Source organism: Afipia sp. OHSU_II-C1 (genome assembly GCF_000497575.1).
In the GTDB taxonomy this organism is placed as follows: domain Bacteria; phylum Pseudomonadota; class Alphaproteobacteria; order Rhizobiales; family Xanthobacteraceae; genus Afipia.
The window spans coordinates 226,824-283,904 of sequence record NZ_APJI01000016.1 but is presented as its reverse complement, the minus strand read 5'-3'; the positions used below and the strand labels follow the sequence as shown (position 1 = coordinate 283,904).

Sequence of the window (57,081 nt, the reverse complement as noted above, 5' to 3'; positions counted from 1 at the left end):
AACATCGGCGCAGGACTTCGAGGTATTGCGGGGCCACGGTTTCAGCGACGACGATATCTGGGACATTGCGGCGATTGCAGCGTTCTTTGCCCTGTCGAACCGGATGGCCAGCGTTACAGAGATGCGGCCCAACGACGAATTCTATATGATGGGCCGCGTGCCGAAGGCCTGATCAGCCTGTTCAGAAAGGCGACTGCGTTGCTTGACTGGTGGGACATCATTTTGCGGCTCGGGGTCGCGACGGTCGCCTCCGGCGTCATTGGCCTGAACCGGGATCTGCATGGAAAGCCGATTGGCCTGCGCACGCTGAGCTTGGTGGGTCTCGCCACTGCAACCGTCGTCCTGCTTGCCAATCCGGTGGCTCTGGAAGCAGGCCGGCTATCCGATGCAACCAGCCGCGTCATCCAGGGACTACTCACCGGCATCGGCTTTCTCGGCGCAGGGGTCATCGTTCACAGCGAGCAGGCAAAGGTAAGAGGCCTGACCAGCGCAGCCTGCGTGTGGTTCACGGCCTGTATTGGAATCGTGTGCGGTCTCGGACAATGGCGGCTGGTGACAATCGCCCTCGCAATTGCGCTTATCGTCCTCGCCTTTGGCGGCCCCTTCGAGCGCGCGCTCCATCGTGCTCTTCGCGGCAGCCCTGACGAACCGCCGCCGAACTAACAACACGATTTCATTGAGCGCCGGCCTAGTCGTCGCTCGCCGGCCCGCACCAGCCCGGCAGATAGATCGCGTCCTTGCTCTTGCCCAGCGACAGCGCTTGCTCGATTGCCTTTGCAAAATCATTGTCGACCGTCTTGCGCGACATTCTCCGGCGCAGGAAGTCCGCCCACAGGAACTCGCTGAATGGCGTTGTATCCTTTGCGAAGCCACCGGCCCGGCGCAATTCACCTGCAAGACTCCGGAATGGATCATTCTTCAACCCAGTCACATCTTTCGGCAAATCCCTGTAGTTACGGCGCTCGCCTTTCGCGTCATAGGGATAAACCCACCGGTGATTGTCGAGCACGATCCAGAACGCTTTCGGATCGACCATCGTCAGGTCAGCGACCACCGAGACGAGGACTTCTTTTTCACCTTCCTCATGAAGCGCGCGTGCCAGGTGGTGATGGTCGATCACATAGTTTCGCTTATCGGGCCCGACTACGACCGGGATCATGTGGCGCCCCAGAAGCTCGGCCTTCTTCTTCGATTTGTGAGCGCGCCATCGCTTGCGCTTCTCGCCGACCTCCCGCATGCCGACAGTCATCTGGGTCGGCCGCAGGGACAGAATTGAAACGGGCACAAGGATCGGTTCGCGTTTGTTGGCCATTGGACGGCACTCCGGTGGAGGTTCCCAGACCTTAGCCATCCCCGCGCAAAGAAGCGCGGCCCGATAACATCACTTTCGAGGCATTATTTTACAGGCCACGACCGTGCTTCGGGCCGATACTCGGCTGGATCGATTCCAGCCTATTCTTTTCGGCATCACAGGAATACCTTACTTCGCCGAAGATATAGTTGTGCGACCGACTTAGGATACCTTTGCTGATTTGGACTGTCTTTCATGACTGACGGCGATCATCGCGTGCTGAAATTCCGCCCGCGCACACGGGCACGGTCCCCGACGGCAAATCCGGCCGGCAAACTCGCGCCCGACCTGTCCCGCTACGAACGGGCGAACGAAAGTCCCGACGACTATCGTCATCGCATGATCGCCAATGCCGCTGCCATTGCCTTTACGGCAGCGTTGACGGGGGTCGGCGTCTGGCTCGCCATGACCCTTGCCGATCTCCGGAACACGCAGGACTGCGTCCTGATGGGCCGACGGGATTGCGCGCACATTTCAGCACAGAAAACCGATCCGATTCGCCACAACTAGGGTCGGAAACGGGTCATTTCGCTGTCACGTTGCGCCATTGAACTCGGATCATGGCTCCGATATACGGGGTTCAACCCGTCCAAAGGGGCTTGTGGCACGGTTTCGAGCCCAGCGCCCCATGCCAGAAATGGCATTTACCTCAAAAATCTCAAAGGTTTAGCATGTCGTCTACATTCGATCAGGTCGCCACGATCATTGCGGAAACGTGCGACATTCCTCGCGACACGATCACCCCGGAAAGCCACGCGATCGACGATCTGGGCATCGACAGCCTCGACTTTCTCGATATCGCCTTCGCCATCGACAAGGCCTTCGGCATCAAGCTGCCGCTGGAGAAGTGGACGCAGGAGGTCAACGACGGCAAGGCCACGACCGAGCAGTACTTTGTCCTGAAGAACCTCAGCGCGCGCATCGACGAACTGGTCGCCGCCAAGGGTGCCTGACGCCCCTGCCATGCAGATCGAATACTTCCAGATGGTTGACCGCATCACCGATCTCGACGTCGGTAAGCGGACGATTACGGTCGAGTCGCAGGTCCCCGAAACCAGTACCGTCTTCGAGGGGCACTTCCCCGGCTATCCGCTGATGCCGGGCGTGCTGCTGACCGAGACGATGGCGCAGACGTCCGGGTGGCTCCTGATCGCGCTCCTGAAGTTCGAGCGCATGCCATTCCTTGCCAGCGTCAAGGAAGCCAAGATGCGCGACTTCGTGAAGCCTGGCGAGCTGCTAACGATCAACGCGAGCCTCGTTCATGACGGCTCGGGTTTCGCTGTCACCGACGCCAACGTCCGTATCGGTGGCAAGTTGAAATGCAACGCGACACTAACCTTCCGCCATACGCCATTCCCACACCCGGACTTGCGCGTGCATATGGAAGCGATGGCGAAGCGTATCGGCTTTCCTCAACAGGCAATCGCTCATGACTGAGATCCCTTCATCAAAAGGCGGACCGCGCGAAGCCTGGATCACGGGCATCGGCCTCGCCACATCGCTCGGCGAAGGGCTGGATGCGCATTGGGACGCGCTTAACGCCAAGACGATCAACGTCGACGAGACAACCTTCGCGCCCTACATCGTCCATCCGATGACCAAACTGAGCTTCGACGGGCAGATCCCCAAGAAGGGTGACCAGCGCCAGATGGAAGCGTGGCAGCGCATCGGTACGTATGCAGCAGGTCTCGCGCTCGACTCCGCCGGCGTGAAGGGCAATAGCGAGATCCTCTCGCGCATGGACATGATCGTTGCCGCAGGTGGTGGCGAACGCGACCTCGCGGTGGATTCCTCGATCGTCAACGCCAACATCCAGGGCAACGCCGACCCGGCCCTGCTCAACGAACGGCTGATGAACGATCTGCGCCCCACCCTATTCCTGGCGCAACTCTCGAACCTCCTCGCCGGCAACATAGCCATCGTTCACGGCGTCACCGGATCATCCCGGACCTTCATGGGCGAGGAAGCCGCAGGCGTTGATGCGGCACGTATCGCACTGGCGCGCATCCTCGACGGACAAAGCGACATTGCCCTTGTCGGCGCTGCCCAGAACAGCGAGCGCAAGGAAATGCTGATGCTCTACGAGTTCGGCGATTTCAACCTGAAGAACAAGTTTTTGCCTGTCTGGGAGCGCGACAATGGCTTCGCACTCGGGGCGGGCGGCGTGTTCCTCGTCATCGAGTCGAAGGAACACGCCCAGGCGCGCGGCGCAAAGCCTTATGCAAAGCTGACCAAGGTCGTTTCCGACCATGCACGGCGAAAGAACCCTGGTGCCGTGACGGCAGTCCTCGAGGGACTGTGGTCAAAGATCGGAGCGATCGGCGAAAACAGCGCGATTATCACAGGCGCAACCGGCGCGGCGCCCGTGACCGCGGAAGAGCGTGCATTTCTCGACAAGCACCGCAACATCCCTGCGCGCGGCACCGCCACTTCTTTCGGCCATGTCGTAGAGGCTCAGTTCCCGCTCGGTCTGGCGCTCGCGGCGCTGTCGATCTCGCGCGGTGCGCTGTTTCCGCCGAACGATAAAACCGGCGTCGAGATTGAAATGACCAAGGCCCCATCCCAGATTGTGGTGATCGGGGCCGGTCACTGGCGCGGCGAAGGCATGGCGCTGGTTGAGGCCGTCTAAGCGGGGAAAAACCATGACGACGACGACTCGCGACAAGTTCGGACGACCCATCGTAGTCGTCACCGGCATGGGTGTTGTCACATCCCTCGGCGCAGGCAAGGCCGACAACTGGGCCAAATTGACCGCGGGTGAATCCGGCATCCGGACCATTACCCGTTTCCCGACCAACGGCCTCAAGACGACAATAGCCGGCACCGTCGACTTCATCCCGGTCGAACCCTTTTCGTCGACAACGCTCTCCGAGCGGCTGGCCGATGTGGCTGTCGAGGAAGCCGTTGCGCAGTCCAGCATCGGCAGCAAGGGTGACTTCCCCGGCCCGCTTTTTTTGGCGGTCGCCCCTATCGAACTCGAATGGGAACCCCGCAACGACATCGCCCGCGCGACGGGGATGAGCGCGGGTATCGATTACGACGCGCTGCTCAAGGCCAGTGGTAACGGCCGTTTCACCGGCTTGCACCGCCGCTTTCTGTTCGGCTCCGTCGCCGATCATCTGATCGAGACTTTCGGCACCAAGGGATCTCCGATTTCGCTGTCGACGGCATGTGCCTCCGGCGCGACCGCGATCCAGCTCGGTGTCGAAGCGATCCGCCGCGGCGAAACCGATGCGGCGCTGTGCGTCGCAACCGACGGGTCAGTTAACGCCGAGGCGCTTATTCGCTTCTCACTTCTGTCCGCACTGTCCACCAACAACGAACCGCCACATGCGGCGGCACGCCCGTTCTCGAAGAATCGGGACGGCTTTGTCATGGCGGAAGGCGCCGGTGCGCTGGTGTTGGAAAGCCTTGAAGCCGCCACTGCACGCGGCGCGAAGATTCTCGGCATCGTCGCTGGATGCGGTGAGCTCGCCGACTCATTCCATCGCACGCGTTCGAGCCCTGACGGCAAACCGATCGTGGGCTGCGTGAAGAATGCACTGTCCGATGCCGGAATGGGTATCGAGCAGATCGACTACATCAATGCCCACGGCACCAGCACTCCGGAGAACGACAAGATGGAATATCTTGGCATCTCCACGGTGTTCGGCGATCGCGCACAGCAGATTCCGGTCTCGTCCAACAAATCGATGATCGGACATACGCTTTCGGCTGCGGGCGCGGTGGAAGCCGTGTTCTCGCTGCTCACGCTGGAAAACCAGCGCATTCCGCCGACCATCAACTACGACGTGCCCGATCCGGCAATCCCGTTCGATGTGGTTCCGAACAAGGCGCGCGATGCGCGCGTGACAGCAGTGATGTCGAACTCATTCGGCTTTGGCGGTCAGAACGCGTCCCTGATCCTGGCCCGCGAGCCCGTCTAAAGGCTCCCGGTCCGGGGTGTTCGGCGGTTGACGGCTTCCCCCGAACCAGCGATACCCACGCCTAAATCTGCAAGCAAAAACAGCCCTTCAGGACGCATTAATGCGCGCGCTCACCCTCGTTGCCGACCGCCAACTCGTGGTCGCGGATGCACCACCGCCGCCGCCGCCCGGCGCGGGCGAAGTGCAAATCCGCGTCAAGGCTGTCGCCCTCAACCACATCGACGTGTGGGGCTATCGCGGCATGGCATTCGCCAAACGCAGGCTGCCGCTTGTGGTCGGCGCGGAAGCCTCCGGCGAGATTGCAGCCATCGGCGACGGCGTAACCCGCTTCAAGCCGGGACAGAAAGTCGTGATGTACGGCGCGCTGACCTGCGGCACCTGCCCCGCATGTCGGGCCGGCCGTGACAATCTCTGCGAGAACGTCGCCGGCATCATGGGATTTCATGTCGACGGCTTTGCGCGCGAGCTGATGAACCTCAGCGAGCGGTTGGTCATTCCCGTTCCGGATGGCGTCTCGGACCGCGACGCCGCCTGCGCTCCGATCGCCTACTCGACCGTGCAACACATGCTGTTCGACAACGCCAAGCTGCTGCCAGGCGAGACAGTGCTGGTACACGCCGGCGGCTCGGGCATCGGCACCGTCGCAATCATGATGGCAAAAGCCATCGGCTGCACCGTCATCACTACGGTCGGCGACGACTCCAAGATTGAAGGCGTGAAAGTGCTCGGCGCGGACCATGTCATTAACTACCGCAAGGACCGCTTCGAAGGCGAGACGCGGAAGATCACCAGGAAAAAAGGTGTCGACGTGGTGTTCGAGCATGTCGGCGCAGATACCTTCAACGGCTCGCTGCTGGTCCTGAAGCGCGGCGGGCGGCTGGTCACCTGCGGCTCGACCTCCGGCCCGACGACCACGATCAACCTGATGCAGTTGTTCCAGCAGCAGTACCGCATCTTCGGATCGTTCGGCGCGACCATCAAGAACATCGCCGAGAGCCTCGACAAAATGGCCGCCGGCATGAAGCCCGTCATCGACACCGAAGTGCCGATCAACGATGTTGAGACGGCGTTGAAGCGAATGGAAAGCCGGCAGGTATTCGGCAAGATCATCGTCACACTGTGATGCGCCGCCTGTTCCTCCGCACCAGGGCTATTCTGCGCGACGCGCTCAAGCCTGTGACAGGGGCCATCGTCGGCGCGATTGCGGTCGGGCTTTTGCGCGCGACCCGCTATTTCGATCCCGACAAGACCGCGAATTTCTTCGGCTCGGTCACGCGGACAATCGGTCCCTGGCTGCGAGAGCACAAGATCGGCCGCGCCAACCTGACAGCGGCCTTCCCTGAAAAATCACCGGCCGAGATCGATACGATCCTGATGGGCGTCTGGGAGAATCTCGGCCGCGTCGGCGCGGAGTTCGCGCATATCGACCACCTCTGGGATCTCAATCCAGAGAGCTGGGAGAGTGGACGCATCGAGCCTGCTCCGGGCAGCATAGAGAAATTTCTTGCGCTTCGCGACGACGGCAAGGGCGCGCTGATCTTCGCGTCCCACCTCGCCAATTGGGAATTGCCGGCCCTCGCCGCTCCGGCCTACGGTCTCGAATCCGCCGTACTGTTCCGCCGCCCGAACATCGCCGCTGTCGATCGCGCGATCCAGGACATTCGTGCCGTCAACATGGGCACGATGGTCGCCACCACCCATGACGCACCGCTGCGGCTAGCGCAGGCCCTGCAGAACGGCATCCACGTCGGCATGCTGGTAGACCAGCACTTCGGCCGGGGCGTCGATGTCACATTCTTTGGACGAAAGACGAAAGCCAATCCATTGCTCGCGCGCCTTGCGCGGCAGATCGAAGTGCCGATCCACGGCGTGCGCATCATCCGTCTCCCAAACCATCGCTTTCGCATCGAGGTGTCAGACGAGGTGACGCCGGTACGCGATGCCGAAGGCAAGATCGACGTTCAAGCCACCACGCAGGCCATCAACAGCGTGATCGAGGGATGGGTCCGCGAACATCCCGAACAATGGCTCTGGCTCCACCGCCGGTGGCGGTGATTAGCGACCCGTCTTCACCCGCGTCCATAGCCGGTTGATGATGCGCTGGGTCGCCGGATCGCGCGCCGTGATCACAAACAAGCGGCTCAAAGTCGCTTCGTCCGGATAAACCGTCTTGTCATTCATGACCTTCGGATCGATCAGCTTCTGGCTGGCAAGATTGCCGTTGGCATAAGACAGGAAATCCGAGTTCTTGGCAGCGACATCCGGCCTGTAAAGGTAGTTGATCAACTCGTGGGCCTCGGCGACATTCTTCGCGTCCGCAGGGATCGCAAAATTATCGAAGAACATCTGCGCCCCCTCCTTCGGAATAGCATATCCGATTTCGACGCCGTTCTTGGCTTCCGCCGCGCGGCTCTGCGCCTGCTTGATATCGCCCGACCAGCCGACAACGAAACAGATTTCGCCGGTGGCCAGTGCGTTCAGATACTCTGATGAGTGAAACTTGCGCACATAAGGCCGCACCTTGCTGACAAGATCGGCAGCCTTTTCAAGATCAGCCTGCTTGGTCGAATTCGGATCGAGGCCCAGATAGTTCAGCGCGGCCGGTAGGATATCATCCGCGGAATCCAGCATGTGGATGCCGCAATCCTTGAACTTTGCAAGGTTCTCGGGAACGAAAACAGCCGACCATGAATCGATCTTGGCGTCAGCGCCGAGAATGTCCTGCACCTTCTTGACGTTGTAGCCGATGCCGGTGGTGCCCCACATGTAATTGGCGGCAAATGCGTTGCCGGGATCATAAATCGCAAGGCGTTTGGTTACTTCTGGCCATGCATTGGCAAGGTTAGGCAGTTTCGTCTTGTCGAGCTTCTGGAAAATGTTGGCCGCGATCTGACGCTGCAGGAAATACGCCGTCGGCACGACCACGTCGTAACCCGACTTGCCCGCCAGGAGCCGCGTCTCGACGGTCTCGTTGGCATCGAACGTGTCGTAGGTGACCTTGATCCCGGTTTCCTTGGTGAACTGTTCTAGGACACCGGGCGCCATATAGTTCGACCAGTTGTAGAAATTCACAGTGCGCTGCTGCGCCTGCGCGAGTGGCGTCCAAGCCAAAAGACCACCTGCAACGATTGCAGCAAGGGTCAGCCCCCTTTTCCCACCAGCAATCACCGTATTCTCCTCAACCGTGAAGAACGTGCGTCAACCGCTCAAGCGCCGTGTCGAGCGTTTCATCTTTCTTCGAGAAGCAGAATCTCACGACCGACGTGACATGGTTCTCTTCGTAGAAGGCCGACACGGGAATGGCCGCGACCTTATGCTCATGCACGATGCGCTTGCAGAACGCCACGTCGCTTTCATTCAATCCAAGCGGCGCAAGATCGACATTCAGAAAATAGGTCCCCTGCGATTGCAGCACCGGGAATCCAAGGCTGGCGAGACCTTTGCTCAAACGATCGCGGCTGCGCGCCAGACCCGCCCGCATTTGCAGGAAATAATCATCCGGCTTGCCGAGGCCGTAGGCGACTGCAACCTGGAGGCTGGGCGCCGTCGTGAAGGTGATGAACTGATGCGCCTTCGCAAGCACACGCAGGATATGCGGCGCGGCGCAGACGAAACCGATCTTCCAGCCGGTCAGGCCAAAAATCTTCCCGGCCGATCCGATCTTCACCGTGCGATCACGCATACCCGGAATTGAGATCAGCGGAATGTGTTCGCGGCCGTCGAACACCACATGTTCCCAGACCTCATCGCAAATGGCGATCAGGTTGTGCTCCTGACAAATCCGCCCGAGCATCTCGAGGTCCTCGCGCGGATAGACCACGGCAGCCGGATTCAGCGGATTGTTGAGAATGACGTAACGCGTCTTTGGAGTAATGGCAGCGCGGATCGCCTCTTCCGGTAACCGCCAGTGTGGCGGCTCCAGACGCAGAAATTTGGGAATGCCACCCGCGAGCCGGATGATCGGCACATAGGAATCGTACATCGGCTGGAACAGCAGCACTTCATCGCCCGGCTGCACGAGGCCGAGGATCGATCCTGTCAGCGCCTCGGTGGCGCCCGACGTCACCATCACCTCGCTCATGGGATCGAGTTGCAAGCCGTGCCAGTGCGAATAATGGGTGGCGATGGCCTGGCGCAGTTCCGGGATCCCCATCATCGAGGGGTACTGGTTATAGCCGTTCAGGACGGCGTCGGCGGCCTTCTCCCTGACATCGAGCGGACCGGGATCTTCTGGGAAGCCTTGGCCGAGATTTATCGCGTTGAGGTCGCGTGCAGCCTGCGACATGACGTCAAAAATGGTGTTTGGCAGGTCCGCAAAAATCCGGTTCACGAGGATCAGCCGCCTGTTTTGGACGGCAGTCCGGCAGCCTTCCACGCCAGCATGCCCCCCGCGAGATGCGAGTCGTACGGCTTGCCGCCCGCTTGAGCGGCCAATGATGCCGTTACCGAACGCTTGCCCGACCGGCAGGCAAAAACCACCGTCTTGCCCTGAGGATCGGGAATTTCGGCCGGATCGAACGTCGAGAGCGGCAGGACCACCGCGTCCGGATAGGCCTCGGCCGCGACCTCATTCGGCTCACGCACATCGATCAGGAGATAGCGCCCCTGTGCAATTCCGGCGGCCACCTCTTCCGCCGTCAAATCGTGAACTTTCTCAGCCTGTGACACATCGACCTCCACGAGGGTCATCCAAAAGATCGGCCCCCAAGATTAAGCGCGAACGGCGCACAACCTCTCTTTTTGTGACAAGAAAATCAAGCTTGGCGGGCCGCCGGTTATCCCTAAATCGTGACCTGCGTGCCGACTTCGACCACACGACCGGTCGGGATCTGAAAGTAGTCCGTGGCATCGTTCGCCGAACGGCTCATGCCGATGAACAGATGATCCTGCCAGCGCGGCATTCCAGACTGCGCAGCGGGCTTCAACGCGCGGCGCGACAGGAAGAACGATGTCGACATGATGTCGAACTGCCAGCCGAGCTTACGGGCAATGGCGAGCGCTTTCGGAACGTTCGGCGATTCCATAAAACCGAACCTAAGCGTGACCTTGGAGAACATCTCCCCGACATCCTCTAGCCGTACCCGCTCTGCGATATCCACGCGCGGTGTCGACGCGATCTCGATGGTGAGAATGACATTCTTCTGATGCAGCACCTTGTAGTGTTTCAGACTGTGCATCAATGCGGTCGGAGCATAATCCGGATTGCTTGTCAGAAAGACAGCCGTGCCGGGCACGCGCTGCGGCGGCTTCTTCTCCAGCATCGTAATCAGATCGGTGAGAGGAATTTCCTGCCGATGCGACTTTTCATAGAGCAGCCTGCTCCCGCGCCGCCACGTGTACATTAAAAGCATGACCGCGCCGCCAAGCGCCAGCGGCACCCAGCCGCCTTCGAAAACCTTGAGCAGGTTTGCCGTCAGGAATGTCAGGTCGATCGCTAGAAACGGCAAGATCAAAGCGGCCGCAGCGAACGGTGACCACCTCCACACTTTCCAGATGACGACGAAACCCATCATCGCCGTGACCACCATCGTGCCAGTGACCGAGATGCCGTAGGCCGACGCCAGCGAACTGGAAGAGCGAAACATCACGACCAGCATCAGAACGCCAACAAGCAGCAGCGTGTTGATACGCGGAATGTAAATCTGGCCTGAATGCGCTTCGGATGTGTGAGTGATCTCGAAACGTGGCATCAGACCGAGCTGAATGGCCTGCCGCGTCAAAGAATAAGCCCCCGTAATGACGGCCTGGCTCGCGATCACGGTCGCGACCGTGGCGAGCACAACCATCGGAACCAGCGCCCATTCAGGAAACATTAGAAAAAACGGATTCTCGATCGTGTGAGGATTGCCGATGACCAGTGCGCCCTGCCCGAGATAGTTCAGCGCCAGCGAGGGTAACACCAGAAACAGCCATGCCGTCTGGATGGGACGTTTGCCGAAATGACCAAGATCGGCATAGAGCGCTTCGGCGCCGGTCACGGCGAGGAAAACCGCACCGAGCGTGACCAGACCAATGATCCCGTGATTGAGCAGGAATGAAACCGCATATACGGGATTGAATGCGAGTAGCACGCTTGGCTGTTGTGCAATCAATGGAAGCGCCGCCATCGCCATAACGGCGAACCAGATACACATGATAGGGCCGAAGAAAGCGGCGACGCGGGCCGTGCCGCGCGACTGGACAGCAAACAATGCGACGAGAATGACAATCGTGATAGGAACGACGTAGTGGTCGAGCGCGGACGTCACGAGCTTGATGCCTTCGACCGCAGACAACACCGACAGCGCCGGCGTGATGACCGCATCACCGTAGAAAAGCGCACCGCTGATGATGCCGAGCAGAACAACAACGCCGCCGCTGGTGCCCAGCGCGCGCTGCGCCAGCGCCATCAATGCAAGCGTTCCACCCTCGCCGTTGTTATCGGCGCGCAGCAGGATCACCACGTATTTGAGCGTGACCACGACAATAAGGGCCCATAGAATCAGCGACAATACGCCGAGCACGGCTTGCGTGCTGGCCGTCGCGGCCGTCGCGCCGGCTGCTGTCACAGCTTCCCGGAACGCGTACAGCGGGCTGGTGCCGATATCGCCGTAGACAACGCCGATACTCCCAAGCATCAGTCCCTTGAAGGACGCGGTGGAATGCGTCTCACCATGTCCGTTTGCCGCCGGCGTGTCCGCCGCGGCTGATGTCGTATCGGTCATCAGGAAAATTGCCTCGAAATTCACTGCACAATTGCAGCGCAGCAGGCCTATACCCCGCGCTTCGCGCACACGTTAAACTGTTTTCATGCCACAGGCATGTCCTAAACGCATATACCATCCAGGGCAGATCTGGATTTAACAAGACTAATCAGATAGTTACCTGAGTGCCAACTTCCACCACGCGCCCGGTCGGAATTTGGAAATAGTCGGTGGCATCGTTCGCGGACCGGCTCATGGCAATGAACAGATGGTCCTGCCACAGCGGCATACCGGATTGGGCGGAAGGCTTTAGCGAGCGTCGGGACACGAAAAACGACGTCGACATGATGTCGAACTGCCAGCCGAGCTTGCGCGCGATTGCCAGCGCCTTTGGCACGTTCGGTGACTCCATGAAGCCGAAGGTGAGCCGGACGGTCGAGAACTTGTCGCTGATCTTCTCCATCCGCACGCGGTCGGCCACGTCGACACGCGGTGTCTCGGCGGTGTGGATGGTCAATATGACGTTGTGTTCGTGGAGAACCTTGTTGTGCTTGAGGTTGTGCAGCAAGGCGGTCGGCACGTATGCGGGATCGCTGGTGAGGAAAATAGCGGTGCCCTTCACGATGTGCGGCGGCCGTTTTTCGAGACTCTTGATGAGATCGCCTAACGGCACTTCGGTGCGCCGGGTCTTGTTGATGAGGATCACGGTACCGCGGCGCCACGTCCAGACCAGACCAGCCATCAAAATCCCGAACAACACCGGCACCCAAGCGCCCTGAAGCAGCTTAAGGAGATTGGCGGTCAGGAAGGTCAGATCGACGATCACCAGAGGTACGATCAGCGCGGCCGCAGTCGCGGCCCGCCAGTTCCAGAGCTTCCAGATCACGACGAAACACATCAAGCCGTCGCAAACCATGGTGGTGGATACGGCGATGCCGTAAGCCGACGCCAGATTGCTTGACGTGCGGAACAGTCCGACGAGCAGCAACACGCCGATCAACAGCATCATATTGACCCGCGGCAGATAGATCTGCCCGGCGTGGGTTTCGGACGTATAGCGAACCTCAAACCGGGGAAGCAGTCCGAGCTGAATGGCCTGACGCACCAGTGAGAATGCGCCGGTGATTACTGCCTGACTGGCGATGACGGTCGCCGCTGTCGCAAGACAGATCAGGGGCACCAGCACGTTTTCCGGCACCATGCGATAGAATGGATTTTCGATGGCTTCCGGATGCGCCAGAACCAAAGCGCCCTGGCCGAAATAATTCAGCAGCAGGCAAGGTAGAACGAAATAAAACCAGGCGGCCTGAATTGGCTTGCGGCCGAAGTGGCCAAGGTCGGCGTATAACGCCTCACCGCCGGTCACGGCCAGAAACACCGCACCCAAAATCACCAGCCCGATCATGCCGTGCGTCAGCAAGAACTGGACGGCAAATATGGGGTTGATGGCGTGCACGATGCCCGGATCGTCACTGATGTGCATCAATCCCATCACGCCAAGGGTCAGGAACCAGATGATCATGACGGGACCGAAGGCGCTGGCGACCATGGCGGTTCCACGGCTTTGCAGAGCAAACAGACAGACGAGAATCACAATCGCCAGCGGGACGACATAGTGCTCCAGCGCCGGCGCGGCGATCTTCAGACCTTCGACCGCGGAAAGCACGGAAATGGCCGGCGTAATCATCGCGTCGCCAAGGAACATCGCGCCCCCGATCACGCCAAGCGCCAGGAGCACCCAACTGCGCCTGCCCAGCGCGCGCTGGCCGAGAGCCATAAGCGACAACGTTCCGCCTTCGCCGTTGTTGTCGGCGCGCAGCAGCAGCAGCACGTATTTGATGGTGACGACGACGATCAGCGACCAAAGGATTAGCGACAGAACGCCAAGCACGATCTCCCGCGAGACGGGGCCGCCATGGGTCGCATTGTGAACGGCTTCGCGAAAGGCATACAAAGGCGATGTGCCGATGTCCCCGAACACCACGCCGATGCTGCCAAGAGTAAGGGCCCAAAATCCGGTTGTTACCGGCACCTCTTGGGGCGTATCGGCGGATGTATCGCTGGCAGCCATGATCGAAGGAACGCCCTGACGGTGTCTTTTGATCCCGGCAAGCCCGGCGATCACTTTTGAGTGGCGCTTCTTATATCACTGCCATCCGAAGTCCACTGCGACGCATCCACAGGGAACCCGCGTTGTGGCAAAGGTATAATAATACGCCAAGATCAAGGCTTCAGATTAGGAGGCAACGGCGGGTCCTCCCGCATCAACGTAATGGTCACGCGCCGGTTTGCGGCCAGCGAGGGATCGTCTGGAAACAACGGCTGGGTATCGGCCTTGCCCGCGACAGAGAACACGTGGGAGGCCGGCAAGCCTTCCTGCTCCAGGATCTGGCGAACGACGTTGGCGCGGTCCGCGGACAGATCAAACCCGTCATATCCGGACCGCGTTGGCAGGAAGCCGGCCGAGGTGTGGCCAACAATGGCGACGCGCAGCGGAGTGGCCTTGAGCGGCGCCGCCAGCTTCTGAAGCAGGCGCCGGGTCCGTTCCAGCGGCTGTTTGGACCCATCGGCGAACATCGACCGGCCGTCCTGATCGACGATTTCTAGGTTGAGCCCCTGCTTGGTCTCCTCGAACATGATGTGTTTGGACAGCTCGGAAATCTCCGGCAGATCCTGCAACGCCTGGCGCAGCGAGGCGGAGGCGAGCGCGAATTCGCGGTCGGTCTTCATGCGCGCGCCGGCCGTCTTGTTCTTGTCTTCCTGATCCGGCGTCGGATTGTTGGAAGCCTCCTCCGGCGGAATGTGAGCAACGTTCCGCATCTTGGGACGTGTCGGCAAACCATCGGACTCGATGAGGCCCGAGAAGCGCGATGCGTTCTGGACGCCAAAGGCATCCCGCATCGAACCCGCAACGATTTTAAGCTTTTGCTGATCCTGGGTTGAGAACGCGACGAGCATCACGAAGAAGCTCATCAGGAGCGCCATGAGATCGGCGAAGGTCACGAACCAGCCGTGACCTCCCCCGTGTGCTGCACCCTTCTTTTTCTTGGCCATGGCCTATGCCGCCTTACGTCAGCGCGAAAGATCAAGCCGGGACCGGCTCGCCCTCTTCATGGCGATGCTTTTCAGGCAGATAGGCCAGCAGCATTTCGCGGACCAGCGTCGGCGACTTCGCGTCGCGGATCATCAGGATTCCGTCGATGATCAGGGTGCGATTGGTATCTTCGTCCGTCAGTTTGACATGCAGTTTGTCGGCGATCGGCAAACAGAACAGGTTCGCCACAAGCGCACCGTACAGCGTCGCGAGCAGCGCCACCGCCATGAAAGGACCCAGCTTCGACGGATCGGACATGTTCGAGAACATCTGCACCATGCCGATCAGGGTGCCGATCATGCCGAAGGCCGGCGCGCAGTCGCCGATGGCGCGATAGATTTTTTGTCCCTCGTCGAGATGCATCAGGAAATTGTCGCGGTCGCGCTCAAGGTTGTCGCGGATAAAATCCATGTCGTAGCCGTCGGCGACGTAGCGGATTCCCTTGGCAAGGAACGGATCATCGGTTTCAACTTTTTCAAGCCCCACGGGCCCCTGCTTCCGGGCGACTTCCGCAAGTTGCGCCAGTTCGTCGACCAGTTCGCGCGATGTCGTTTGCCGCATCGTGAACGCGTACTTCAGCCCCATCGGCATGCCATGAAGAATGGCTACAAAAGGAAAACGGATCAGCGTTGCGGCAAACGAGCCACCTCCAATGATGATGATGGCGTGAATGTCGTAGAAAATCCGGAAATCGCCGCCCATCAGGATCAGGGTGACGAGAACAGCAATACCAGCGAGCAGGCCTGCCCCGGTGGCGATATCCATTTCAAACTCCGACGCAACAACACGGCGCGGCCCGTTCTGAGCGCGCATTGGAACACTAGCGTCGGTGCAATTAAGTTCGGGTAAAGGTTATCGAATTGATGCTGGCTTGCGACAAGATTGCCGTGAACAAGGCAAAATCTGGCTCAAACAGCGAATATCGGAGCGATTATCCGCAGTCTGATGGATGCAATCGTGAAAAATCTCAGGAGTTCGTTAACCATAAGCGCGCCCGACCAGCAGGCTTACGCTCAATTCAGCCGTGGCGGCCGGTCATTCTCAACGGGATCGGCAACAACGTTGAAATCTGCCGTCCCAGGGCTCGAATAACTTGGTTCGCTTGCGGCGGCGGCTTCTTCGCGCGCGCGGCGCTCATGTGCGCGATAGGACGCCCACCCGAGAGGAAGACTGAGCAGATAGATCAGCGAGCCGCCGGTCAGAAGATGCCACGGATAACTGATCAAGACGGCGATGAACAACACCACCAGCACGACGACCGGCAGAACCATGTCGGGTGCGATCCTGCCGCCGATCATCTTGCCCGAGAACACCGGCAGCCGTGACACCATCAGGAACGCGATCGACAAGGTGAACACTGCCGTAATCGGGGCCGGCAGTTGAGGCGCGCCAATGAACACCAGATACATCGGCAACAACACGCAAAGTGCGCCCAGCGGCGCCGGAACGCCGGTAAAATAGTTTCCGGCAAAGGCTGGCTTGTTCGGATCGTCCATAGTGGCATTGAACCGCGCCAGCCGCAGACCACCACTGATTGCAAAGATCATCGCGGCGATCCAGCCGACGTTCTTCAGATCGTGCAACTGCCAGAAATACAGGATGAGCGCAGGCGCAACGCCGAAGTTGACAAAGTCCGCAAGGCTGTCGAGTTCCGCACCAAACCGCGACTGGCCCTTGATCATACGCGCCACGCGGCCGTCGATGCCATCGAGCACCGCCGCGAACACGATCGCGGCAAGCGCCAGTTCGTTGCGGCCTTCGATCGACAGCCGGATCGCAGTCAGACCCGCACAGATCGCCAGCAACGTTATGACGTTGGGTACAAGCATCCGGATCGGAATCTGGCGAAACCGGCGGCGGCGCAGATCAGGCGTTCTGGTATCGGAAGGCATGTCCATAAGCCCTTATATAGCAATCCCCTCAATGCTTCGCCATTGTGGCGAAACGGCAGGAGGATGATCGCGGGCTTGGTTAATCCACCCGGTAGCTGCGCCCCCCGTCGCCAAGCTTGAAGTCGGCCAGCACGGTTTCGCCCGCAATGGCCGTCTGGCCTTCCGACACCAGCGCCTTGGCGCCTTCCGGCAGGAAGACGTCAAGCCGCGAGCCGAAGCGGATGAGCCCAAAGCGCTCGCCTGCCCCGAGGACCTGCCCCTCCTTTACGAACGACACAATACGCCGGGCCACCAGCCCCGCGATCTGGATCACGCCGATCCGGCCAGCCGGCGTCGAGATGACCAGCGAGTTGCGCTCGTTGTCTTCGCTCGCCTTGTCGAGATCAGCATTGAGGAATTTTCCGGGACGGTAGGCGATGCGGTCGATACGGCCAGCAACCGGACTGCGGTTCACGTGGCAGTTGAACACGCTCATGAAGATCGAAATGCGCGGCAGCGGCTTGTCGCCGAGACCGAGTTCTGCCGGCGGCACAGACTGCACCACCATCGAGACCCGGCCATCGGCCGGCGAGACCACGATACCTTCACGTACCGGCGTCACCCTCACCGGATCGCGAAAGAACAGAGCGCACCAGACTGTCAATCCGGCCCCGATCCAGCCGAGCGGCGTCCAGATCCAGAACAGGATCAGGCTGGCGAAGGCAAAAGCTCCGATGAACGGGTAGCCCTCCGGATGGATCGGCGGAATCTGGTCGCGAATGGACTTAACGACGGACATGCGTTCAAGAACCTGCGTTGAATTGGACCTAAGACTATTCGGCGGCTTCCGGCGCAGCCAGCGGATCGTCGACCGGCGGCGGCGCGCGATTGGGCGCGATGTTCTCGTCGGCCATCATGGCCAGCTTTTCCCGCGCTTCCTGAGCCTCACGTTGCCTGTTCCACATGCTGGCGTAAAGGCCGTTTGCCGCCAGAAGCTGCGCGTGGGTGCCGCGCTCGGAAATGCGACCCTGATCCAGCACGATAATTTCGTCGGCACCGACGATGGTAGACAGCCGGTGCGCGATCACCAGCGACGTTCGGCCGCGTGCAACCTTCTCCAGCTGATCCTGGATTTCGCGCTCCGTATGGCTGTCGAGCGCCGATGTCGCCTCGTCGAGCACCAGAATTGGCGGCCCCTTCAGGATCGTGCGCGCAATCGCGACCCGCTGCTTCTCGCCGCCGGACAGTTTCAGTCCGCGCTCGCCGACCTCGGTCTCATAACCGTCCGGCGACATGCGGATGAAGCCGTCGATCTGCGCCATCGTCGCGGCGGCCTCGACCTCCGCGTCGGTTGCATCCCACCGGCCGTAGCGGATGTTGTAACGGATGGTGTCGTTGAACAGCACGGTGTCCTGCGGCACCATGCCGATCGAGGCACGCAAGGACGATTGCGTGACGTCACGAATGTTCTGACCATCGATGGTGATCTTGCCGCCGCTGACATCGTACAACCTGAACAGCAGGCGGGAGATGGTCGACTTGCCCGCACCCGACGGCCCAACGATCGCGACGGTCTTCCCCGCGGGCACCTCGAACGAAAGACCCTTCAGAATCGGCCGGTCCGGGTCATAGGCGAACTTCACATCCTCGAAACGAACCGTGCCTGCTGAAATCTGCAACGGCTCCGCGCCGCGAACATCCTTCACTTCCGGATTGCGCGACAGCACGCCGAACATCTTTTCGATGTCGATGATCGCCTGCTTGATTTCGCGATACACCATGCCCATGAAGTTCAGCGGCTGATAAAGCTGGATCATCATGGCGTTGATCATGACGAAATCGCCGACCGTATTGGTGCCGTTGCGGATTCCGACGGCGCACATCAGCATGGTTGCGGTGAGGCCGAACGTGAAGATCACAGCCTGGCCCGTGTTGAGCACAGCGAGGGATGTGTAGGTATGAACGCTGGCGCGCTCATAGCGCTCCATGGATTTGTCGTAGCGACGCGCTTCCCGCTCCTCGGCGCTGAAGTACTTCACCGTCTCGTAGTTGAGCAGCGAGTCGATGGCCTTGGTGTTGGCCTCGGTGTCGGAATCGTTCATCCGCCTGCGGATCTCGATCCGCCATTCAGTCGCGTAGTAGGTGTAAAGCATGTACACGACGACGGTGACGAACGTCACAAGCACGTAACGCCAGTCGAACTGCCAGAGCAGCACGCCCATCATCAGAGCCAATTCGACAATGGTCGGCGCAAGCTGAAGGATGACCATGCGCACCATGGTCTCGATGCCGGTACGTCCTCGCTCCAGCACACGGGTCAGACCACCGGTCTTGCGCTCCAGATGAAAGCGCAGCGACAACTCGTGCATATGAACGAATGTAAGAAACGCAAGCTTGCGCACCGCATGCATCGCCACCTTGGCAAAGAGGCCGTCGCGCCACTGCGTCAGCACCATCATGACAATGCGGATGGCGCCATAACTGAGCGTCATGATGAGCGGAGACGCGATCAACCACAGCGCCCAGTTCGACGATTGCACAGGCGCGGTGTCTGCGCCGGTCAGCGCATCGACGGCCCATTTGAACGTGAAGGGGACAAACAGCGTCGCGATCTTGGCGATGAGCAACAGCACCATCGACCAGACAACGCGCATCTTCAGATCGGCACGATCGCCCGGCCAGATATACGGCCACAGATGCGCCAGCGTTCCGAACAGCGTAGCTTTCTCGGCAGTTACATCAGGGGACGGCTGGGCGTCTTTCGGCGCCTCCGCGGGTCCGGCGGGATAGAGGTCGGCCATTTTAGCGTGGGTCGCCTTGGGGCTGCCTGACGCGGCCGAGGGCGGCGGATGCCGCCATGTCGCATGGTGGAGTCATAAGCGTTATATAGAGCGTTCCCGCCCTTTTCGCACCCTGCCCGGGGGTGGTTTTCCTTAAATATCGCGATTCAAGAAACAATCGACTGTGCGCCGCAAGATACGCGTCTTGACGATGTCGCAATGCGATGCCACATCGCATAAGATGAATACTATCAAGAATGTCTGTGTTTATTGCGGTTCCGGCCCCGGCACCAATCCCGAATTCGTCAATGCAGCCACAGCTTTCGGCAAGACCCTTGCCGAAAACGGCGTCGGTTTGGTCTATGGCGGCGGCTCCATCGGCCTGATGGGTGCCGTTGCGGCCGGCGCGCTGGCGCATGGCGGCAAGGTCACCGGCATCATCCCCACCTTCCTGACGAAGCGGGAGCACGTCCTGAAGGACGCGCAAGAGCTCATCGTCACCAAGGACATGCACGAGCGCAAGCAACTGATGTTCGAGCACTCCGACGCGTTCGTCGCGTTTCCCGGTGGTGTCGGCACGCTGGAGGAACTGGTCGAACAGATGACGTGGTCGCAGCTCGGCCGCCACAGCAAGCCGATCCTGCTCGCGAATATCGATGGATTCTGGAATCCCCTGCTCGTGCTGATCGATCACATGAAGCGGACGGAATTCATCCGCGCCAACCTGTGGGTCGATGTTCTCACCGCTGATCGCGTCGAGGACATTCTCCCGACGCTTCAGAAGGTCGCCGCGCAGGTGCCGGAAGCGGAAAAGCTGATGGACGACCAGGTCGCGAGCCGGCTGTAATCCGGCTCAGGCCGACTTATCGTCTCTGAGAAAGGTCACCGCTTCGATCCGGTTTCCGTCCGGGTCGGCAACGAAGGCGGCAAAGTATCTTACGCGATCATGCGGACGTACGCCGGGCGGACCATCGTCTGTGCCGCCTGTCCCCAAGGCTGCAGCATAAAACGTCTCGACCTCGTTTATTGTTCTGGCGCGCAGGCAGATATGCGTCCCGCTGTCCGGCGACACGCGCGTCATGTTCGGACGCAGATTGATCCAGAATTCTGGATAGCCTTTTCCGAACCCGATCGTTGCAGGCCGCACGATCAGTTTTGTCAGTCCAAGTGGCGCGAGCAAGGCCTCATAGAAGCGCGCCGCCCGTTCAAGATCGGCAACCCCCACCGAAACATGATCGAGCATTTGACGCTCCCTTTCCGGGCCGGATCACGCAGGCGCGTTGGATTTCACCAGCTTGTAGACGACCGAATCCATCAGGGCCTGGAATGATGCATCAATGATGTTGGGCGATACGCCCACCGTGGTCCAACGATCGCCTGCCTCATCCTCGCTCTCGATCAGCACGCGGGTGATGGCCCCCGTGCCTCCATTGAGGATACGCACGCGATAATCGACCAGCTTCAGGCCTTCGATGTACTTCTGATATTTGCCAAGGTCCTTGCGCAAGGCGACGTCGAGCGCATTGACCGGGCCGTTGCCCTCCGCCGCCGAGATCAGCATTTCTCCCGCGACGTCGACCTTTACCACCGCCATCGCGACAGTGACATGTTGGCCCAACGCATTGTAACGTTGTTCGACGTTCACATCGAACTGCACAACCTTGAAATAATCCGGCACCTTGCCGAGGGTGCGGCGCGCCAGCAAATCGAAGGAAGCATCCGCGGATTCGTAGGCATAGCCCGCTGCTTCCTTCTCCTTCATTTCCTCGACCAGACGGGTCAGCTTCGGATCGTTCTTGTCGAACGGAATACCGGCCCGCTCCAGTTCGGCGATGACGTTGGAGCGCCCCGCCTGATCCGAAACCAGCACCTTGCGGTGGTTGCCGACAGCCTCCGGCGTGATGTGCTCGTAAGTCTGCGGGTCCTTCAGAACCGCCGACGCGTGGATGCCTGTCTTGGTAACGAACGCGCTTTCCCCGACATAGGGCGCGTGACGATCCGGCGCGCGGTTGAGAATATCGTCCAGCGCGCGCGAAGCATGCACCAGCGTCGTGAGCTTCTCCTGCGAAACGCCGATTTCGAACCTGTCGGCAAATTCTTTCTTCAGCTTCAGCGTCGGGATCAACGAGCAAAGATTTGCGTTGCCGCAGCGCTCCCCCAGCCCATTGAGCGTGCCCTGAATCTGCCGCGCACCCGCTCGCACCGCCGCAAGTGTGTTTGCAACCGCCTGCTCGGTGTCGTTATGGGTATGGATGCCGATGTGATCGCCGGGGATATGCTTCACCACCTCGCCGACGATGGTCTCGATTTCGTTCGGCATGGTGCCACCGTTGGTGTCGCACAGCACCACCCAGCGCGCGCCTGAATCATACGCCGCCTTGGCGCAGGCGAGCGCGAATTGCGGGTTCTCCTTGTAGCCGTCAAAGAAATGCTCGCAATCGAGCATGACCTCGCGGCCTGCCGCCTTCGCAGCGCCGACACTGTCGCGGATCGAAGCGAGGTTTTCCTCGTTGGTGGTCTCAAGCGCGACCCGCACCTGATATTCAGACGATTTTGCCACAAAGCAGATCGCATCGGCCTTGGCTTCAAGCAATCCTGCGATGCCGGGGTCATTCGACACCGAACGGCCCGGACGGCGTGTCATGCCGAAGGCGGTGAACTTCGCATGATCGAATTTCGGCCTGGAGGAAAAAAATTCTGTATCCGATGGGTTCGCGCCTGGATAACCGCCCTCGATGTAATCGATGCCGAGATCGTCAAGCATGTTGGCGATGATTTGCTTGTCGTGCAGCGTGAAATCAACGCCATTGGTCTGCGCACCATCGCGCAGCGTCGTGTCGAACAGATAGAGGCGCTCGCGGTTCATGATGATCTTCCCGGCATCTCGCCGCGCGGCGCTTCGCCGCCCAGTGACTTCTTCATTGTGGTGTTGGCGAGCCATTCGTCGCCGACGGTGACCGTGCTGCGCTGCTGGCCCGTATAGCCACGACCCGCAAAAAAGGGCTCCGCCGTATCGCTCGCTTCGACTGTCAGGGCGGTCGCACCTCGCGCGCCGGCAAGCTTCTCGAGCGCCTCGCAGAGTGCTGTGGCGACGCCCTGCCGCGCAAAGCCCGGATGCACGTAGAGCAGATCGAGGTGGTCCTTGCCCTTCAGCGATGCAAAGCCAACAGGAGAACTCTCGATGGTTGCCACCAGCGTCAACTGCCCCGCAAGACGCTTGCCGAATTTGCTTTCGTCTTCGGCGGCGCTGGCCCAGGCCTCGCGCTGCGCATCCGAATAGTCGTCCTCGGCCAGTTCATCGATGCTGGCGACGAAGATCGCCGCGAGCACCGGTGTGTCCTCGGGAAGAAACGGCCGCAAGCCGACTTGGGGTATGGATTGGCCCATTGCCTTACCAGATATTGACGAGTTTGAGCGCAAGCGCGATGGCGGCAACGATGAGCAGCCACTTGATCGCGATATAGTAACGCCAGTGCTTGGGAAAAGGCGTGTCAGGCTTTGTCATCGCGCAATCTCCCATGTGGTCACAGGCTTGCCGTCGGCATCCTTGCCGTCCTTCAGCACGATGCCTCTGGCAGCCAGTTCGTCGCGGATGCGGTCGGATTCCTTGAAATCCTTCCGCGCCCGCGCGGCGGCGCGATCCGCAATCAGATCATCGACATTGCCCGCTTTGGAGACGGCCTTGGCGTCAGCCTTGGCAACCCATGTCTCAAACCGCGCGGCATCGAGACCAAGGAACGCAAGTGCATTGCCAAGCGCAACCGAAGCCTCGTCGCCGGAATTGCGAACCTGCTTGCGCAAGGCGTGCAATTCGGCAACCGCCTTGGGGGTATTCAGATCATCGGCCAAGGCTTCGATAACTGAAGAAGGCGGTTCTCCCGAGGTCGGAGTTGCGGCCACGCTGAAAAAATCCTTCAGAGTGTTGAAGGCATTGTCACAGGCTGCCAAAGACCAGTCGATTGGCGACCGATATTGCGTCTGCATCATCGCAAACCGCAGCGCATCGCCGGGCCAGGAGCGTCCGCGCCAGCCCGTCAGCAATTCCCTGATCGTGACGAAGTTGCCGAGACTCTTCGACATCTTCTCGCCTTCGACTTGCAGGAAGCCGTTGTGCATCCAGACGTTGGCCATGCGCTCTTTGTGAAATGCGCAGCAGGATTGTGCGAGTTCGTTCTCGTGATGCGGAAACACGAGATCGATGCCGCCGCCGTGAATATCGAATTGTTCGCCGAGGTGCTTCCATGACATCGCCGAGCACTCGATGTGCCAGCCCGGACGTCCTTGGGCTGCGATACCGCCCGGCGACGGCCACGACGGCTCACCCGGCTTCGAGGGCTTCCACAGCACAAAATCCATCGGCTCGCGCTTGTAGGGAGCGACATCGACGCGCGCGCCCGCCAGCATCTCGTCGAGCGATCGCCGCGCAAGCTTTCCATAGTTCGGATCGGACGCAACATTGAACAGAACGTGGTCCTGCTCGACATAGGCATTGCCGCCCGCGATCAGCTTCTCGATGATCGCACGCATCTCCGCGATATGTTCAGTCGCGCGCGGCTCAACCGTCGGCCGCAGGCAGCCGAGGGCATCGACGTCAGCATGAAACTGCTTTTCCGTCTCTTCGGTGACTTTGCGGATCGCCTCGTTCAGCGGCAATCCCGGAAAATCCCGCGCGGCGCGATCGTTGATCTTGTCGTCCACGTCAGTGATATTGCGGACGTATTTGACGTGATCGGCGCCGTAGGTGTGCCTTAGCAGGCGAAACAGCACATCGAACACGATGACCGGGCGCGCATTGCCGATATGCGCGAAGTCGTAGACCGTCGGCCCGCACACATACATGCGCACGTTCTTCGGATCGAGCGGCCGGAACGGCTGCTTCTCCTTCATCAGCGTGTCGTAGAGCTTAAGCTCCATGGAAATAGAATCCCTTGCCTTGCGGCCGGGTCGTCCCATGATCTCGATTGAGAAAAGACGGCTCCAGCCAGCGAATCGCTAGCTAATAATCTCGCGGCAGATGCCGAAAATGGAGAGTGAGCCGTTCATGGGCCGCACAATGGTCCAGCCGGGGGGACCGCGTCAAGGTCACACCTCATGGATTTCGGCGTCCACAGCCCCAATTGCCACGGAATTGCCGCCCTTAATCATTCTTAACCGTTCGGGTTTATTGATGGAGGCGCCTGTGCTTCTCCCGAACCGGTGCCACCATGCGATTTCTGCTCACACTGACTGCCTGCGTATGCCTGATTTCCGCGACCGAGACCCGTGCCGACAGCCGTGTTTTCATCGTCGCCAATCAATCGGACGGCTATGGCGTCGACGAGTGTCTCGCCAAGGGTGAGAAATGCGGGGCTCCAGCTGCGCGGGCTTATTGCCAGTCGCGGGATTTTGCGCAGGCCACCGGTTACCGCCGCGTCGATCCCGATGAGGTGACCGGCGCGATCCCGGCCTCCACCGGCGGCGCCAGGAACAACGGCGAATTCATCGCCATCACCTGCCAGCGCTAAGACCCCGGTTCCGGGGCTTCTTTTCGTCACGATTCTCTGCCTTATCTGCGCCCCTGAATCGACGTGACCTTGCCGCCGGAAGCTTGTATGTGAGCCCGTCGGCCGCGCCGCGGTCAGCCAGGATCGTGACAGCTTGCCGAATTCTACGTTCTTGCGACGGACTTTTGCCACCGCTGCGCTTGTAAGCGCGGCGCTGTTGACCCATGGCGCGATGGGACAACAGGGTTTTCCGCCCCCACCGGCGGCCCAGCCCGGAACCGCAAATCCGATCTGCCAGCGGCTGGTTGGGCAGTTATCGGCCATCGACGGCGGCGGCGGCGACAACGCCAAGGCGGAGCAGATCCAGCGTTATGTCGAAGCGCAGAGCCGGCAGCAGGCCGAACTGGAGCGCGTGCAGGATCAGGCCAAGCGGCAGGGCTGCGATAGTTCAGGATTTTTCTCGCTGTTCACCGGGCCATCCGCACAGTGCGGACCGATCAACACACGCATTCAGCAGATGCGCTCGAATCTCGACCAGATCACCGGCAACCTCGAGCGGCTGCGCGGCGGCGGATTCGGCGGCTCGGAGCGCGAGAACCAGCGCCGCTCGGTGTTGATGGCGCTGGCCCAGAACAATTGCGGCCCGCAGTATGCGGCTCAACTGCGCAACAGCGGTGGCGGCGGTTTCCTCGACAATCTGTTTGGCGGCAACAACAACCCCGGTGGCGCGCCGATGGACAACGGCGCGGCGTCCGGCACCTATCGCACGGTCTGTGCGCGAAGCTGCGATGGATTCTATTTCCCGATCTCATTTGCGACAGTGCCGAGCCGCTTCGCGGACGACGAACGCACCTGCAAGGCACTTTGCCCCGCAGCGGACGCGACGTTGTTCACCTACCGCAATCCCGGTGAAGACATGAATCAGGCGGTCTCGATCAGCGGTCAGCCCTATTCGCAATCGCCGAATGCGTTCAAGTATCGCCAGGCATTCGACAAGTCGTGCAGTTGCAAGGCCGTCGGCCAGACCTGGTCCGACGCACTGAAGAACATCGACGACAAGGCGGCAGCCGCCCAGCAGGGCGACATCATCGTGACCGATGAAAGCTCCAAGCGGATGTCACAGCCGCAAAAGGCGGCTCCGGCATCGGCGCAGAAGAAATCAGGCACCGTCGCAACGCCCGCGAACGCACAACCGTTGCCGACCGGTGCTGCGCCGGAAACGCCCCCTGCTTCAGGTGACAAGCCGATCCGCTCGGTTGGGCCGACGTTTATTCCGGCCCGCTAGCCCTCAGACGGCCGCGGCGGCGGAAACCTGGTTCACCCGAAAAGCTGCCGCGGGTTGCGATTGGCCTCGGCGAAATCGACCAGCAGCTTGTTGACCTCTTCCGGCCGCTCCTGCTGAATCCAGTGTCCCGCACCGTCGATGATATGCTTGCCGGACAGATTGGGCACGTTCTCCTCCATCGACTTGACCTCTTCCGCCGCCATCAGCAGCACGCCATCGAGGGAGCCGGCGATGAAAATCGACGGCTGCCGCAACTTGGCCTTGTCGAGAAACGGTGTCAGCAGCCAGTTGCGATCGAAGTTGCGATAGAAATTAATCGGCCCGCGAAAGCCAGATTTTCTGAATTGCGCGGCAAAGAAATCGATGTCGGCATCGGTGAGCCATGCTGGCATCTTCTCAGGGATCGCCAGGTTGTCGACCATGCGCGTGTTCTTGGGAAACGACGCGAACGTGAAGGACGCATCGCTTCGCCGGCAGTCGCCCGATGCCGAATAGAGAACGCCCAGCAGCGAACGGCGCACGTCTTCCTCCAGCTCACGCTCGACGCGTCCGGGCTGCTGGAAGTAATCCTGATAGAAATGCTTCTCGCGCGTCAGATTGAAGAACCTGACAAGCGGACGCACGGCCCGCCGCGGAAGAAACGGGACGCTCAGGTGCGCGACAGCGTGAAAGATATCCGGACGCAGCAGCGCGGTTGGCCCCGCGATGATCGAGCCCCAGTCATGGCCGACCAGAATCGCCTTGTCTTCGCCCACGGCATGGACAAGCCCGACAAGATCGCTCGCGAGATGAAGAATGTCATACTCTTCGATAGAGGCTGGCGCTTCGGTATCGCCATAGCCGCGCAGATCGGGGGCAATCACACGAAAACCGGCCGCGGCCAGCGCCGGAATCTGATGACGCCACGAATACCAGGATTCCGGCCATCCATGACACAGCAACACCAGCGGCCCCGTTCCCGCCTCCACGTAATGCATGCGGATGCCATTTGTGTAAGCGAACTTGTGTTGAACGGTATCGATCGTCATTTTCACCCCCGGATAATCTCGGCAACGCCGAAGTATCCGAACGATTTAAATGACGAAAATCATATGAGTCCATTGCGGCGAAACGCATAGCCGCAATCCGGATCGATGGGAATTCTGTTTTAAACTTAGCTTCGTGCGGAAATGACCGATCGTTATCGGCAAATCAAATGCGCGGGATTTTTCCCGCGCGCACGCATGGCTGGTCAGCCTTCGAACGCTTCAGCCGAGCCGCGGCTCGATCGCGTCACCAGCGAATGATCCGGAGCAGCAGGCGCTTTTCCGTTGTCGCGAAACTTGTTGATGATCGGATAGCGGCGATCGCGGCCGAAATTCTTGCGCGTCACCTTCACGCCCGGCGCGGCCTGACGGCGCTTGTATTCTGCGATGTTAAGCAAGCGCGCGATGCGGGTCACCGTGTCGATGTCGAAGCCTTCGGCCACGATCGATGCGACCGAGTCTTCGCGCTCCACCAGCCGGACAAGAATGGCGTCCAGCACATCGTACGGCGGCAGCGAGTCCTGATCGGTCTGGTTCTCGCGCAATTCGGCAGTCGGAGGACGCGTGATGATGTTTGGCGGAATGACTTCGCCGGACGGACCAAGCGCGCCCTCGGGCTTCCATGAGTTGCGCAGGGTCGAAAGCCGGAAAACCTCGGTCTTGTAGATGTCCTTGATCGGATTGTAGCCGCCGTTCATGTCGCCATAGAGCGTGGCATAGCCGACTGACATTTCCGACTTGTTGCCGGTGGTCACCACCATCGAGCCGAACTTGTTGGAAATAGCCATCAGCAGAACGCCGCGGGTGCGCGCCTGCAGGTTTTCCTCAGTGACGTCCCGCTCCCGGCCCGCAAAGACCGGCTTGAGAATATCCTCGAAGCCATGAACCGCAGCGGCAATCGGCAATACCTCGTAGTGGATGCCGAGTTGCTTTGTCAGCTTCGCCGCATCATCGAGTGATTCCTGCGCGGTGAAACGGAACGGCAGCATCACGCCGCGCACCTTGTCCGCGCCAAGCGCATCGACAGCGATGGCCGCGCACAGCGCTGAATCGATACCGCCTGAGATGCCGAGCAGCACGCCGGGAAAACCGGCCTTACCCACATAATCGCGCAGGCCGAGCACACAGGCAGCATAGTCGCCCTTGTCGCCGTCGAGCACCGGTGTCACCGGCCCCTTGCAGGTCCAGCCGCCGTCGCCCTTGGTCCATCGGACGGTCGTGATGTTTTCAACGAACCCCGGCAACTGGAACGCCAGCGAGCGGTCGGCATTCAACGCGAACGACGAACCGTCAAACACCAGTTCATCCTGTCCGCCGACCTGATTGAGATAAACCAGCGGCAATCCGCTTTCGGCCACACGTGCGACCGATACCGAAAGGCGCATGTCGTTCTTTTCGCGCGTATAGGGCGATCCGTTCGGCACGATCAGGATTTCCGCGCCGGTCTCCGCGAGGCATTCGACAACGTTCTCGTAGTCTTCTGACTCTTCCATCCATGTGTCTTCACAGATGGGAACGCCGACCCGCACGCCGCGGATGGTCACCGGCCCCGCCGCCGGGCCGCGCGCGAACACGCGTTTTTCGTCGAACACGCCGTAGTTCGGCAGATTGGCCTTGAAGCGCAGCGCCACTATCCGCCCCTCGTCGAGCAACGCGCAGGCGTTGTAGAGCTTGCCGTCCTCGACCCAGGGCGTGCCGATCAGCACAGCCGGACCGCCGTCGGACGTTTCGCGCGCCAGCATCTCGATCTCGGCGCGGCATGCAGCCTGGAATGCCGGTTTCAGCACCAGATCTTCCGGCGGATAGCCTGCGATGAACAGCTCAGGCAGGACCAGCAGATCAGCGCCGTCGGACACCGCCTGTTTCCGGGCAGCACGGGCCTTCGCGGCATTGCCGGTAACGTCACCAACGACGGGATTGAGCTGTGCGAGCGTGATCGTGAGCTGGGTGGCTTTGGTCATGACCGCATTTAGCCCGCTCCGCTAGAGGTCCGCAATTGCTCAATATGAGCATAAATCAGATGAGACCTATGCGCTCGGCGATGGCGAACAGCCAGACTCCTCCTGCGATCACCAGCGTGACGCCTACGGCCGCCGACCCCATGTCCTTGACCCGGCCGATTTGCTTGTCGTGGTCCGTCGTCAGGCGATCGGCCAGTTTCTCGATGGCCGTGTTCAGCAATTCGACCACCATCAGCAGCAGCACGATACAGATCAACTGGATCTTGCGTTCCGGCGAGACACCGACCAGGAAAGCCAGCGGCACGGCGATAACAAGTGCGACGACCTCTTCACGGAAAGCCTGCTCGGAACGGAAGGCAAACGCCAGTCCGTTCCGGCTGTTGATCGTGGCGCTCCACATCCGCGACAGCACCTTGCGGAGCATCAGAAGCCCGCGACGGCCGGCATTGGCTTCGATTTGCCGGAGCGATCCTGCTTGAGGAGTTCGGCAATCAGGAACGCCATATCGATGGACTGCTCGGCGTTCAGGCGCGGATCGCAGACCGTGTGATAGCGGTCATTGAGATCCTCGTCGGTGATCGCGCGCGCGCCGCCGATGCATTCGGTGACGTCCTGTCCGGTCATTTCCAGATGGACGCCGCCCGCATGGGTGCCTTCGGCTGCATGGATGGTGAAGAACGACTTCACCTCCGACAGCACGCGGTCGAACGGCCGGGTCTTGTAGCCGGACGTCGAGGTGATGGTGTTGCCGTGCATCGGATCGCACGACCAGACCACCGAGCGCCCTTCCCGCTTCACCGCACGGATGAGCTGCGGCAGATGCGCATCGACCTTGTCCGAACCGAACCGATTGATCAGCGTGAGACGGCCGGGCTCGTTGTCAGGATTGAGCACGTCGATCAGCTTGAGCAGTTCGTCCGGCTTCAGCGACGGGCCGCACTTCAGCCCGATCGGGTTCTTGATGCCGCGGAAGTATTCGATATGGCCGTGATCGAGCTGGCGCGTACGGTCGCCGATCCAGATCATATGACCCGTGGTCGCGTACCAGTCGCCGGTTGTGGAATCGACGCGCGTGAACGCCTGTTCGTAACCGAGCAGCAGCGCCTCATGGCTGGTGTAGAAGTCGGTCGAACGCAGTTCCGGATGGCTCTCGAGATCGAGACCGCAGGCGCGCATGAAGTTGAGCGCCTCGGAGATCCGGTCGGCCAGTTCCTTGTAACGGCGCGACTGCGGTGAGTCCTTCAGGAAGCCGAGCATCCACTGATGCACGCTGCCAAGGTTGGCGAAGCCACCGGTCGCGAAGGCGCGCAGCAGATTCAGCGTCGCAGCCGACTGCCGGTATGCCATCAACTGGCGCTGCGGATCGGGCGTGCGCGCTTCCTTCGTGAAGGCGTTATCGTTGACGATATCGCCGCGATAGCTGGGCAATTCGATATCGCCCTGCTTTTCCGTCGGCGATGAGCGTGGCTTGGCAAACTGACCGGCGATGCGGCCGACCTTCACCACCGGCAGCGCACCGGCATAAGTCAGCACCACTGCCATCTGAAGCAGCACGCGGAAGAAGTCGCGGATGTTGTTCGCGCCATGCTCGGCGAAGCTCTCGGCGCAATCGCCGCCCTGCAAGAGAAAAGCCTCACCGTTTGCGACTCGGGCGAGAGACTTCTTCAGATTGCGCGCCTCACCGGCAAAAACCAGCGGCGGAAATGTCGCAAGCTGCGCCTCGACATCGGCCAATGCCTTCGCATCGGGATAGTCTGGCACTTGCATCACTGGCTTCTTGCGCCAGCTGTCGGGCGTCCACCGCTCGGACATGACTGAAACTCCTCAGGAAACGGCAATCTTGTGATGCGCCGGGTTATACACAGGTGGGTACGGTCTTGCCAGATGCAAATCAGTAAAATGGATCAAGGGCTTGTCTGGGCTGAGGGCGCCTCCGGCGGCCAACCCGCCTGCCCTGATGCCGCAACCGGGCGCAGATACTATTCCGCGGCCTGACGGACGTGGCGCGCGCTTGGCGTGCGCAGGGTCACCAGTTCTTCCGCCGCTGTCGGATGCACGGCCATGGTCGCGTCGAAGTCGGCCTTGGTGGCCTTCATCTTCACGGCAATACCGACCACCTGGATCAGTTCACCCGCCTCCGGTCCTACGATGTGGCAGCCCAGAATCCGGTCCGTCGAGGCATCGACAATCAGCTTCATCATGATCCGGGACTCGCTTCCCGACAGCGTCGACTTCAGCGAGCGGAAATCCGTCTTGTAGATGTCGACGTGGGTGTACTGTGCCCGCGCCTCGGCTTCGTTCAGTCCCACCGTGCCGACCTCTGGCTGGGTAAAGACCGCCGTCGGAATGTCAGCGTGATCGACCCGTGTCGGCCGCTTGCCGAACACCGTATCGGCGAACGCGTGTCCCTCGCGGATGGCAACGGGCGTCAGATTGATCCGGTGCGTGACGTCGCCGACCGCATAGATGTGTGGGACGTTGGTCTGCGAAAAACCGTCGACGGCAATGCCGCCGTTGATAGGGTTCAGTTCGACACCCGCCTTCTCAAGTCCGAGACCTTTGACATTCGGGTGGCGGCCGATCGCAAACATGACCTGATCGGACGCGATGCTCGATCCGTTGGAAAGGTGAGTCGCGAACGTCTCGCCGTGCTTTTCCACCTTGGTGACAATACAGCCGGTGAGCACCGTGATGCCGGACTTTTCCATTTCGCTTCGGACGTGCTTTCGCACATCTTCATCGAAACCGCGCAGAATGTTCTCGCCGCGATAGATCACTGTGACGTCCGCGCCGAGTCCGGCGAAGATGCAGGCGAATTCCAGCGCGATATAACCGCCGCCCTGAATCACGATGCGCTTCGGAAACTTCGGAAGGTGAAACACCTCGTTCGACGAGATCACGTGCTCGATGCCCGGGATAGCTTCGCCGTGGTTCGGCGCGCCGCCGGTGGCGATCAGCACATATTTCGCTTTAACGGTTTGGCCCGTGGAAAGGCGCAGCGTGTGCGGATCTTCGAACGTCGCTCGCGCCTTCACAATTTTGGCGCCGGCCTTTTCGACGTTGAAGGTATAGGCAGCTTCAAGCCGGGCAATCTCCCGGTCCTTGTTGGCGATCAGGGTCGGCCAGTCGAAAGTCGCGGGCGGAATGGTCCAGCCGAAACCCGCTGCGTCATCCAGTTCATGGCGGACGTGGGACGCGTAGACCATGAGCTTCTTGGGTACGCACCCGCGGATCACGCAGGTGCCGCCCATACGGTATTCCTCTGCGACCAGAACGCTTGCACCGTAACCAGCGGCGATCCGGGCGGCGCGTACGCCGCCGGAGCCACCGCCAATTACGAACAGATCAACGTCCAGGTCCGCCATCTGGAATTCCGATCTTGCTTAGATGTCCTTGCCGCGCTTCTTCATTTCAGCGCGAAACTTCGCGTTGATTTCTTCGCCGAACTTCTGCGCCCACTGATCCATATATTGACGCGCAGCGTTGAATGCCACGGGCTCCTGCGCGATCACCTTGATGCCAAGCGGCGACTTGTAGAACGCAGCAAGCTCCTTCAGTTCCTGTTCGGTGAAGGCATTGGCGTAAATCCGCGCCATCTCCTCACCGATTTCCTTTTCCCGGCCGGCGAGATCCTTCGCGACCTGAACGGCGACTTCGTTGAGATCCTTCTGATAGTTCAGGTTGGACTGCAACAGCACGTCCTTGGTTCGCTGCACGAGGCCGGGAACGGCGCCCTGATAGATCGTGCTGACATTCTTGGACGTCAGGATTTCCTTCGCATAACCGATTGCGGCGGGGGATGGCGGCTTGGGAGCCTGCGCCATCGCGCTGCCCAGCATCAGGCCCAGCACTGCGCCTGCCGCAAGCAGAACGTTCGAAAGATTCCTCATATCAATTCTCCTCAATTGCGGCGCTAGCGCCGTTCAACAACGCGAATACCCTGAGGGCCTGCGAGCACAGCTGTCCGCGCAAGACCGACAAACAAGCCGTGCTCCACCACGCCGGGAATCGAGCTCAATGCTGCCGCCAGTCTGGGGGGTTCCGGTATGCGCCCAAGATGGGCGTCGATAATCCAGTGGCCGCCATCGGTGACAAAAGCATGGCCATCCTTGGTCTTGCGGACATCCATTTGTCCTGAAACGCCATTTTCCGCAAAAACCGCCTCGATGGCCCGGCGGGTTGCGCCGAGACCGAATGGGATGACTTCGATCGGAAGCGGGAAACGCCCAAGGGTCGGGACCCATTTGGACTCGTCCGCGATCACAATCATCCGATCTGACGCCGCCGCGACGATCTTCTCGCGGAGCAACGCCCCGCCTCCGCCCTTGATGAGCGCGAGGTCAGGATCGATTTCGTCTGCGCCGTCCACGGTGAGATCGAGATGATCAACCTCCTCCAGCGTGGTCAGCGGCACTCCGCAGCGCTCCGCGTCGGCCCGCGTCGCTTCCGATGTCGGAACGCCGACGACCTTCAGACCTGCCTTCACGCGCTCGCCAAGAAGTTCAACGAAGTGCTTGGCCGTTGAGCCCGTGCCGAGTCCGAGCTTCATGCCGTCCTGCACCTGCTCGACCGCGCGCGCCGCCGCTTGCCTCTTCAGATCGTCCATCGACATCGTACCCTCGACGTTCCGTTCTCGTGGAACGCGAGGCATATAGCGCGGTTTCCGCGCTGCTGGATACGGCTTTGGGGCGGAAAAACTGCCAAAAAGGGCGGGCATGATACCAATCCCGACGCGGGCCTTGCATGATGCCGCCCCGCCCGCTAGCGATCCGCCATGACTCCAGCTCCCCTTATTGTTTTCGACCTCGATGGCACTCTCGTCGATACGGCCCCCGACCTGGTCGGAGCGCTGAATTTCGTACTCCAGCGCGAGGGGCTGCCGCTCGTACCGGTTGCATCCGCACGAAACATGATCGGCGCCGGAGCAAGAAAACTGATCGAGCGCGGGCTCGAACTCGAGGGCCGCGCCATGAGCGTTGCGGATATCGACCGACTGACCGGGGACTTTATCGCCTATTACAAGGACCACATCGCCGACGCTTCCAAGCCGTTTGAGGGCCTGTATGCAGCTCTCGACGAACTGGAGGGATGCGGATTCAAGTTCGCGGTCTGCACCAACAAGCTGGAAGGTCTCTCACGGCTTCTGCTCGAAAAATTGGATATGACGGCGCGGTTTGCCGCGATTTGCGGGGCTGACACTTTTGGAGTGGCAAAGCCGGACCCCACCATCCTGCGCCAGACCATTGCGCGGGCCGGCGGGGACATTTCCAGATCGATCATGATCGGCGATTCAGGCCCCGATGTCGGGGTTGCACGCCGGGCCGGAATTCCGGTGATTGGGGTCGACTTCGGCTACACCGAGATCCCTATCGCGGAACTGAAACCCGACATCGTCATCGGTCATATGCGGGAACTCCCGAAAGCCGTTGAAAATCTGATGACATCATCGGCAACCCACTGATGATTAATGGCTTTTTCGCTATCGTCAGATTCTTCAGCAATATTAACCTTCTCTTAACGATTGTGATGCGACCCGTTGCACGCGCGGATCGACACTCCTAAGGTCCCGCGCGGGGACTATGCGGCTATCACCGCATCACATGACGGATGCACCATGCGTATCATTGTTGTCGTCGCGGCGGGTCTTGGCCTGGCGGGTTGTTCATCGTTCTCCATGCCTGACATGTTCAAATCAACGCCGCCGAGCGCAACGATTCAGCTTGAATCGCTGCCAGCTGGCGCTGAGGCGCGGGCCTCCAGCGGCGAAACCTGCAAAACTCCCTGCTCGCTCTCGGTGGTCGCCGCTGAAAATCTTTCCGTGACCTTCTCGCTGCCGAAATATCAGCCGGAAACCGTACCGGTGCAGATCATCAGGGACCCAAGCAGCCCGGGTAGCGTCACCGTCGACCCAAATCCGGTTTACGCGGAACTGCAGCCGGCGCTTCCCACCAAGAAGGGCCGCGCAGCCCCCAAGGCGGCGCCTAAAGCCAAACGCGCCGCACCGGCCGCAGCACCGGCAGAGGACTCCCCGTTCCCGCCCCCACCTGCCCGCTGACGCCGTTCCATTAGCGCTGTCTGCCCAGCGAGATTCATTTGTAAGCACGCCTCATCGTGCCTAGATTGGGTCTGGGATACCACGGTCGGCGTAGCCGGCCGGGTGAAGCGATAAGCATGGCGCTGAATGAGCGGACCCTTTTCAAGTTCCATGGCCACGACGTCTGCAATGACCGATCCATTCGGGCGGACGATCAGCTATCTGCGCGTCTCGGTGACGGACCGCTGCGACCTGCGCTGCTTCTATTGCATGTCCGAGGACATGACGTTTCTGCCGAAATCCGACCTTCTCACACTGGAGGAACTGGACCGGCTCTGTTCGGCATTTATCGCCAAGGGGGTCCGCAAGCTGCGCCTGACCGGCGGCGAGCCCCTGGTCCGGCGCAATGTGATGTCGCTGGTACGCTCACTCTCGCGCCATCTCGACAGCGGCGCGCTCGGTGAACTGACGCTAACAACCAACGGCTCGCTGCTCGAGAAATTCGCTGCCGAACTCAGGGACAGCGGCGTACGCCGTATCAACGTATCGCTGGATACCCTTGATGCGGCAAAGTTCCGCGCCATCACCCGCTGGGGTGACCTCGACAAGGTGCTGCGCGGCATTGAGATGGCGCGATCTGTCGGCCTCAAGGTCAAGATCAATGCGGTGGCGCTCAAGAACATGAACGAGGACGAGATCCCCTCGCTGATGGAATGGGCGCACGGCAAGGACATGGACCTCACCCTGATCGAGGTCATGCCGATGGGTGATATCGGCGAAGGCCGCATTGATCAGTATCTGCCGTTGTCGCTGCTCCGTGCACGCCTTGCGGCCCGCTACACGCTCACCGACCTGCCGGACGACACCGGCGGTCCCGCACGCTACGTCCGCGTCTCGGAGACCGGCGGCCGGCTGGGGTTCATCACACCGATGACCCATAATTTCTGCGAATCCTGCAATCGGGTCCGCATCACCTGCACCGGCACGCTCCATACCTGCCTCGGCCACGAGGACGCGTCCGATTTGCGCAAGCCTCTGCGGGCATCCAGCGACGATACCCTCCTCGCAGCCGCGATCGACCGTGCCATCGGACTCAAGCCGAAAGGCCACGATTTCATTATCGATCGCCGCCACAATCGCCCGAGCGTCAGCCGGCATATGAGCGTCACCGGCGGCTAGTCAGTTCCGAATATTTCCTGCCCTTCGAATTTGCTTGGCACAAATTTCCCGGTCCTTCTGTAGGCCGCAGATTCTGCCTTGGAATGAACAAACTTCCAATTGACGGCGGCATGACACGCTGATTTGGTCGGTCAGCTTTATGCGCCTCCGGCTGGAAAAGCCGGCATGCCGTCACCTCTTTGGTCCCGGTAGAGCCAAGCAACGCAGGGGCACATTCGGGAGGATGGGGTTTGCAATCGCTTCTCAAACTGAGTCGCGCGATCGACGCGTTCACGACGTTTGTCGGCCGCTGGGTGTCATGGCTGATCGTTCTCGCCGTTCTCATATCGGCGGCCAACGCTGTCATCCGGAAGGTCTTTGACATCTCGTCGAATGCCTATCTCGAGCTGCAGTGGGTTTTGTTCAGCATCGTATTCCTGCTTTGCTCACCGTGGACCCTTCTCAAGGGCGAACACATCAAGATCGACATCATCAACCATTCTCTTCCGCTCAAGGTCCGAAGCTGGATCGACATGATCGGACATGTGTTCTTCCTTGTTCCTTTCTGTGTGATCCTGATCTGGACTTCGGTCCCCTTCTTCCTCGCTTCCTTTAATCAGAACGAACAATCGTTTAGCGCAGGCGGGCTGCCGCAGTGGCCAGCCAAGGGACTGATCATGATCGGCCTTGCACTACTGCTTGTTCAGGCCGTCTCGGAAATCATCAAGCGCGCCGCCGTGATGCAGGGTCTGCTGCCCGATCCGAACGCGCATGCATTGAGCGCGCACGAGATCGCCGAACTTGAAGCCCTGAAGCTGGCTCAGGCCATTACACCCGAAAAACCATGACCGGCGTCGCCGTCACAGCGCAGAACGAGAGAGATTTCTGATGGCCGCTATGTTCATCCACTACATGGCGCCGATCATGTTCGCGTCGCTGGTGATCTTCCTGCTGCTGGGCTATCCGGTCGCCTTCTCGCTCGCCGCCAACGGCCTCCTTTTCGCGCTGATCGGCATCGAGCTTGGCCTCTTCCGCCCGGACTTCCTGCAGGCGTTGCCCGAGCGCGTTTACGGCGTCATGAACAACGAGACGCTGCTGGCGATTCCGTTCTTCACCTTCATGGGCCTGATCCTGGAACGATCAGGGATGGCGGAAGATTTGCTCGAAACAATAGGCCAGTTGTTCGGCAGCATCCGCGGCGGCATCGCCTACGCGGTGATCTTTGTCGGCGCGTTGCTGGCTGCCACCACTGGCGTCGTCGCAGCCTCCGTGATCTCGATGGGGCTGATCTCGCTACCGATCATGCTGCGCTATGGCTACGATCGCCGGGTCGCCACCGGCGTAATCGCGGCGTCGGGAACGCTGGCGCAGATTATTCCGCCGTCGCTGGTCCTCATCGTGATGGCCGACCAGCTCGGACGCTCCGTCGGCGATATGTACGAAGGCGCGTTCATTCCCGGCATTGTGCTGTCGATCCTCTATGCGCTCTACATCTTCATCGTGGCGACATTTTTCCCGCAGGCAACGCCAGGACTTCCGCTGGAAGCGCAGACCCTGCGCGAGCCGGAAACTGCCAAGCATCCGATTATCATGCCGCTGGCAGCGATCTCCGCCGCGGCAACCGCCTATTTCTTCGTGGTGAAACTGGGCCTGTTCGACTGGACTTCACCGGTTTTCAACAAGATCTCGGAAAACCCGCTGATCCTTCACGGCTTCTGGTTCATCATCCTCACCGGACTGTTCTTCAAACCCTTCACCGGCATCATCCGCACGATGACATTGTCGCTTTTCGTTGTGCTGATCGGCGCGACGGCGATCGCACTCGAAGCCATGCGCTTCACCGACGTGAAGGCAGGCGCGGACTATGTGGTCCTCACCATGTCGATTGTGGTGGCGATGTCATTCGTGCTCGCGGTGATCAACCGCATCTCGGGCCTGAAGCTGCTGTCGAAGCTCGCCGAGCAGGTCGTGTTCGTGATGGTGCCACCGCTCGGCCTGATCTTCCTGGTGCTTGGCACGATCTTCATCGGCGTCGCGACTCCGACGGAAGGCGGTGCGATGGGTGCTGCCGGCGCGATGATCCTCGCAATCATGAAACGGCGGCTGAGCTTCGACCTGACGCGACAGGCCGCAGAGTCCACCGCCAAGCTCTCCGCCTTCGTGATCTTCATCCTGGTGGGAGCGCGCGTTTTCTCCCTCACCTTCTACGGTGTCGACGGCCACCGGTGGGTCGAGGAACTGCTGGTCTCACTCCCCGGCGGCCAGACCGGTTTCCTGATCTTCGTCAACGCCTTCGTGTTCGTTCTCGCCTTCTTCCTCGACTTCTTCGAGCTGGCGTTCATTGTCATCCCCCTGCTCGGCCCCGCGGCCGAAAAGCTCGGCATCGACCTGATCTGGTTCGGCGTGATCCTCGGCGTAAACATGCAAACCTCGTTCATGCATCCGCCGTTCGGTTTTGCGCTTTTTTATCTTCGCTCTGTAGCCCCGAAAGAAGCCTATACGGATCGCGTCAGCGGCAAGCGGATGGAGCCTGTAACCACCGGGCAGATCTACTGGGGCTCGGTGCCGTTCGTGATCATCCAGGTGATCATGGTCGGTCTCGTGATCGCCTTCCCGGCCATGGTGATGCACTACAAGGGCACACTATCGACCGTCGATCCCAACAAGGTCGATATCCAGATTCAGCAACAGGAAATGCCGGCCCTCGATTTCGGGCCGCCGGGCGGCGCCAAGTAGCGCAACGAGTTCTGCTCAACGAAAAACCGGCCTTCTCGCGAAGGCCGGCTCTTTTTGAGCGACAGTGCCGTACTCAGGTGCGTGTGCGCGACCGGATCTGGAAACTGTCGAAGCCATATTCCGCGACCTGCCACCAGGTGTACTGGTCGCTACGGAACGCAGCCATCGCCTCATACATCTTCTTGAAGTGCGGGTTGGTCGCCGATGTTTCCGCGTAGACCTCGTTGGCGGCCTTCAGGGATGCGTCCATGATCGATGCCGAGAACGGCCGCAATTGCGTTCCGCTCGCCACCAGCCGCTTCAGCGCAGGCGGATTGTAGGCGTCGTAACGCGCCTGCATGGTTTCATTGGCAAGCGAGGACGCCGATTTCAGAATCGACTTGTATCCCGCCGGCAGCGCTTCCCACTTCGCAAGGTTGACGAGGTTGTGCAGCGAGGGCCCGCCTTCCCACCAGCCTGGATAGTAGTAGTACTTTGCGACCTTCTGGAATCCGAGCTTTTCATCGTCGTACGGGCCAACCCATTCGGCGGCATCGATGGTGCCCTTCTCCAGCGACGGATAGATATCGCCGCCGGCGACCTGCTGCGGCACCACGCCGAGCTTGGTCAAAACCTTGCCGGCAAAGCCGCCGATGCGCATTTTCAGGCCGCTGAGATCACTCGGCTCCTTCAGTTCTTTCCGGAACCAGCCGCCCATCTGGCAACCTGTGTTTCCAGCAAGAAGCGCGACGACGTTGTGAGGCTTCAGGAACTCGTTGAAGAGTTCTCCGCCGCCGCCGACCTGCAGCCAGGCTGTTTGCATGCGGCTGTTCAGACCGAACGGCACGGCGGTTCCGATCGCAAATGTCGGGTCCTTACCGACATAGTAGTAAGTGGCCGTATGGGCCATCTCGACCGTGCCGTTTGACGCGGCATCGAGCGCCTGAAGGCCGGGAACGATTTCGCCGGCCGCGAAGATCTGGATCTGGAACTTGTTGTCGGTGGCTTCGGCAACCGCCTTCGAGAAGACTTCGGCCGCACCGTAGATGGTGTCGAGCGACTTCGGAAAGCTGGAGGTCAGACGCCATTTGATTTCCGGCGACGACTGGGCGATGGCGGGTGATGCGATCGCGGCACCGGCAGCGCCGATACCCGCGACCTTGATAAACTCGCGACGTTTCATGATAGCTCCCTGGATGTGATCGTGTGTTTTTGCCCTTCTTTTCGAGGCTTGAAGTTGGAGCATGGAACAACTGGTTACCAATATCCATGCCGAATTCTTCGACCGCACCGCAAAATAAAAGCCCGGCCTCGTTGCGGAGGCCGGGCTGGTAGCGTGCTTCAGTTAAACGAAATCAGCCGCGGGTGCGCGAGCGGATCATGAAGCTGTCGTTGGTGTATTCGGCGACCTGCCACCACAGGTACTGGTCCGAACGGTAGGCCTGCATCGCATCGATGGCCTTCTTGAAGTCGGCGTTCTTTGCCGAAATTTCAGCCCACAGCTCGTTTGTCGCCTTGAGGCAGGCGTCGAGGACTTCGTTCGTGAACGGACGAAGCTGCGTGCCGCTGGCCACGAGACGCTTCAGCGCGCCCGGATTCTGCATGTCGTAACGAGCAGGCATCCAGCCGTTCACGTGAGCCGCAGCGTTGGTCAGGATCGCCTGATAGCTCTTCGGCAGAGCGTTGAACTTCTCGAGGTTGGTGAAAGCGTGGACCGTCGGCCCGCCTTCCCAGAAGCCCGGATAGTAGTAGAACTTCGCGACCTTGTTGAAGCCCAGCTTTTCGTCGTCATACGGGCCGACCCACTCGGCCGCGTCGATGGTGCCCTTTTCCAGCGACGGATAGATGTCGCCGCCTGCGAGCTGCTGCGGCACGACGCCCACTTTGGCCAGCACCTGACCGGCAATACCGCCGATGCGCATCTTGAGGCCCTGAAGATCGGCAACGGTCTTGATCTCCTTGCGGAACCAGCCGCCCATCTGGGTGCCGGTGTTACCGCACGGCATGCCCACCACACCGTGCTTCTTGTAGAACTCGTTGGCGATCTCGCCGCCGCCGCCCTGCTCGAGCCACGAATTCTGCATGCGGGTATTGAGGCCGAACGGTACCGACGCGAAAATCGCGAAGGTCGGATCCTTGCCGACATAGTAGTAGGAAACCGTGTGGCACATTTCGACCGTGCCATTGGAGGTCGCGTCCAGAGCCTGCAGGCCGGGGACGATTTCGCCGGCGGCAAACACCTGAATCTGGAACTTGTTGTCGGTCATCTCAGCGACGTACTTCGACAGCTGCTCTGCGCCACCGTAGATGGTGTCAAGCGACTTCGGGAAGCTGGATGCCAGGCGCCACTTAACCTCTGGCGCGGACTGGGCGATGGCTGGCGAAGCGACCGCAGTGGCGGCGGCTCCGGCAGCAGTTACTTTCAAAAAATCACGACGCTTCATTAGGCATCTCCTTTTGGGGGGCGTTTCTTTTTGAAATCCCTCTGGGGCGGTCTCTAGCACGGAAGTTGATTGGCGGAAAACGCAGGAACAGCGCATCCGACCCCGATTAAACGAAAGTCGAATAGGACCTGAATCCGGCCGGTAAAACCGCAAGAAAGGCCGGTCAGACGGTGGCTGCCGCGCCTGCAAGCTGCTTTTTGATCTCTGCCCCGATGGCTCGATAAATCGCCGCATGGGGCCCGTCCGGCTCGCTGTCCACGACCGGTGTCCCGGCATCCGACGAGGTGCGGATCGACAGGTGTAGCGGGATTTCACCCAGGAACGGAACCTTGAGCCTCTCGGCCTCGTGCCGCGCGCCGCCATGTCCGAAGATATCCGAGCGCGTGCCGCATTCAGGGCACTGGAAGTAGCTCATGTTCTCAATGATGCCGAGCGTCGGGACGCTAACCTTGTCGAACATAGCTATACCTCTGCGGGCATCGATCAGGGCGAGGTCCTGCGGCGTCGAAACAATCACGACACCCCGCAGCGGCACCTGCTGGGCGAGCGTCAGTTGCGCGTCGCCTGTACCCGGCGGCATGTCCACCACCAGCACGTCGAGTTCACCCCAGGCGACATCCCACAGCATCTGCCGGATTGCCGACATGACCATCGGTCCGCGCCAGACCATTGCGGTCTCTTCTTCAACCAGAAAACCGATCGACATCAGCGGCAGTCCGAAGCGGACGATCGGGATCATTTTCCTGGCGTCGTTCAACGTTGGCTTTTCGCGAACCCCGGTCAGACGCGGAACTGACGGGCCGTAAATGTCGGCATCAAGCAGCCCTACCCTCAGACCGAGATCGCGCAGCGCCAGTGCAAGGTTGAGCGCCGTGGTCGATTTACCGACGCCGCCCTTGCCGGACGCCACCGCGACAATGGCGCCGATGCCAGGAATGGCAGCCTGCTTGCCCATGGGAGAATCCGCGGGCGCTCCTTGAGGTCGATGCTGCGCAACAGGCCTCACCCCATGCGAATGCTGGTGCGGCGCTGAAGCAGCCGCAGCGCCGGGTTTGCGCTCTGCGGTCAGCGCGACCATCGCTGTCGTGACACCCGGTATCGCCCGAACCGCGGCCTCGGCCTTGGCGCGAACGTCTTCCCATGCCCGCGCCTCGTTGGCGTCGACATTGATCGAGAAGAAAACCTTGCCGTCCGAGGCCATAATTTCGGAAAGCACGTTGGCATCGGCCAGCGGTACGCCACGCGGCGATGATACGGCGCGAAGCACTGCAAGAACCTGGGTTTTATCGACTGCCACAACATATCTCCCGGCATTACCCCCGGGGGCCGCCGCTTGTGGCCTTCATACGCGCGTCACCTGTGCCGTCAACGGCCTTGCAAGGCCGTCCATCCTTCGCATAGCTGTTGTCATCCCACATGCCGGGAAATCCGGCCAAAACACACCAGCAATCCAAAGAGCAAGATATGGCAAAAGTCGCATTTCTCGGCCTCGGCGTCATGGGATTCCCCATGGCGGGACACCTCGCCGCCAAGGGCGGCCATGAGGTGACCGTGTACAATCGCACCGCCGCCAAATCGAAAGCATGGGCCGAGAAATTCGGCGGCCGCGCCGCCGCGACACCGAAGGCCGCTGCCGAAGGTCAGGATTTCGTGATGGCCTGCGTCGGCAATGACGATGACCTGCGCGCCGTGACCATCGGCGCCGACGGCGCGTTCTCGGGGATGAAATCCGGAGCCATATTTGTCGATCACACGACGGCATCCGCCGAAGTCGCACGTCAGCTTGATGCTGAGGCCACCAAACGTGGCTTCCAGTTTATCGATGCACCGGTTTCCGGCGGCCAGGCCGGCGCGGAAAACGGCGTGCTCACGGTCATGTGCGGCGGCGCGGAAGCCCCCTACAAAAAGGCTGAGCCCGTGATCGCGTCCTACGCCCGGATGTGCAAACTGCTCGGCCCAGCCGGCTCCGGCCAGCTCACCAAAATGGTCAACCAGATCTGCATCGCAGGTCTGGTCGAGGGGCTATCGGAGGGAATTCATTTCGCCAAGAAGTCCGGACTCGACGTCCAGGCGGTGATCGACACCATCTCCAAGGGCGCCGCACAATCCTGGCAGATGGAAAACCGTTACAAGACAATGGACGAAGGCAAGTTCGATTTCGGTTTCGCCGTCGAATGGATGCGCAAGGACCTTTCGATCTGCCTTGCGGAAGCCCGCCGCAACGGCGCGAGCCTCCCGGTCACCGCGCTGGTCGACAACTTCTACGCCGAAGTCGAGAAAATGGGCGGCAAGCGCTGGGATACGTCGAGCCTGTTGGCACGGCTACAGCGATAACCATCGGCCTGCGTGACAACCGAGGCGGTGCGGTATCCCGTGCCGCCTTTTTTCTTTTCAACTTTGACTGGTGCGTTCGGACCTTCCTGCGACACCGAAATTCATACTTTCTTAACCCGATTAAATTGACCTTTAAGCCACCTCTTAATGATTTAGCGCCAGAAATAGCGGGCAGAAGTATGCGCGCTTGGCCCAGCGCGGCATTGGTCATTGTTCGGGATTTGTCGCGTAAAAATGAGTGAGTCCGCCGACAAAAAAGAGCTCTCCGCGACATCGGCGGAAGCACCGGCTCGCAGCCGCCGGGCAGCGGCGCAGCGCGTGCGCGAAGCCCGTGACCGCCTGACCTCCACCAGCGGAACACGCCCGGCCTTCGATCATGAACTGCTGAGGCAATATGCACAGACGCGCATCTCGGCCTCGCTCGTCGTTATCCTTCTCGTGGTCTCGACAGGCATCCTGGCGAGTTTCTGGATTCCTGCCGTCGCTGCGGTGATCTGGACAGCCGGGATCCTCGCGATCCACGGTATCGTCATTCGATTTTGCTCAAAGTTTCTTGCGGTCACATCCTCCTCCCCCGCCATCACGCGCAAGTGGCGCATGCGCTTTGTGGGGCTGGATCTGCTTTACGGATTGGCCTGGACGCTCGTCCTGATCCATCCGTCCGGCATCGATGTCGTCTCGAACACCCTGATGCTGTTCGTGATGCTGCTGGTCATTGCCGTTTCCAGCATGCTGGCGGCGAGCCTGCCGATTGCTGCGTTCGCTGCGACGGTCCCGGTATCGGCGGCAATCGCGGCGAATTTCATTCTTCGCGGAACTTTCGACGATTACATTCTCGCCGCACTCGCGGTTACCGCGGAAGGCTACTTCGCCCTGCTCGCCCATCGCCTGCATTCGACCACGCTTGCGACTCTGGAAGCCCGCGCCGAGAAAGACGCGCTGATCGGCGAGCTCGAACAGGCCAAGGCCATCTCGGATGAAGCGCGCTACCGGGCTGAGTCCGCCAACGTTTCTAAGTCGCGCTTTCTGGCCCAGATGAGCCACGAACTGCGCACACCGCTCAACGCCATTCTCGGATTCTCCGAAGTCATGAAGAGCGAGATTTTTGGAGCGCATGCCGTCGAGGTCTACAAGGATTACTCGGCCGACATTCATAACTCCGGCGTCCACCTTCTGAATCTCATCAATGAAATTCTCGATCTGTCGCGCATCGAGGCCGGGCGTTACGAGCTCAATGAAGAACCTGTCTCGCTGGTGCATGTCGTCGCGGACTGCCACCATTTGCTGAAGCTGCGCGCGTCAAGCCGCGGCATTACGATTCATGAAGTTTTCGAACAGGACATGCCGAAACTGTGGGGCGACGAACGCGCCACGCGTCAGGTCGTGCTCAACCTGTTGTCGAACTCGATCAAGTTCACGCCGCAGGGCGGCGAAATCTGGCTCAAGGTCGGCTGGACCGCATCGGGCGGGCAGTATCTGAGCGTCAAGGATACGGGCTCCGGCATCGCCGAGGACGAGATTCCGATCGTGCTGGCTTCATTCGGCCAGGGATCGAACTCGATCAAATCTGCCGAACAGGGCGCCGGCCTCGGCCTCCCGATCGCCAAGAGCCTGATCGACATGCATGGCGGTACGTTCACGCTCAAATCAACCCTGCGGGTGGGTACAGAGGTGATCGTCACCTATCCGCCTGAGCGCGTGATGACGGCGCTGGCCCCGATGCGTGAGGACTCCCCGCCGCTCCAGCCCGACAGGTCGCCAGAGGGAATGACCGGAGACCGAAGCCGTCCGCGTTTCAAGCCGATCATGAATGCAGGAACCGGCTTGTAGAACATCTTGCGCGAGCGATGAAAATGCCCCTCAGTACCACTCATGAAACAAGAAACGCCTTGCATCGCCGTCTGCTTCATCGATCCTACGAGCAAGCTCTGCCTTGGCTGCGGACGTACCCTGCCCGAAATCGCCCGCTGGCACAAAATGGACAACAGCGAACGGCTCGACATCATGACGACGCTGCATCAACGTATGCAGGATGCTGGACTTCAGATTCCGGCGCCACGACCGGAGCGTCAGGAAAACTCTTGAGCGCGGGAGGTGCCGCATGATGCGAGCGCTCACAATTCTCGCCGTAGTGGTCTCGGCCGTCGGCTTTCTGCTGTCGATGTCCCATCCTGTTGCTTTTGCCAGCATGAAAGGGGCGTTGATCCGCGCCACAGATCAGACCCTGAATGTTAAACCGGCGCGCGCTGTTGAAATTGCCCGCAGCGACAGCGGCGAATTCTCCCTCCGCGCAAAGATCAACGGACACAGCACACCGATGGTGATCGACACCGGCGCGACTTCCGTTGTCCTGACCTATGAAACCGCGAAAGCGGCCGGTCTGCCGCTGGAGTTGCTGGACTACAACGTGGATGTCGAGACCGCAGGCGGCCGCGTCCGCGCGGCGCGCCTGACCCTCGATCGTCTGTCAGTTGGTAAACTCGTAGAACGCTCGGTGCCGGCGCTGGTGGTGCCACGCGGCCAGATGAAGTCCAACCTGCTCGGCATGAGCTTCCTCAACCGGCTGGAAAGCTGGGAAGTCCGTCCCGACAAGCTGATGCTGCGCGGCTATCCGTAACTCAATCTTAGGCGGCGATCTGCGCCGCTGAACGCGGTTCGACAATCGTGAGCGCTTCACGCAGCGACGTCGTGCCTGCTCCGGGCCTGGTGCAGACTTCCGCAAGATAGCGGCGAAATGCCCTTGCGCCCGGCACGCCGTGAAATGCACCGACCAGATGCCGCGTGATGGAATGCAGCCGTGTCCCGGCGGCAAGTTCGCGTTCGATATAGGGCATCAGCGCCTCGATAGCGTCATGCATCGTCGCGTGCGGCGCAGCTTCACCGAATAGCTCCGGATCGACACTCAGCAACCGCCAGGGCTCCTGATAAGCGGCACGTCCGAGCATCGCACCATCGACGTGATCGAGGTGCTGCTTCGCGGCCGCGATCGTTGCGATACCGCCATTGATAATGACCGGCACCTCCGGCAGCGCCGCCTTCAAACGATAGACCCGGTCATAGTCGAGCGGCGGGATATCGCGGTTTTCCTTCGGCGATAATCCGTTCAGCCATGCCTTGCGCGCGTGAACGACGAGCGCATCCGCGCCTGCTGCAATCACGGTGCGGCTCAGCGTATCCAAGGCTATTTCGGGGTCCTGATCGTCGATGCCGATGCGGCACTTCACCGTGACCGGAATTTTCACGGCTTGCTTCATGGCGGCGACACAGTCCGCAACGAGTTTCGGCTCCGCCATCAGACATGCGCCGAAATTTCCGCCCTTTACGCGATCGGACGGACAACCGACATTCATGTTGATCTCGTCGTAACCGAAGCCTTCGCCAATCCGCGCAGCTTCCGCAAGATCGCGTGGATTCGATCCGCCGAGCTGAAGCGCGACGGGATGCTCGCTGGCATCGAAACCAAGCAGCCGCTGGCGGTCGCCATGAATGATGGCGCTTGTGGTCAGCATCTCGGTGTAGAGCCGCGCACGCCGCGACAGCAGACGGTGGAACACGCGGCAATGCCGGTCCGTCCAATCCATCATGGGCGCCACGGAAAATCGGATACTGCTGTCAATCACGCGTCAGCCTCGGTCACCGGCTATCCATGCCGATTTGTCGGTCATTTCATAGCATCGGCTGCAAGCTATACCAGCCACAAACGCTTAAATATCCGATGCTCTTCACCGCGCAGGGCTGCTTCGCAGGGAGACCGCTTGACAGGTTCCTTTATGGAACTAACTTGAAACCCCATCGCCCACGGGGTTTCGGGGCCGCAACAAAACACGCGACGGATGTCAGTACATGGCCGACAAGACAATAACCGCGGAACTGGCGGGCCGGGTCATCTCATTTTCCGAGATCGGCACCCAGGTGAGCGCGGGTGACGATCTTATCCTGATCGAATCCATGAAGATGGAAATTCCGGTTGCCTCGCCTGCCAAGGGCAAGGTCAAAACCATTCTCGTCCAGATCGACGACATGGTCGATGAAGGCCAATCGCTCATGGTTCTTGAGATCTGAGCCACAACCGTGTCCGGGAGAAACACAATGCGTTCGACAGCGTGGCAGGACAAAACCGACGAAATTGACGAGCGGCGCAAGCTGGCGCTTCGGCAAGGCGGCGAGATCGCAGTCCGGAAGCAGCACGACAAAGGCCGCCTCACCATCCGCGAGCGGATCGAGCGCGTCCTCGACACGGACAGCCTAAGAGAGGTCGGTCCGATTGCAGGATCGGGCGAACGCGCGGAAGACGGCACGCTGTCGTTCACGCCAGCCAATTTCGTGCTTGGCATCGGCAAGATTGCCGGACGTCACTGCGTGGTGGCTGGCGAGGACTTCACCATGGGAGCGGGATCGCCCAACGCTGCTGGCCTACGCAAGAGCATCTACACCGAAGACCTCGCGCTGCAGTACCGGATTCCGCTGGTGCGTTTTCATGAAGGCTCGGGTGCAAGCATCACCGGCAGCGGGGGCAAGAAAGTTCAAACCCTCCCCGGCGCCGTCTACGAACGCAGCCGTTTCGAATCCATCGCGCGATGTCTGGGAACAGTGCCGGTCGCCAGCGCCGCTGTCGGGGCAGTCGCCGGATTTCCGGCCGGACGCCTTGCGGCATCGCATTACACCGTGATGACGAGAACGACATCGCAAATTCTGACCGGCGGCCCGGCGCTGGTTGAGCGCGCCCTCGGCGTCAAGCTGACCAAGGAGGAACTCGGCGGTGCGCAGGTCCACGAAAAAAGCGGTCTCGTCGATGACGTGGTGGAAGACGAAAACGCTGCCTTCGATGCCATCAAAAAGTTTCTGTCCTACATGCCGCAGAACGTATGGGAATTAACGCCACGCGGAGCCAAGGATGATCCGGTCACGCGCGAAGCTCCCGAACTGGCCGATATCATCCCGGCCAACCGCAAGCGCATCTACAACATGCGGCATGTGGTGGAAGCGATCGTCGATCACGGCTCTTTCTTTGAAATGGGGAGGAAATACGGACCGGGGCAAATTACGGGATTCGCGCGCCTGTCAGGCTATGCGGTGGGCATCTTTGCGAGCGATCCAAAACACAACGCCGGATCGCTCACCGCGGCAGGCGCGCAGAAACTGAGACGCTTTGTCGACCTGTGCCAGACCTTCCATCTTCCGATCGTGACCTTTGTCGACGAACCTGGCTTCATGATCGGCCCCGATGCAGAGCGCGACGCCACCATTCGGCACGGCGCTTCGGCGCTGATCTCAGTCGCACTCTCCACCGTTCCCTGGATGGCGGTGCTGGTGCGCAAAAGCATGGGCCTTGCCAACTACGCCCATATGCCGTCGGGCTGTCATGTGCTGGCGTGGCCTTCGGCCGAAAGCGGCGCGTTGCCCGTGGAAGGCGGTGTCGCTCTGGCGTTCCGGCACGAAATAGCAGCGGCGGCCGATCCCGCAGCGAAACGGCTCGAACTCGAAGACCAGTTCGCCGCGTTACAGTCACCCTTCCGCAAAGCCGAAGCTTTCTCGGTTCATGACCTTATCCATCCGCGCGAAACCCGCTCTCGGCTGTGCGACTGGATCGAACTGGTACAGCCGGGTCTGGCACATCAGCTCGGGCCTCCGCAGTTCTCATTCAGACCGTAGCCAAATGCTGGCGCCAAGAGTGGCACCCGCTCGGGGAAGACCTGTCGCTCCCCGTGCGTGCCGCCGGATTTTCACTCGGCGGCGGTACGCATCTCGGCACGCTCTGCCCGCACAGCGCAGAACTTGAACTCCGGAATTTTCCCGAACGGATCGAGCGCGGGATTGGTCAGAAGGTTCGCCGCCGCCTCGGCGTAGCAGAACGGCATGAACACCATGTTCTCCGGCACGTCGCGATCGGAACGGACCTTGACCTCAATGGCGCCCCGTCGCGTTTCCAGCTTGATGAAATCTCCCGGCCACACGTTCAGCCGCCGCATGTCCTTTGGCGACATGAAGGCGACGGCTTCCGGTTCGATGCTGTCGAGCACGCCGGACCGGCGAGTCATCGATCCGGTGTGCCAGTGTTCGAGCACGCGGCCGGTCGAAAGCACCATCGGATACTCTTCGTCCGGTATTTCGTCCGGTGCGGTGACGCGCGCCGGCACGATCTTGCCGCGGCCACTCTCGGTCGGGAAACCCGTGGTGAAGATAATCTCGTTGCCGGGCTTGAAAGGATCGTCGACCGGATAGGTCACCGCGCCTTCGCGCTCCAGGCGCTCCCAGGTGATATTCTTCAGCGACGGCATCAACTGCGTCATCTCGTGGAATACATCGGCCGGACCGCTGTAATTCCAGTCCAGCCCCATCCGCTTTGCGATCTCCTGAATGATCCATAAATCCTGACGCGCATCTCCCGGCGGCTTGACCACCTGCCGCGCGATCTGCACGCGACGATCCGTATTGGTGAATGAGCCGACCTTCTCGGCAAACGCGGAGGCCGGCAAGATCACGTCGGCATGAAACGCGGTCTCGGTTACGAACAGGTCTTGCACAACCAAGTGGTCGAGCATGGCCAGCGCCTGACGCGCGTGCTGCAAATCCGGATCGGACATCGCGGGATTTTCACCCTCTATATACATGCCGGTAATGTCACCGGCATGGATCGCATCCATGATTTCAACCACGGTCAACCCGCGCACCGGATCGATCTCGTGCCGCCACAGATGCTCGAACGGATCGCGCAGATCGGTGCGTCCGACCGGCTGATAGTCCGGCAGGAACATCGGAATCAAACCCGCGTCCGAGGCGCCCTGCACGTTGTTCTGTCCGCGCAGCGGATGAAGGCCCGTACCGGGACGGCCGACCTGCCCGGTGATCAATGCCAGCGCGATCAGGCAACGCGCATTATCGGTGCCGTGGACATGCTGGCTGATACCCATGCCCCAGAAAATGATCGACGATTTCGCCGTCGCGTACATGCGGGCGACTTCGCGCAGCGTTTCGGCGGGAACGCCGCAGATCGGCTCCATCTTCTCCGGCGGGAATTCCTTGATCTTCTCCTTGAGGTCGTCGAACCCCTCGGTATAGCCCGCGATATATTGATCGTCGGTCAGACCTTCGGTGATGATCGTGTGCAGCATCGCATTGAGCATCGCGACATCGCTGCCGGGCTTGAACTGGAGATGCTTGGTGGCATGGCGTGACAGCGTTTGCCGGCGCGGGTCCATCACGATCAGCTTGGCGCCCTTCTTCGCCGCGTTCTTGATGAACGTCGCCGCAACGGGGTGGTTGACCGTCGGATTAGCGCCGATCACGATGATGACCTCCGCATCCGCCGCCGCCGCGAACGGCGCCGACACCGCGCCGGAATTCAGACCTTCCATCAGCGCAGCCACTGACGAAGCATGGCAAAGCCGTGTGCAATGATCGACGTTGTTCGAACCGAAACCGGTGCGCACCAGTTTCTGGAACAGATAGGCTTCCTCGTTGGAGCCCTTGGCCGACCCGAAACCGGCGAGTGCTTTCACGCCCTTCTCGTCGCGGATTTTGACGAGGCCGCGCGCGGCGATATCGAGCGCCTCTTCCCAACTCGCTTCGCGAAAATGCGTAAACGGATTGGCGGGATCGACCTGATCGGTCGAACTCTTTTTGGCGTTCGGCAAACGCACCAGCGGCTTGGTGATTCGGTGCGGATGGTGGATGTAGTCGAAGCCAAAGCGACCCTTGACGCAAAGCCGGTTGTGGTTGGCCGGGCCGTCGCGCCCCTCGGCATAGACGATCTCCTCGTCCTTGACCTGATACGTCACCTGACAACCGACGCCGCAGAACGGACAGAGTGAATCGACCTGCTTGTCCGGATAGACCGTACGGGTCTGGTTGGCGTCGAGGTATGCGGACGGCATGAGCGCGCCCGTCGGACACGCCTGGACACATTCACCGCAGGCAACGCAGGTGGACTCTCCCATCGGATCGTCGAAATCGAACACGATCTTGGCATCGTGATTGCGGTAGGCCATGCCGATGACATCGTTGACCTGCACTTCGCGACATGCGCGCACGCACAGTCCGCACTGGATGCAGGCGTCGAGATTGACACTCATCGCCGGATGGCTGGTGTCACTCGACCAGCGCTCATTCGCCGGGAATCGGCTTTCGGTGACGTTGACCTTGTCGGCCCAATTCCAAAACTTGGAGTCGGGATCGTGCGATGTCTCGCGCGCCGGCTGGTCGGCGACCAGAAGCTCCATCACCATCTTGCGGGCAGAGACGGCGCGCGCGCTCGCGGACTTCACCTTCATGCCGACATTGGGCATGCGCTTGCAGGAGGCAGCCAGCACGCGCTCGCCCTCGATCTCCACCATACAGGCGCGGCAGTTGCCGTCGGCGCGGTAATCCGGCTCCGCCGAATAGCAAAGATGCGGGATTTCGGTGCCTTCGCGCTTGGCCACCTGCCAGATAGACTCGCCCGGCTGGGCCTCGACCATTTTCCCGTCGAGCTCGAATTGAATCTTGGTCATTCTGCGGCTTCCTTGGGCGCGAATTCCTCGGGAAAATATTTGATGACGGTGGTCAGCGGATTCGAAGCCGCCTGCCCCAGACCGCAAATCGAAGCATCGCGCATCGCCTGACTCAATTCATCGAGCAAGTCACGGTTCCAGACCCGCTGTTCCATCAGTGTCGCGGCCTTCTGCGTGCCGACACGGCATGGCGTGCACTGGCCGCAACTCTCGTCCTCGAAGAACCGCATCAGGTTCAGCGCAGCGTCCTTGACCTGATCTTTGTCCGACAGGATGACCACAGCCGCGGAGCCGATGAAGCAGCCGTACTTTTCCAGCGTTCCGAAATCGAGCGGGATGTTGTCCATCGACGCCGGCAGGATGCCGCCCGACGCACCGCCCGGCAGATAGGCATGGAACGTGTGACCATCGGCCATGCCGCCGCAGAATTCATCGATCAGTTCACGCACCGTCACACCCGCCGGCGCGAGCTTCATGCCGGGATTTTTCACGCGGCCCGAGACCGAATAGCTACGCAGGCCCTGACGTTCGTTACGGCCCTGCGACTTCCACCAATCCGCACCCTTCTCAACGATGTCACGCACCCACCACAACGTCTCGATGTTGTTGATCAGGGTCGGCAAACCGAACAGACCGACTTGGAACGGATATGGCGGCTTGTGGCGCGGCAATCCGCGCTTGCCTTCGATGCTCTCGAGCAGCGCGGATTCCTCGCCGCAAATATAAGCACCGGCGCCCCGACGCAGATGCAACCGTGGACCTCCCGGCGGCAGTTTCTTGATTTCGCGTTCGATGATCTCACGCGACGCCGGATATTCGTCGCGCAGATAGACATAGACATCTGGTGCTTCGACAACATGCGCGCCGATCAGCATGCCTTCGATAAAGCGATGGGGATCGGTTTCGAGATAATAGCGATCCTTGAACGTTCCCGGTTCGCCTTCGTCCCCGTTGATCGCCATCAACCGCGGACCCGGCTCTCCCAGCACGGCGCGCCATTTGCGCCCGGTCGGAAAGCCCGCTCCGCCAAGTCCACGCAGCGAAGCGCTATCGAGTGCCTTCAACAAATCTTCTTTCGTCATCGCACCGGAGCGCAACTTGTTCAGAAGCGCGTAGCCACCCTTGGCGACGTAAGAGTCGTAGTCGATATACTTCGGCAGATGCGCATGAGTGTCGCCGCCTTTTGCCGCGGCCAGCACGCTCTCGACGCTCGCATGGTCGACGAAGTGATGCCCCACCTCGACAGCAGGCGCGGTGTCGCAGCGGCCGACGCACGGCGCCCGTACGACGCGCACGCCGGGACCAGCACCCTTCTGCAATTCGCTCAGCAGCGTCTCTGCGCCCATCATCGCGCAGGTGAGAGAATCGCAAACCCGGATTGTCAGCGGTGGGAGATCAGGCTGGCCTTCTTTGACCACATCAAAATGCGCGTAGAAGGTCGCGGTCTCGAACACTTCCGAGAAGGCCAATTGCATCTCATCCGCGAGAGCAGCCAGATGCGCCGCAGAAATCTGATGGTACTTGTCCTGAATGAGATGGAGGTGCTCGATCAACAGATCGCGCCGCCTCGGCCGGTCCCCCAGCAGAAGCTCGATCTCGTGCGCCGCCGCCGGGTCGATCTGCCGGCCCTTCGGGGTCGCCTTCGCACGCCGCCGGCCCTCGCCAGGATGCTCGAATGGCTGAACTTTTTGGGCGCTATGGCTCATTCGAATATCTCATTCCGAGGTTTTAAGGCAGGGCAGGATAACCTCTGGCATTTCGTATGCCAAGAATTATTCCAATGTCTTAGCCCAGAACAACTGATCCCCTTGGGTTCTTGCAATATGAAACGGAGTTCCGATGCGGGTTGCCCCGGGAACACCTTAAATCAGTATCCGGAGCAGTAGAGGGCTATCGAACGCCCGGTTTGTCGCGATTAAGGCCCTTCGCAGCCAGATCGTCGAGATAGCTTTGAAAGCGGAGATCGGCATTGACCCCGAGATCATGCAGGAAGGCCCAGGAATAGATCCCGGTGTTGTGCATGTCGTCGAAACCGATTCTCACCGCATAGTTTCCGACGGGATCGACGGACAGGATGGCAACGCTGCGCTTGCCGCCAACCGTTTTCCGCTCGGCCTCCGAATGGCCCTGCACTTCCGCAGACGGACTGGTCACGCGAAGCAATTCGGCAGAGAGGCTGAAGGTTTTTCCGTCGTCGAACGCAATGCTCAGCGAGCGCTTGTCCTTGGCAAGCCGGATTTCCACCGGCCACGGGGTGGGCTCGCTCAAGCGACCGCCCCATCTGCCTTTTCGATCATGAACACGATGCGCTTTTCCGCGTGTTCAACGATCTCGACGCGATCACCGGTTTCCCGGATCAGGTTAGGAATGTCGATGACAGAGAGCGGATCAGTACAATGCACCTCCAACCGATCGCCTGCGGTCAGCCCCCTGAGCGCCTTCCGTGTCTTTAGCACCGGCAGCGGGCATTTGAGCCCTGTCAGATCTAGCTTGGTCATGGTCATGCTTCTCAATGGCGGACACTCAATCCAGCGTCAACGATCACGAACGCCATTTCTTGCAGCGCATCATTTTGGGCGGGTTTATTGCAGTTTTGCTTGATCCTGACGTGCGACGAAAGCGCGACAACAGGCAGCTTGCTTTGCCCGGTTCCGAAGCACAAAATGCAGCTGGAACAGGTGATTTGCTGGGGAATGTCATGAAAATCTTTATCGTCGCATTGGTTTTCGCAGGACTCTCCGCCGCTGCGGTGTCGATGCTCCTGAACAAGTTTCAGGAGCCTGGATATGTCGCATTCACGACCAGCGGCGCCCGCGTCGGTGATCCCGGCCACAACCTGATCGGGCCGAGCTGATCGCCTAAGTCAGACTTGAGTAGTCCAGAAAGCCGACCGTCTGGCCGGGCTTCACGGACGTAATGTCTTCGCCAAGTTGGACGAGACCGTCGGTATCCACCAGCGAGGATAGAAGCCCTGCCCCCTCGCGCGGAAATTTCACAGCCTCCAGCACGCCGTCGGCGGCCTTGCGCAGGCTGACCCGGACATATTCGCGGCGGCCGATTTTCTTGGCGTAGGCGAAAGCCGACCGCACCGGCATCGGTACCGGACTCTTCTGCGCGGTACCGGCAAGAGCCAGAACCGTCGGGCGGACCACGTAGGTAAAGGTCACAAAACTCGCGACAGGATTTCCCGGCAATCCGATAAACGGCGTGCCGCCGATGACCCCCATCGCAACCGGGCGTCCTGGCTTGATCGCCATCCGCCACAGTACCAGTGTGCCGACGCTTTCGACTGCTGCCTTGACGTGATCCTCCTCCCCCGTGGACACGCCACCCGATGTAAGGATCAGATCGTGACGAATAGCAGCCTCTTTCAACGCCGCGGCAAGCGTGATGCGGTCGTCACGCAAAATGCCAAGATCGCTCACCTCGCAGCCGAGCCTCTGCAGCAGCGCCGTCAACATAAAGCGATTAGAGTCGAATAACTGCGCGGGAGCGCGTGGGGCGCCGGGCGAGACCACTTCGTTACCCGTCGAAAATACAGCGACCCGCAGCCGCCGTCTGACTTCGATGCGCGTCAATCCAAATGCAGCGATAAGGGCGATATCCTGCGGCCGCAAACGCCAGCCCGCCGTCAATGCGGCATGACCTTCGGCAATATCCTCGCCGGCGGGACGCACATTCGCTCCGGCCTTGAGCCCCGGCGGCAGAATCACCTTGCCCGCTTTATCAAGGCGTACGTCTTCCTGCATGAAGACGGTGTCCGCTGCCGCTGGCATCGGCGCGCCGGTGAAAATACGGATTGCCTCTCCCGCGGCTATCGAACCTGAAGCGAACGACCCCGCCTGGACGCGGCCTGACACCGGAAAGGCTTGCTCTTTGTCGCGCGGCAAATCGGCGCTGCGCACAGCGTAGCCATCGACTGCGGAATTGGTGAACGGCGGAAGCGGAAGCGGCGCTCTGATGTCGGCGCTGAGAATTCGGCCGTCGGCTTCGGTTAATGCCACCTGCTCCGTGCCCGCCACGACCTGAACGCGGCTCGCTATCATCGAAACGGCCTCATCGACCGACATCATCGGGCCGCCGAACGCGAAACAATCGTCCGAAAGTTGTGCCATCGGCGATCAGGCTCCCGCGGCCTCATGGGCAAGCACGTCCTCGATCCGCACGGCGGACGCCCTTACGATGCGCGAGATCGCCGGAATGTCATCAAGGTGCGCGTACGGCAGAGCCGTATTCACCGCAATATCGGCGGCGATGCCGACAATCGTTGGGTCCTGGGGAAACATCAGCGGTTTGCCGTTCGCGGAGCGATGTATTTCGATCTTGGGATGGCGATCGGCCTTGAAGCCTTCGACGATCAGCAAATCCACACGTGACATCTTTGACAGCAACTCAGCCAGTGGCGGCTCAGGCGCGCCCCGCAGCTCATGCATCAATGCCCAGCGGCG

The 57,081-nt window shown here is 60.4% G+C and carries 56 protein-coding genes (2 of these 56 running past the window's edge); 24 read left to right on the top strand and 32 right to left on the bottom strand.

The window, feature by feature from the left end:
- Nucleotides 1–172 carry the end of a peroxidase-related enzyme gene (locus I554_RS0119275; protein ID WP_024574541.1) on the top strand. It extends 410 nt beyond the left edge of the window, so only the last 172 of its 582 coding nucleotides appear in the window; its start codon lies off the left edge, out of view; the stop codon is at nt 170–172.
- 26 nt (nt 173–198) lie between these two features.
- The gene (locus I554_RS0119270; RefSeq protein ID WP_024574540.1) at nt 199–663 is read left to right on the top strand and encodes an MgtC/SapB family protein; all 465 of its coding nucleotides are present in this window, start codon (nt 199–201) and stop codon (nt 661–663) included.
- Nucleotides 664–688: 25 nt separating this feature from the next.
- Here the strand turns inward: I554_RS0119270 and I554_RS0119265 are convergent, their stop codons facing one another.
- A complete protein-coding gene (locus I554_RS0119265) occupies nt 689–1,312 on the bottom strand; it encodes a ParB-like protein (RefSeq protein ID WP_024574539.1) in 624 nt (207 codons plus the stop codon).
- A gap of 234 nt (nt 1,313–1,546) precedes the next feature.
- Here I554_RS0119265 and I554_RS0119260 point away from each other — a divergent pair, with 234 nt between their 5' ends.
- The 7 genes from I554_RS0119260 to I554_RS0119230 all read left to right on the top strand — a co-directional run bounded on the left by I554_RS0119260 (nt 1,547) and on the right by I554_RS0119230 (nt 7,332).
- Nucleotides 1,547–1,861 carry a hypothetical protein gene (locus I554_RS0119260; RefSeq protein ID WP_024574538.1) on the top strand — a complete coding sequence of 105 codons (315 nt, stop codon included), beginning with the start codon at nt 1,547–1,549 and terminating at the stop codon, nt 1,859–1,861.
- A 161-nt stretch (nt 1,862–2,022) separates the two neighbouring features.
- A complete protein-coding gene (locus tag I554_RS0119255; RefSeq protein WP_002711294.1) occupies nt 2,023–2,304 on the top strand; it encodes an acyl carrier protein in 282 nt (93 codons plus the stop codon).
- A 10-nt stretch (nt 2,305–2,314) separates the two neighbouring features.
- Nucleotides 2,315–2,788 carry a 3-hydroxyacyl-ACP dehydratase FabZ family protein gene (locus I554_RS0119250; protein WP_024574537.1) on the top strand — a complete coding sequence of 158 codons (474 nt, stop codon included), beginning with the start codon at nt 2,315–2,317 and terminating at the stop codon, nt 2,786–2,788.
- Nucleotides 2,781–3,980, top strand: a complete 1,200-nt coding sequence (locus tag I554_RS0119245) for a beta-ketoacyl-ACP synthase (protein ID WP_024574536.1) — start codon at nt 2,781–2,783, stop codon at nt 3,978–3,980. Before I554_RS0119250 ends, I554_RS0119245 begins: the two co-directional genes overlap by 8 nt.
- Nucleotides 3,981–3,993: 13 nt before the next feature.
- Nucleotides 3,994–5,277: a beta-ketoacyl-ACP synthase gene (locus I554_RS0119240; RefSeq protein WP_024574535.1), complete on the top strand. Its 1,284-nt coding sequence runs from the start codon at nt 3,994–3,996 to the stop codon at nt 5,275–5,277.
- Nucleotides 5,278–5,377: 100 nt separating this feature from the next.
- On the top strand, nt 5,378–6,400 hold the full coding sequence (locus I554_RS0119235; RefSeq protein ID WP_024574534.1) for a zinc-binding dehydrogenase: 1,023 nt from the start codon (nt 5,378–5,380) through the stop codon (nt 6,398–6,400).
- The gene (locus I554_RS0119230; RefSeq protein WP_024574533.1) at nt 6,400–7,332 is read left to right on the top strand and encodes a lipid A biosynthesis lauroyl acyltransferase; all 933 of its coding nucleotides are present in this window, start codon (nt 6,400–6,402) and stop codon (nt 7,330–7,332) included. Before I554_RS0119235 ends, I554_RS0119230 begins: the two co-directional genes overlap by 1 nt.
- Here the strand turns inward: I554_RS0119230 and I554_RS0119225 are convergent, their stop codons facing one another.
- The 10 genes from I554_RS0119225 to I554_RS0119175 all read right to left on the bottom strand — a co-directional run bounded on the left by I554_RS0119225 (nt 7,333) and on the right by I554_RS0119175 (nt 19,726).
- Entirely contained in the window at nt 7,333–8,406 is a 1,074-nt protein-coding gene (locus tag I554_RS0119225; RefSeq protein WP_244432798.1) for a polyamine ABC transporter substrate-binding protein, read from the bottom strand.
- A 49-nt stretch (nt 8,407–8,455) separates the two neighbouring features.
- The gene (locus I554_RS0119220; protein ID WP_034462147.1) at nt 8,456–9,616 is read right to left on the bottom strand and encodes an aminotransferase; all 1,161 of its coding nucleotides are present in this window, start codon (nt 9,614–9,616) and stop codon (nt 8,456–8,458) included.
- Nucleotides 9,613–9,966 carry a rhodanese-like domain-containing protein gene (locus I554_RS0119215; protein WP_051358656.1) on the bottom strand — a complete coding sequence of 118 codons (354 nt, stop codon included), beginning with the start codon at nt 9,964–9,966 and terminating at the stop codon, nt 9,613–9,615. Before I554_RS0119215 ends, I554_RS0119220 begins: the two co-directional genes overlap by 4 nt.
- A 92-nt stretch (nt 9,967–10,058) precedes the next feature.
- Nucleotides 10,059–11,981: a potassium transporter Kup gene (locus I554_RS0119210; protein ID WP_029659631.1), complete on the bottom strand. Its 1,923-nt coding sequence runs from the start codon at nt 11,979–11,981 to the stop codon at nt 10,059–10,061.
- A gap of 148 nt (nt 11,982–12,129) precedes the next feature.
- A complete protein-coding gene (locus I554_RS0119205; RefSeq protein ID WP_024574528.1) occupies nt 12,130–14,031 on the bottom strand; it encodes a potassium transporter Kup in 1,902 nt (633 codons plus the stop codon).
- Nucleotides 14,032–14,183: 152 nt separating this feature from the next.
- On the bottom strand, nt 14,184–15,014 hold the full coding sequence (locus I554_RS0119195; RefSeq protein ID WP_029659630.1) for a flagellar motor protein MotB: 831 nt from the start codon (nt 15,012–15,014) through the stop codon (nt 14,184–14,186).
- 31 nt (nt 15,015–15,045) lie between these two features.
- Nucleotides 15,046–15,819 (bottom strand): MotA/TolQ/ExbB proton channel family protein, encoded by a 774-nt coding sequence (locus tag I554_RS0119190; protein WP_024574525.1) that lies wholly within the window; start codon nt 15,817–15,819, stop codon nt 15,046–15,048.
- 248 nt (nt 15,820–16,067) lie between these two features.
- Complete coding sequence (pssA, locus tag I554_RS0119185) at nt 16,068–16,946, bottom strand: CDP-diacylglycerol--serine O-phosphatidyltransferase (RefSeq protein ID WP_024574524.1); 879 nt, start codon at nt 16,944–16,946, stop codon at nt 16,068–16,070.
- A gap of 79 nt (nt 16,947–17,025) precedes the next feature.
- The gene (locus I554_RS0119180) at nt 17,026–17,781 is read right to left on the bottom strand and encodes a phosphatidylserine decarboxylase (protein ID WP_275450906.1); all 756 of its coding nucleotides are present in this window, start codon (nt 17,779–17,781) and stop codon (nt 17,026–17,028) included.
- Nucleotides 17,759–19,726: an ABC transporter ATP-binding protein/permease gene (locus I554_RS0119175; RefSeq protein ID WP_024574522.1), complete on the bottom strand. Its 1,968-nt coding sequence runs from the start codon at nt 19,724–19,726 to the stop codon at nt 17,759–17,761. Before I554_RS0119175 ends, I554_RS0119180 begins: the two co-directional genes overlap by 23 nt.
- Nucleotides 19,727–19,946: 220 nt before the next feature.
- On the opposite strand from I554_RS0119175, the gene I554_RS0119170 reads away from it, so the two are divergent.
- On the top strand, nt 19,947–20,552 hold the full coding sequence (locus I554_RS0119170) for a TIGR00730 family Rossman fold protein (RefSeq protein ID WP_024574521.1): 606 nt from the start codon (nt 19,947–19,949) through the stop codon (nt 20,550–20,552).
- Nucleotides 20,553–20,558: 6 nt separating this feature from the next.
- Here I554_RS0119170 and I554_RS0119165 read toward each other — a convergent pair whose 3' ends face one another.
- The 4 genes from I554_RS0119165 to cysS form a co-directional block, all read right to left on the bottom strand.
- On the bottom strand, nt 20,559–20,948 hold the full coding sequence (locus I554_RS0119165) for a VOC family protein (RefSeq protein ID WP_024574520.1): 390 nt from the start codon (nt 20,946–20,948) through the stop codon (nt 20,559–20,561).
- Between the two features lie 24 nt (nt 20,949–20,972).
- Entirely contained in the window at nt 20,973–22,571 is a 1,599-nt protein-coding gene (gene cimA, locus I554_RS0119160; RefSeq protein WP_024574519.1) for a citramalate synthase, read from the bottom strand.
- Nucleotides 22,568–23,092: a GNAT family N-acetyltransferase gene (locus tag I554_RS0119155; RefSeq protein WP_024574518.1), complete on the bottom strand. Its 525-nt coding sequence runs from the start codon at nt 23,090–23,092 to the stop codon at nt 22,568–22,570. The genes cimA and I554_RS0119155 overlap by 4 nt, the downstream gene beginning before the upstream one ends.
- A 114-nt stretch (nt 23,093–23,206) precedes the next feature.
- On the bottom strand, nt 23,207–24,619 hold the full coding sequence (gene cysS, locus I554_RS0119145; protein WP_024574517.1) for a cysteine--tRNA ligase: 1,413 nt from the start codon (nt 24,617–24,619) through the stop codon (nt 23,207–23,209).
- Nucleotides 24,620–24,909: 290 nt separating this feature from the next.
- Here cysS and I554_RS0119140 point away from each other — a divergent pair, with 290 nt between their 5' ends.
- Nucleotides 24,910–25,209 (top strand): hypothetical protein, encoded by a 300-nt coding sequence (locus I554_RS0119140; protein ID WP_024574516.1) that lies wholly within the window; start codon nt 24,910–24,912, stop codon nt 25,207–25,209.
- Between the two features lie 133 nt (nt 25,210–25,342).
- Nucleotides 25,343–26,473 carry a DUF2865 domain-containing protein gene (locus I554_RS0119135; protein WP_024574515.1) on the top strand — a complete coding sequence of 377 codons (1,131 nt, stop codon included), beginning with the start codon at nt 25,343–25,345 and terminating at the stop codon, nt 26,471–26,473.
- Nucleotides 26,474–26,505: 32 nt separating this feature from the next.
- Here I554_RS0119135 and I554_RS0119130 read toward each other — a convergent pair whose 3' ends face one another.
- From I554_RS0119130 to rpiA, 7 genes are all read right to left on the bottom strand, one after another.
- Nucleotides 26,506–27,501: an alpha/beta hydrolase gene (locus I554_RS0119130; protein ID WP_051358655.1), complete on the bottom strand. Its 996-nt coding sequence runs from the start codon at nt 27,499–27,501 to the stop codon at nt 26,506–26,508.
- Nucleotides 27,502–27,704: 203 nt separating this feature from the next.
- Entirely contained in the window at nt 27,705–29,459 is a 1,755-nt protein-coding gene (locus tag I554_RS0119125; protein ID WP_024574513.1) for an NAD+ synthase, read from the bottom strand.
- 55 nt (nt 29,460–29,514) lie between these two features.
- Nucleotides 29,515–29,868, bottom strand: a complete 354-nt coding sequence (locus tag I554_RS0119120) for a diacylglycerol kinase (protein ID WP_024574512.1) — start codon at nt 29,866–29,868, stop codon at nt 29,515–29,517.
- A 14-nt stretch (nt 29,869–29,882) separates the two neighbouring features.
- Nucleotides 29,883–31,271 (bottom strand): 3-deoxy-7-phosphoheptulonate synthase class II, encoded by a 1,389-nt coding sequence (locus I554_RS0119115; protein ID WP_024574511.1) that lies wholly within the window; start codon nt 31,269–31,271, stop codon nt 29,883–29,885.
- 167 nt (nt 31,272–31,438) lie between these two features.
- Nucleotides 31,439–32,824, bottom strand: a complete 1,386-nt coding sequence (gor, locus tag I554_RS0119110) for a glutathione-disulfide reductase (protein ID WP_024574510.1) — start codon at nt 32,822–32,824, stop codon at nt 31,439–31,441.
- 18 nt (nt 32,825–32,842) lie between these two features.
- Entirely contained in the window at nt 32,843–33,349 is a 507-nt protein-coding gene (locus I554_RS0119105) for a DUF2059 domain-containing protein (RefSeq protein WP_024574509.1), read from the bottom strand.
- A 23-nt stretch (nt 33,350–33,372) separates the two neighbouring features.
- Nucleotides 33,373–34,071: a ribose-5-phosphate isomerase RpiA gene (gene rpiA / locus I554_RS0119100; protein WP_024574508.1), complete on the bottom strand. Its 699-nt coding sequence runs from the start codon at nt 34,069–34,071 to the stop codon at nt 33,373–33,375.
- 162 nt (nt 34,072–34,233) lie between these two features.
- Here rpiA and I554_RS0119095 point away from each other — a divergent pair, with 162 nt between their 5' ends.
- The 5 genes from I554_RS0119095 (at nt 34,234) to I554_RS0119075 (ending at nt 39,387) form a co-directional block, all read left to right on the top strand.
- Nucleotides 34,234–34,920, top strand: coding sequence for an HAD hydrolase-like protein (locus tag I554_RS0119095; RefSeq protein WP_024574507.1), 687 nt, complete (start codon nt 34,234–34,236; stop codon nt 34,918–34,920).
- A 153-nt stretch (nt 34,921–35,073) separates the two neighbouring features.
- Nucleotides 35,074–35,514 carry a hypothetical protein gene (locus tag I554_RS0119090; RefSeq protein ID WP_024574506.1) on the top strand — a complete coding sequence of 147 codons (441 nt, stop codon included), beginning with the start codon at nt 35,074–35,076 and terminating at the stop codon, nt 35,512–35,514.
- A 126-nt stretch (nt 35,515–35,640) separates the two neighbouring features.
- Nucleotides 35,641–36,672, top strand: coding sequence for a GTP 3',8-cyclase MoaA (moaA, locus tag I554_RS0119085; protein ID WP_024574505.1), 1,032 nt, complete (start codon nt 35,641–35,643; stop codon nt 36,670–36,672).
- Nucleotides 36,673–36,902: 230 nt separating this feature from the next.
- A complete protein-coding gene (locus I554_RS0119080; protein WP_024574116.1) occupies nt 36,903–37,499 on the top strand; it encodes a TRAP transporter small permease subunit in 597 nt (198 codons plus the stop codon).
- 40 nt (nt 37,500–37,539) lie between these two features.
- Nucleotides 37,540–39,387: a TRAP transporter large permease subunit gene (locus I554_RS0119075; protein WP_024574115.1), complete on the top strand. Its 1,848-nt coding sequence runs from the start codon at nt 37,540–37,542 to the stop codon at nt 39,385–39,387.
- 73 nt (nt 39,388–39,460) lie between these two features.
- On the opposite strand, the gene I554_RS0119070 is transcribed toward I554_RS0119075, so the two are convergent.
- From I554_RS0119070 to I554_RS0119060, 3 genes are all read right to left on the bottom strand, one after another.
- Nucleotides 39,461–40,549, bottom strand: a complete 1,089-nt coding sequence (locus I554_RS0119070) for a TRAP transporter substrate-binding protein (protein ID WP_024574114.1) — start codon at nt 40,547–40,549, stop codon at nt 39,461–39,463.
- 172 nt (nt 40,550–40,721) lie between these two features.
- Nucleotides 40,722–41,810 (bottom strand): TRAP transporter substrate-binding protein, encoded by a 1,089-nt coding sequence (locus tag I554_RS0119065; RefSeq protein ID WP_024574113.1) that lies wholly within the window; start codon nt 41,808–41,810, stop codon nt 40,722–40,724.
- Nucleotides 41,811–41,973: 163 nt separating this feature from the next.
- Nucleotides 41,974–43,107, bottom strand: coding sequence for an Mrp/NBP35 family ATP-binding protein (locus tag I554_RS0119060; RefSeq protein WP_024574112.1), 1,134 nt, complete (start codon nt 43,105–43,107; stop codon nt 41,974–41,976).
- A 119-nt stretch (nt 43,108–43,226) separates the two neighbouring features.
- Between I554_RS0119060 and I554_RS0119055 the strand changes: the two genes are divergently transcribed.
- The 4 genes from I554_RS0119055 (at nt 43,227) to I554_RS0119040 (ending at nt 46,761) form a co-directional block, all read left to right on the top strand.
- On the top strand, nt 43,227–44,144 hold the full coding sequence (locus I554_RS0119055) for an NAD(P)-dependent oxidoreductase (protein ID WP_081710812.1): 918 nt from the start codon (nt 43,227–43,229) through the stop codon (nt 44,142–44,144).
- Between the two features lie 234 nt (nt 44,145–44,378).
- Nucleotides 44,379–45,974, top strand: a complete 1,596-nt coding sequence (locus I554_RS0119050) for an ATP-binding protein (protein ID WP_024574110.1) — start codon at nt 44,379–44,381, stop codon at nt 45,972–45,974.
- 42 nt (nt 45,975–46,016) lie between these two features.
- A complete protein-coding gene (locus I554_RS0119045; protein WP_024574109.1) occupies nt 46,017–46,229 on the top strand; it encodes a DUF1289 domain-containing protein in 213 nt (70 codons plus the stop codon).
- Nucleotides 46,230–46,245: 16 nt separating this feature from the next.
- A complete protein-coding gene (locus tag I554_RS0119040) occupies nt 46,246–46,761 on the top strand; it encodes a TIGR02281 family clan AA aspartic protease (RefSeq protein WP_024574108.1) in 516 nt (171 codons plus the stop codon).
- Between the two features lie 7 nt (nt 46,762–46,768).
- On the opposite strand, the gene dusA is transcribed toward I554_RS0119040, so the two are convergent.
- Nucleotides 46,769–47,761 carry a tRNA dihydrouridine(20/20a) synthase DusA gene (gene dusA / locus I554_RS0119035; protein ID WP_081710819.1) on the bottom strand — a complete coding sequence of 331 codons (993 nt, stop codon included), beginning with the start codon at nt 47,759–47,761 and terminating at the stop codon, nt 46,769–46,771.
- Between the two features lie 226 nt (nt 47,762–47,987).
- Here dusA and I554_RS0119030 point away from each other — a divergent pair, with 226 nt between their 5' ends.
- Nucleotides 47,988–48,206, top strand: a complete 219-nt coding sequence (locus I554_RS0119030; protein ID WP_024574106.1) for an acetyl-CoA carboxylase biotin carboxyl carrier protein subunit — start codon at nt 47,988–47,990, stop codon at nt 48,204–48,206.
- A 27-nt stretch (nt 48,207–48,233) separates the two neighbouring features.
- The gene (locus I554_RS0119025) at nt 48,234–49,796 is read left to right on the top strand and encodes a carboxyl transferase domain-containing protein (RefSeq protein ID WP_024574105.1); all 1,563 of its coding nucleotides are present in this window, start codon (nt 48,234–48,236) and stop codon (nt 49,794–49,796) included.
- Nucleotides 49,797–49,867: 71 nt separating this feature from the next.
- Here I554_RS0119025 and fdhF read toward each other — a convergent pair whose 3' ends face one another.
- The 4 genes from fdhF to I554_RS0119005 form a co-directional block, all read right to left on the bottom strand.
- Entirely contained in the window at nt 49,868–52,633 is a 2,766-nt protein-coding gene (gene fdhF, locus I554_RS0119020) for a formate dehydrogenase subunit alpha (RefSeq protein WP_024574104.1), read from the bottom strand.
- The gene (locus tag I554_RS0119015) at nt 52,630–54,339 is read right to left on the bottom strand and encodes an NADH-ubiquinone oxidoreductase-F iron-sulfur binding region domain-containing protein (RefSeq protein WP_024574103.1); all 1,710 of its coding nucleotides are present in this window, start codon (nt 54,337–54,339) and stop codon (nt 52,630–52,632) included. The genes fdhF and I554_RS0119015 overlap by 4 nt, the downstream gene beginning before the upstream one ends.
- 184 nt (nt 54,340–54,523) lie before the next feature.
- Nucleotides 54,524–54,901 (bottom strand): DUF971 domain-containing protein, encoded by a 378-nt coding sequence (locus tag I554_RS0119010; protein ID WP_024574102.1) that lies wholly within the window; start codon nt 54,899–54,901, stop codon nt 54,524–54,526.
- The gene (locus tag I554_RS0119005) at nt 54,898–55,137 is read right to left on the bottom strand and encodes a sulfurtransferase TusA family protein (protein ID WP_024574101.1); all 240 of its coding nucleotides are present in this window, start codon (nt 55,135–55,137) and stop codon (nt 54,898–54,900) included. The genes I554_RS0119010 and I554_RS0119005 overlap by 4 nt, the downstream gene beginning before the upstream one ends.
- An 8-nt stretch (nt 55,138–55,145) precedes the next feature.
- On the opposite strand from I554_RS0119005, the gene I554_RS25725 reads away from it, so the two are divergent.
- Nucleotides 55,146–55,487: a hypothetical protein gene (locus I554_RS25725; protein WP_034462123.1), complete on the top strand. Its 342-nt coding sequence runs from the start codon at nt 55,146–55,148 to the stop codon at nt 55,485–55,487.
- A 4-nt stretch (nt 55,488–55,491) separates the two neighbouring features.
- Here the strand turns inward: I554_RS25725 and glp are convergent, their stop codons facing one another.
- On the bottom strand, nt 55,492–56,748 hold the full coding sequence (glp, locus tag I554_RS0118995; protein WP_024574100.1) for a gephyrin-like molybdotransferase Glp: 1,257 nt from the start codon (nt 56,746–56,748) through the stop codon (nt 55,492–55,494).
- A gap of 6 nt (nt 56,749–56,754) precedes the next feature.
- A protein-coding gene (gene mobB / locus I554_RS0118990; RefSeq protein ID WP_024574099.1) for a molybdopterin-guanine dinucleotide biosynthesis protein B crosses the window boundary here: on the bottom strand, nt 56,755–57,081 show its 3' portion. It continues 201 nt past the right edge of the window; the window shows 327 of its 528 coding nt (coding positions 202–528); its start codon lies beyond the right edge, outside the window; it ends in the stop codon at nt 56,755–56,757.

Excerpts from the sequence above, each read along its gene's own strand:
- I554_RS0119265 (WP_024574539.1), bottom strand. The coding sequence starts at position 1,312 with ATGGCCAACAAACGCGAACCGATCCTTGTGCCCGTTTCAATTCTGTCC.
- I554_RS0119260 (WP_024574538.1), top strand. The coding sequence starts at position 1,547 with ATGACTGACGGCGATCATCGCGTGCTGAAATTCCGCCCGCGCACACGG.
- I554_RS0119255 (WP_002711294.1), top strand. The coding sequence starts at position 2,023 with ATGTCGTCTACATTCGATCAGGTCGCCACGATCATTGCGGAAACGTGC.
- I554_RS0119250 (WP_024574537.1), top strand. The coding sequence starts at position 2,315 with ATGCAGATCGAATACTTCCAGATGGTTGACCGCATCACCGATCTCGAC.
- I554_RS0119245 (WP_024574536.1), top strand. The coding sequence starts at position 2,781 with ATGACTGAGATCCCTTCATCAAAAGGCGGACCGCGCGAAGCCTGGATC.
- I554_RS0119240 (WP_024574535.1), top strand. The coding sequence starts at position 3,994 with ATGACGACGACGACTCGCGACAAGTTCGGACGACCCATCGTAGTCGTC.
- I554_RS0119235 (WP_024574534.1), top strand. The coding sequence starts at position 5,378 with ATGCGCGCGCTCACCCTCGTTGCCGACCGCCAACTCGTGGTCGCGGAT.
- I554_RS0119230 (WP_024574533.1), top strand. The coding sequence starts at position 6,400 with ATGCGCCGCCTGTTCCTCCGCACCAGGGCTATTCTGCGCGACGCGCTC.
- I554_RS0119215 (WP_051358656.1), bottom strand. The coding sequence starts at position 9,966 with ATGACCCTCGTGGAGGTCGATGTGTCACAGGCTGAGAAAGTTCACGAT.
- I554_RS0119210 (WP_029659631.1), bottom strand. The coding sequence starts at position 11,981 with ATGACCGATACGACATCAGCCGCGGCGGACACGCCGGCGGCAAACGGA.
- I554_RS0119205 (WP_024574528.1), bottom strand. The coding sequence starts at position 14,031 with ATGGCTGCCAGCGATACATCCGCCGATACGCCCCAAGAGGTGCCGGTA.
- I554_RS0119195 (WP_029659630.1), bottom strand. The coding sequence starts at position 15,014 with ATGGCCAAGAAAAAGAAGGGTGCAGCACACGGGGGAGGTCACGGCTGG.
- I554_RS0119190 (WP_024574525.1), bottom strand. The coding sequence starts at position 15,819 with ATGGATATCGCCACCGGGGCAGGCCTGCTCGCTGGTATTGCTGTTCTC.
- pssA (WP_024574524.1), bottom strand. The coding sequence starts at position 16,946 with ATGCCTTCCGATACCAGAACGCCTGATCTGCGCCGCCGCCGGTTTCGC.
- I554_RS0119175 (WP_024574522.1), bottom strand. The coding sequence starts at position 19,726 with ATGGCCGACCTCTATCCCGCCGGACCCGCGGAGGCGCCGAAAGACGCC.
- I554_RS0119170 (WP_024574521.1), top strand. The coding sequence starts at position 19,947 with ATGAATACTATCAAGAATGTCTGTGTTTATTGCGGTTCCGGCCCCGGC.
- I554_RS0119165 (WP_024574520.1), bottom strand. The coding sequence starts at position 20,948 with ATGCTCGATCATGTTTCGGTGGGGGTTGCCGATCTTGAACGGGCGGCG.
- cimA (WP_024574519.1), bottom strand. The coding sequence starts at position 22,571 with ATGAACCGCGAGCGCCTCTATCTGTTCGACACGACGCTGCGCGATGGT.
- I554_RS0119155 (WP_024574518.1), bottom strand. The coding sequence starts at position 23,092 with ATGGGCCAATCCATACCCCAAGTCGGCTTGCGGCCGTTTCTTCCCGAG.
- cysS (WP_024574517.1), bottom strand. The coding sequence starts at position 24,619 with ATGGAGCTTAAGCTCTACGACACGCTGATGAAGGAGAAGCAGCCGTTC.
- I554_RS0119140 (WP_024574516.1), top strand. The coding sequence starts at position 24,910 with ATGCGATTTCTGCTCACACTGACTGCCTGCGTATGCCTGATTTCCGCG.
- I554_RS0119130 (WP_051358655.1), bottom strand. The coding sequence starts at position 27,501 with ATGACGATCGATACCGTTCAACACAAGTTCGCTTACACAAATGGCATC.
- I554_RS0119125 (WP_024574513.1), bottom strand. The coding sequence starts at position 29,459 with ATGACCAAAGCCACCCAGCTCACGATCACGCTCGCACAGCTCAATCCC.
- I554_RS0119115 (WP_024574511.1), bottom strand. The coding sequence starts at position 31,271 with ATGTCCGAGCGGTGGACGCCCGACAGCTGGCGCAAGAAGCCAGTGATG.
- gor (WP_024574510.1), bottom strand. The coding sequence starts at position 32,824 with ATGGCGGACCTGGACGTTGATCTGTTCGTAATTGGCGGTGGCTCCGGC.
- I554_RS0119105 (WP_024574509.1), bottom strand. The coding sequence starts at position 33,349 with ATGAGGAATCTTTCGAACGTTCTGCTTGCGGCAGGCGCAGTGCTGGGC.
- rpiA (WP_024574508.1), bottom strand. The coding sequence starts at position 34,071 with ATGTCGATGGACGATCTGAAGAGGCAAGCGGCGGCGCGCGCGGTCGAG.
- I554_RS0119095 (WP_024574507.1), top strand. The coding sequence starts at position 34,234 with ATGACTCCAGCTCCCCTTATTGTTTTCGACCTCGATGGCACTCTCGTC.
- I554_RS0119090 (WP_024574506.1), top strand. The coding sequence starts at position 35,074 with ATGCGTATCATTGTTGTCGTCGCGGCGGGTCTTGGCCTGGCGGGTTGT.
- moaA (WP_024574505.1), top strand. The coding sequence starts at position 35,641 with ATGAGCGGACCCTTTTCAAGTTCCATGGCCACGACGTCTGCAATGACC.
- I554_RS0119075 (WP_024574115.1), top strand. The coding sequence starts at position 37,540 with ATGGCCGCTATGTTCATCCACTACATGGCGCCGATCATGTTCGCGTCG.
- I554_RS0119070 (WP_024574114.1), bottom strand. The coding sequence starts at position 40,549 with ATGAAACGTCGCGAGTTTATCAAGGTCGCGGGTATCGGCGCTGCCGGT.
- I554_RS0119065 (WP_024574113.1), bottom strand. The coding sequence starts at position 41,810 with ATGAAGCGTCGTGATTTTTTGAAAGTAACTGCTGCCGGAGCCGCCGCC.
- I554_RS0119055 (WP_081710812.1), top strand. The coding sequence starts at position 43,227 with ATGCCGGGAAATCCGGCCAAAACACACCAGCAATCCAAAGAGCAAGAT.
- I554_RS0119050 (WP_024574110.1), top strand. The coding sequence starts at position 44,379 with ATGAGTGAGTCCGCCGACAAAAAAGAGCTCTCCGCGACATCGGCGGAA.
- I554_RS0119045 (WP_024574109.1), top strand. The coding sequence starts at position 46,017 with ATGAAACAAGAAACGCCTTGCATCGCCGTCTGCTTCATCGATCCTACG.
- I554_RS0119040 (WP_024574108.1), top strand. The coding sequence starts at position 46,246 with ATGATGCGAGCGCTCACAATTCTCGCCGTAGTGGTCTCGGCCGTCGGC.
- I554_RS0119030 (WP_024574106.1), top strand. The coding sequence starts at position 47,988 with ATGGCCGACAAGACAATAACCGCGGAACTGGCGGGCCGGGTCATCTCA.
- I554_RS0119025 (WP_024574105.1), top strand. The coding sequence starts at position 48,234 with ATGCGTTCGACAGCGTGGCAGGACAAAACCGACGAAATTGACGAGCGG.
- fdhF (WP_024574104.1), bottom strand. The coding sequence starts at position 52,633 with ATGACCAAGATTCAATTCGAGCTCGACGGGAAAATGGTCGAGGCCCAG.
- I554_RS0119015 (WP_024574103.1), bottom strand. The coding sequence starts at position 54,339 with ATGAGCCATAGCGCCCAAAAAGTTCAGCCATTCGAGCATCCTGGCGAG.
- I554_RS0119005 (WP_024574101.1), bottom strand. The coding sequence starts at position 55,137 with ATGACCATGACCAAGCTAGATCTGACAGGGCTCAAATGCCCGCTGCCG.
- I554_RS25725 (WP_034462123.1), top strand. The coding sequence starts at position 55,146 with ATGGCGGACACTCAATCCAGCGTCAACGATCACGAACGCCATTTCTTG.
- glp (WP_024574100.1), bottom strand. The coding sequence starts at position 56,748 with ATGGCACAACTTTCGGACGATTGTTTCGCGTTCGGCGGCCCGATGATG.